55 protein-coding genes, 1 tRNA gene and 1 pseudogene (2 of these 57 only partly in view) are annotated in these 56,447 nt (G+C 67.9%); 31 read left to right on the top strand and 26 right to left on the bottom strand.

What is annotated here, in order from left to right:
• A protein-coding gene (locus ACXDF8_RS08320) for a mycofactocin-coupled SDR family oxidoreductase (RefSeq protein WP_457222779.1) crosses the window boundary here: on the top strand, positions 1–50 show its final stretch. Its footprint begins 772 nt before the window's first position; the window shows 50 of its 822 coding nt (coding positions 773–822); its start codon lies beyond the left edge, outside the window; the stop codon is at positions 48–50.
• Here ACXDF8_RS08320 and ACXDF8_RS08325 read toward each other — a convergent pair whose 3' ends face one another.
• The gene (locus ACXDF8_RS08325) at positions 51–1,268 is read right to left on the bottom strand and encodes a cytochrome P450 (RefSeq protein ID WP_457222780.1); all 1,218 of its coding nucleotides are present in this window, start codon (positions 1,266–1,268) and stop codon (positions 51–53) included.
• Between the two features lie 4 nt (positions 1,269–1,272).
• Entirely contained in the window at positions 1,273–2,697 is a 1,425-nt protein-coding gene (gene purB, locus ACXDF8_RS08330) for an adenylosuccinate lyase (RefSeq protein WP_457223046.1), read from the bottom strand.
• 46 nt (positions 2,698–2,743) lie between these two features.
• On the opposite strand from purB, the gene relZ reads away from it, so the two are divergent.
• A complete protein-coding gene (gene relZ / locus ACXDF8_RS08335) occupies positions 2,744–4,459 on the top strand; it encodes a bifunctional ribonuclease/(p)ppGpp synthase (protein ID WP_457222781.1) in 1,716 nt (571 codons plus the stop codon).
• Here the strand turns inward: relZ and ACXDF8_RS08340 are convergent.
• Both ACXDF8_RS08340 and ACXDF8_RS08345 read right to left on the bottom strand, forming a co-directional pair.
• Positions 4,456–5,454, bottom strand: coding sequence for an SDR family NAD(P)-dependent oxidoreductase (locus tag ACXDF8_RS08340; protein WP_457222782.1), 999 nt, complete (start codon positions 5,452–5,454; stop codon positions 4,456–4,458). The genes relZ and ACXDF8_RS08340 overlap by 4 nt on opposite strands.
• 17 nt (positions 5,455–5,471) lie before the next feature.
• Positions 5,472–6,101, bottom strand: a complete 630-nt coding sequence (locus tag ACXDF8_RS08345) for a TetR/AcrR family transcriptional regulator (protein ID WP_457222783.1) — start codon at positions 6,099–6,101, stop codon at positions 5,472–5,474.
• Positions 6,102–6,217: 116 nt separating this feature from the next.
• On the opposite strand from ACXDF8_RS08345, the gene ACXDF8_RS08350 reads away from it, so the two are divergent.
• Positions 6,218–7,129 (top strand): alpha/beta hydrolase, encoded by a 912-nt coding sequence (locus tag ACXDF8_RS08350; RefSeq protein ID WP_457223047.1) that lies wholly within the window; start codon positions 6,218–6,220, stop codon positions 7,127–7,129.
• 12 nt (positions 7,130–7,141) lie between these two features.
• On the opposite strand, the gene purD is transcribed toward ACXDF8_RS08350, so the two are convergent.
• On the bottom strand, positions 7,142–8,413 hold the full coding sequence (purD, locus tag ACXDF8_RS08355; protein ID WP_457222784.1) for a phosphoribosylamine--glycine ligase: 1,272 nt from the start codon (positions 8,411–8,413) through the stop codon (positions 7,142–7,144).
• Between the two features lie 15 nt (positions 8,414–8,428).
• Positions 8,429–9,967 (bottom strand): acyl-CoA carboxylase subunit beta, encoded by a 1,539-nt coding sequence (locus ACXDF8_RS08360; protein WP_457222785.1) that lies wholly within the window; start codon positions 9,965–9,967, stop codon positions 8,429–8,431.
• Positions 9,968–10,053: 86 nt separating this feature from the next.
• Here ACXDF8_RS08360 and ACXDF8_RS08365 point away from each other — a divergent pair, with 86 nt between their 5' ends.
• Genes ACXDF8_RS08365 through ACXDF8_RS08375 form a run of 3 tightly spaced genes read left to right on the top strand, consistent with a single transcriptional unit; the run spans position 10,054 to position 12,387 of the window.
• Positions 10,054–11,325 carry a cytochrome P450 gene (locus tag ACXDF8_RS08365; RefSeq protein ID WP_457222786.1) on the top strand — a complete coding sequence of 424 codons (1,272 nt, stop codon included), beginning with the start codon at positions 10,054–10,056 and terminating at the stop codon, positions 11,323–11,325.
• Between the two features lie 47 nt (positions 11,326–11,372).
• Positions 11,373–11,759, top strand: coding sequence for a hypothetical protein (locus ACXDF8_RS08370; RefSeq protein WP_457222787.1), 387 nt, complete (start codon positions 11,373–11,375; stop codon positions 11,757–11,759).
• A gap of 1 nt (position 11,760) precedes the next feature.
• Positions 11,761–12,387: a TetR/AcrR family transcriptional regulator gene (locus ACXDF8_RS08375; protein WP_457222788.1), complete on the top strand. Its 627-nt coding sequence runs from the start codon at positions 11,761–11,763 to the stop codon at positions 12,385–12,387.
• On the opposite strand, the gene ACXDF8_RS08380 is transcribed toward ACXDF8_RS08375, so the two are convergent.
• The 3 genes from ACXDF8_RS08380 to ACXDF8_RS08390 all read right to left on the bottom strand — a co-directional run bounded on the left by ACXDF8_RS08380 (position 12,377) and on the right by ACXDF8_RS08390 (position 15,279).
• Positions 12,377–12,643 (bottom strand): hypothetical protein, encoded by a 267-nt coding sequence (locus ACXDF8_RS08380; RefSeq protein WP_457222789.1) that lies wholly within the window; start codon positions 12,641–12,643, stop codon positions 12,377–12,379. The two genes, ACXDF8_RS08375 and ACXDF8_RS08380, sit on opposite strands and share 11 nt — an antisense overlap.
• 224 nt (positions 12,644–12,867) lie before the next feature.
• Positions 12,868–14,469 carry a PucR family transcriptional regulator gene (locus ACXDF8_RS08385; protein ID WP_457222790.1) on the bottom strand — a complete coding sequence of 534 codons (1,602 nt, stop codon included), beginning with the start codon at positions 14,467–14,469 and terminating at the stop codon, positions 12,868–12,870.
• Positions 14,470–14,475: 6 nt separating this feature from the next.
• Positions 14,476–15,279 carry an SDR family NAD(P)-dependent oxidoreductase gene (locus tag ACXDF8_RS08390; RefSeq protein ID WP_457222791.1) on the bottom strand — a complete coding sequence of 268 codons (804 nt, stop codon included), beginning with the start codon at positions 15,277–15,279 and terminating at the stop codon, positions 14,476–14,478.
• Positions 15,280–15,538: 259 nt separating this feature from the next.
• On the opposite strand from ACXDF8_RS08390, the gene ACXDF8_RS08395 reads away from it, so the two are divergent.
• A complete protein-coding gene (locus ACXDF8_RS08395) occupies positions 15,539–16,975 on the top strand; it encodes an amino acid permease (protein ID WP_457222792.1) in 1,437 nt (478 codons plus the stop codon).
• A 3-nt stretch (positions 16,976–16,978) separates the two neighbouring features.
• A complete protein-coding gene (locus tag ACXDF8_RS08400; protein ID WP_457222793.1) occupies positions 16,979–18,349 on the top strand; it encodes an L-serine ammonia-lyase in 1,371 nt (456 codons plus the stop codon).
• Between the two features lie 75 nt (positions 18,350–18,424).
• On the opposite strand, the gene ACXDF8_RS08405 is transcribed toward ACXDF8_RS08400, so the two are convergent.
• The 4 genes from ACXDF8_RS08405 to ACXDF8_RS08420 form a co-directional block, all read right to left on the bottom strand.
• Positions 18,425–18,862, bottom strand: a complete 438-nt coding sequence (locus ACXDF8_RS08405) for a carboxymuconolactone decarboxylase family protein (RefSeq protein WP_457222794.1) — start codon at positions 18,860–18,862, stop codon at positions 18,425–18,427.
• Positions 18,863–18,864: 2 nt separating this feature from the next.
• Positions 18,865–19,719 (bottom strand): NAD(P)-dependent oxidoreductase, encoded by an 855-nt coding sequence (locus tag ACXDF8_RS08410; protein WP_457222795.1) that lies wholly within the window; start codon positions 19,717–19,719, stop codon positions 18,865–18,867.
• 31 nt (positions 19,720–19,750) lie between these two features.
• Positions 19,751–20,500, bottom strand: a complete 750-nt coding sequence (locus tag ACXDF8_RS08415) for an SDR family oxidoreductase (protein ID WP_457222796.1) — start codon at positions 20,498–20,500, stop codon at positions 19,751–19,753.
• Positions 20,501–20,583: 83 nt separating this feature from the next.
• On the bottom strand, positions 20,584–22,050 hold the full coding sequence (locus tag ACXDF8_RS08420; RefSeq protein WP_457222797.1) for an aldehyde dehydrogenase: 1,467 nt from the start codon (positions 22,048–22,050) through the stop codon (positions 20,584–20,586).
• Positions 22,051–22,224: 174 nt separating this feature from the next.
• Here ACXDF8_RS08420 and ACXDF8_RS08425 point away from each other — a divergent pair, with 174 nt between their 5' ends.
• The 9 genes from ACXDF8_RS08425 (at position 22,225) to ACXDF8_RS08465 (ending at position 29,808) form a co-directional block, all read left to right on the top strand.
• A complete protein-coding gene (locus ACXDF8_RS08425; protein ID WP_457222798.1) occupies positions 22,225–22,818 on the top strand; it encodes a TetR family transcriptional regulator in 594 nt (197 codons plus the stop codon).
• Entirely contained in the window at positions 22,815–24,041 is a 1,227-nt protein-coding gene (locus tag ACXDF8_RS08430) for a cytochrome P450 (RefSeq protein WP_457222799.1), read from the top strand. Before ACXDF8_RS08425 ends, ACXDF8_RS08430 begins: the two co-directional genes overlap by 4 nt.
• 14 nt (positions 24,042–24,055) lie before the next feature.
• Positions 24,056–24,880: an SDR family oxidoreductase gene (locus tag ACXDF8_RS08435; RefSeq protein ID WP_457222800.1), complete on the top strand. Its 825-nt coding sequence runs from the start codon at positions 24,056–24,058 to the stop codon at positions 24,878–24,880.
• Positions 24,877–26,241, top strand: coding sequence for a lanosterol 14-alpha demethylase (locus tag ACXDF8_RS08440; RefSeq protein WP_457222801.1), 1,365 nt, complete (start codon positions 24,877–24,879; stop codon positions 26,239–26,241). Before ACXDF8_RS08435 ends, ACXDF8_RS08440 begins: the two co-directional genes overlap by 4 nt.
• A gap of 9 nt (positions 26,242–26,250) precedes the next feature.
• The gene (locus tag ACXDF8_RS08445) at positions 26,251–26,454 is read left to right on the top strand and encodes a ferredoxin Fdx (protein WP_457222802.1); all 204 of its coding nucleotides are present in this window, start codon (positions 26,251–26,253) and stop codon (positions 26,452–26,454) included.
• A gap of 12 nt (positions 26,455–26,466) precedes the next feature.
• Entirely contained in the window at positions 26,467–27,027 is a 561-nt protein-coding gene (locus ACXDF8_RS08450) for a nuclear transport factor 2 family protein (protein WP_457222803.1), read from the top strand.
• Positions 27,028–27,195: 168 nt separating this feature from the next.
• Positions 27,196–28,329, top strand: a complete 1,134-nt coding sequence (locus ACXDF8_RS08455) for an NDMA-dependent alcohol dehydrogenase (RefSeq protein ID WP_457222804.1) — start codon at positions 27,196–27,198, stop codon at positions 28,327–28,329.
• A 182-nt stretch (positions 28,330–28,511) separates the two neighbouring features.
• A complete protein-coding gene (locus tag ACXDF8_RS08460) occupies positions 28,512–28,946 on the top strand; it encodes a nuclear transport factor 2 family protein (RefSeq protein WP_457222805.1) in 435 nt (144 codons plus the stop codon).
• The gene (locus ACXDF8_RS08465) at positions 28,939–29,808 is read left to right on the top strand and encodes an SDR family NAD(P)-dependent oxidoreductase (RefSeq protein ID WP_457222806.1); all 870 of its coding nucleotides are present in this window, start codon (positions 28,939–28,941) and stop codon (positions 29,806–29,808) included. Before ACXDF8_RS08460 ends, ACXDF8_RS08465 begins: the two co-directional genes overlap by 8 nt.
• Before the next feature lies 1 nt (position 29,809).
• Here ACXDF8_RS08465 and ACXDF8_RS08470 read toward each other — a convergent pair whose 3' ends face one another.
• Positions 29,810–31,795: a glycosyltransferase family 39 protein gene (locus ACXDF8_RS08470; RefSeq protein WP_457222807.1), complete on the bottom strand. Its 1,986-nt coding sequence runs from the start codon at positions 31,793–31,795 to the stop codon at positions 29,810–29,812.
• Between the two features lie 4 nt (positions 31,796–31,799).
• On the bottom strand, positions 31,800–33,017 hold the full coding sequence (locus ACXDF8_RS08475) for a bifunctional glycosyltransferase family 2/GtrA family protein (RefSeq protein ID WP_457222808.1): 1,218 nt from the start codon (positions 33,015–33,017) through the stop codon (positions 31,800–31,802).
• A 118-nt stretch (positions 33,018–33,135) separates the two neighbouring features.
• Between ACXDF8_RS08475 and ACXDF8_RS08480 the strand changes: the two genes are divergently transcribed.
• Entirely contained in the window at positions 33,136–33,552 is a 417-nt protein-coding gene (locus ACXDF8_RS08480; RefSeq protein ID WP_457222809.1) for an HIT family protein, read from the top strand.
• 3 nt (positions 33,553–33,555) lie between these two features.
• Here the strand turns inward: ACXDF8_RS08480 and ACXDF8_RS08485 are convergent, their stop codons facing one another.
• On the bottom strand, positions 33,556–34,986 hold the full coding sequence (locus ACXDF8_RS08485; protein WP_457222810.1) for a sensor histidine kinase: 1,431 nt from the start codon (positions 34,984–34,986) through the stop codon (positions 33,556–33,558).
• 39 nt (positions 34,987–35,025) lie between these two features.
• A complete protein-coding gene (locus tag ACXDF8_RS08490) occupies positions 35,026–35,745 on the bottom strand; it encodes a response regulator transcription factor (protein ID WP_457222811.1) in 720 nt (239 codons plus the stop codon).
• 126 nt (positions 35,746–35,871) lie between these two features.
• Here ACXDF8_RS08490 and ACXDF8_RS08495 point away from each other — a divergent pair, with 126 nt between their 5' ends.
• Both ACXDF8_RS08495 and ACXDF8_RS08500 read left to right on the top strand, forming a co-directional pair.
• Positions 35,872–36,612, top strand: coding sequence for a hypothetical protein (locus ACXDF8_RS08495; RefSeq protein ID WP_457222812.1), 741 nt, complete (start codon positions 35,872–35,874; stop codon positions 36,610–36,612).
• Positions 36,613–36,655: 43 nt separating this feature from the next.
• Positions 36,656–36,730: transfer RNA gene (locus ACXDF8_RS08500), tRNA-Thr, on the top strand.
• On the opposite strand, the pseudogene ACXDF8_RS08505 reads toward ACXDF8_RS08500, so the two are convergent.
• Positions 36,704–37,287 (bottom strand): annotated as a pseudogene (locus tag ACXDF8_RS08505) (alkane 1-monooxygenase); the annotation flags it as partial. The gene ACXDF8_RS08500 and the pseudogene ACXDF8_RS08505 sit on opposite strands and share 27 nt — an antisense overlap.
• 1,197 nt (positions 37,288–38,484) lie before the next feature.
• Here ACXDF8_RS08505 and ACXDF8_RS08510 point away from each other — a divergent pair.
• Complete coding sequence (locus ACXDF8_RS08510; protein WP_457222813.1) at positions 38,485–40,203, top strand: cadherin-like domain-containing protein; 1,719 nt, start codon at positions 38,485–38,487, stop codon at positions 40,201–40,203.
• A 186-nt stretch (positions 40,204–40,389) separates the two neighbouring features.
• Here the strand turns inward: ACXDF8_RS08510 and ACXDF8_RS08515 are convergent, their stop codons facing one another.
• Positions 40,390–40,917 (bottom strand): hypothetical protein, encoded by a 528-nt coding sequence (locus ACXDF8_RS08515; protein ID WP_457222814.1) that lies wholly within the window; start codon positions 40,915–40,917, stop codon positions 40,390–40,392.
• A 25-nt stretch (positions 40,918–40,942) separates the two neighbouring features.
• Here ACXDF8_RS08515 and ACXDF8_RS08520 point away from each other — a divergent pair, with 25 nt between their 5' ends.
• The gene (locus tag ACXDF8_RS08520) at positions 40,943–42,223 is read left to right on the top strand and encodes a cadherin-like domain-containing protein (RefSeq protein ID WP_457222815.1); all 1,281 of its coding nucleotides are present in this window, start codon (positions 40,943–40,945) and stop codon (positions 42,221–42,223) included.
• Positions 42,224–42,458: 235 nt separating this feature from the next.
• On the opposite strand, the gene ACXDF8_RS08525 is transcribed toward ACXDF8_RS08520, so the two are convergent.
• Both ACXDF8_RS08525 and ACXDF8_RS08530 read right to left on the bottom strand, forming a co-directional pair.
• Positions 42,459–43,757 (bottom strand): ammonium transporter, encoded by a 1,299-nt coding sequence (locus ACXDF8_RS08525; RefSeq protein WP_457222816.1) that lies wholly within the window; start codon positions 43,755–43,757, stop codon positions 42,459–42,461.
• A gap of 103 nt (positions 43,758–43,860) precedes the next feature.
• Positions 43,861–44,361 (bottom strand): DUF427 domain-containing protein, encoded by a 501-nt coding sequence (locus ACXDF8_RS08530; protein ID WP_457222817.1) that lies wholly within the window; start codon positions 44,359–44,361, stop codon positions 43,861–43,863.
• Positions 44,362–44,387: 26 nt separating this feature from the next.
• Here ACXDF8_RS08530 and ACXDF8_RS08535 point away from each other — a divergent pair, with 26 nt between their 5' ends.
• Positions 44,388–44,804: a YkvA family protein gene (locus tag ACXDF8_RS08535; RefSeq protein WP_457222818.1), complete on the top strand. Its 417-nt coding sequence runs from the start codon at positions 44,388–44,390 to the stop codon at positions 44,802–44,804.
• Positions 44,805–44,892: 88 nt separating this feature from the next.
• A complete protein-coding gene (locus ACXDF8_RS08540) occupies positions 44,893–47,220 on the top strand; it encodes a xanthine dehydrogenase family protein molybdopterin-binding subunit (RefSeq protein ID WP_457222819.1) in 2,328 nt (775 codons plus the stop codon).
• On the opposite strand, the gene ACXDF8_RS08545 is transcribed toward ACXDF8_RS08540, so the two are convergent.
• The 3 genes from ACXDF8_RS08545 to ACXDF8_RS08555 all read right to left on the bottom strand — a co-directional run bounded on the left by ACXDF8_RS08545 (position 47,217) and on the right by ACXDF8_RS08555 (position 48,947).
• Positions 47,217–47,699: a (2Fe-2S)-binding protein gene (locus ACXDF8_RS08545; RefSeq protein ID WP_457222820.1), complete on the bottom strand. Its 483-nt coding sequence runs from the start codon at positions 47,697–47,699 to the stop codon at positions 47,217–47,219. The two genes, ACXDF8_RS08540 and ACXDF8_RS08545, sit on opposite strands and share 4 nt — an antisense overlap.
• Positions 47,692–48,567 (bottom strand): FAD binding domain-containing protein, encoded by an 876-nt coding sequence (locus ACXDF8_RS08550; RefSeq protein WP_457222821.1) that lies wholly within the window; start codon positions 48,565–48,567, stop codon positions 47,692–47,694. Before ACXDF8_RS08550 ends, ACXDF8_RS08545 begins: the two co-directional genes overlap by 8 nt.
• Positions 48,568–48,629: 62 nt before the next feature.
• The gene (locus ACXDF8_RS08555) at positions 48,630–48,947 is read right to left on the bottom strand and encodes a hypothetical protein (RefSeq protein WP_457222822.1); all 318 of its coding nucleotides are present in this window, start codon (positions 48,945–48,947) and stop codon (positions 48,630–48,632) included.
• A 135-nt stretch (positions 48,948–49,082) separates the two neighbouring features.
• Here ACXDF8_RS08555 and ACXDF8_RS08560 point away from each other — a divergent pair, with 135 nt between their 5' ends.
• Together ACXDF8_RS08560 and ACXDF8_RS08565 are read left to right on the top strand one after the other, a co-directional pair.
• Positions 49,083–50,651: an LCP family protein gene (locus tag ACXDF8_RS08560; RefSeq protein ID WP_457222823.1), complete on the top strand. Its 1,569-nt coding sequence runs from the start codon at positions 49,083–49,085 to the stop codon at positions 50,649–50,651.
• A gap of 59 nt (positions 50,652–50,710) precedes the next feature.
• Entirely contained in the window at positions 50,711–51,610 is a 900-nt protein-coding gene (locus ACXDF8_RS08565) for an NAD(P)-dependent oxidoreductase (protein ID WP_457223048.1), read from the top strand.
• On the opposite strand, the gene ACXDF8_RS08570 is transcribed toward ACXDF8_RS08565, so the two are convergent.
• Positions 51,593–52,423 carry an SDR family oxidoreductase gene (locus tag ACXDF8_RS08570; protein ID WP_457222824.1) on the bottom strand — a complete coding sequence of 277 codons (831 nt, stop codon included), beginning with the start codon at positions 52,421–52,423 and terminating at the stop codon, positions 51,593–51,595. The genes ACXDF8_RS08565 and ACXDF8_RS08570 overlap by 18 nt on opposite strands.
• Before the next feature lie 533 nt (positions 52,424–52,956).
• On the opposite strand from ACXDF8_RS08570, the gene ACXDF8_RS08575 reads away from it, so the two are divergent.
• The 5 genes from ACXDF8_RS08575 to ACXDF8_RS08595 are packed head-to-tail and all read left to right on the top strand — an operon-like array spanning position 52,957 to position 55,908.
• Positions 52,957–53,307, top strand: a complete 351-nt coding sequence (locus ACXDF8_RS08575) for an intersectin-EH binding protein Ibp1 (RefSeq protein ID WP_457222825.1) — start codon at positions 52,957–52,959, stop codon at positions 53,305–53,307.
• Positions 53,308–53,358: 51 nt separating this feature from the next.
• Entirely contained in the window at positions 53,359–53,742 is a 384-nt protein-coding gene (locus ACXDF8_RS08580) for an intersectin-EH binding protein Ibp1 (protein ID WP_457222826.1), read from the top strand.
• A 26-nt stretch (positions 53,743–53,768) separates the two neighbouring features.
• Complete coding sequence (locus tag ACXDF8_RS08585; protein ID WP_457222827.1) at positions 53,769–54,212, top strand: hypothetical protein; 444 nt, start codon at positions 53,769–53,771, stop codon at positions 54,210–54,212.
• Between the two features lie 31 nt (positions 54,213–54,243).
• Positions 54,244–54,408, top strand: a complete 165-nt coding sequence (locus ACXDF8_RS08590; protein ID WP_156432713.1) for a hypothetical protein — start codon at positions 54,244–54,246, stop codon at positions 54,406–54,408.
• A gap of 3 nt (positions 54,409–54,411) precedes the next feature.
• Positions 54,412–55,908: an alpha,alpha-trehalose-phosphate synthase (UDP-forming) gene (locus ACXDF8_RS08595; protein WP_457222828.1), complete on the top strand. Its 1,497-nt coding sequence runs from the start codon at positions 54,412–54,414 to the stop codon at positions 55,906–55,908.
• Between the two features lie 19 nt (positions 55,909–55,927).
• Here ACXDF8_RS08595 and ACXDF8_RS08600 read toward each other — a convergent pair whose 3' ends face one another.
• Positions 55,928–56,447, bottom strand: the 3' portion of a protein-coding gene (locus tag ACXDF8_RS08600) for a 3-oxoacyl-ACP reductase (protein WP_457222829.1). 410 nt of this gene lie beyond the right edge of the window; 520 of the gene's 930 nt are visible here — the last part of the coding sequence; its start codon lies off the right edge, out of view; it ends in the stop codon at positions 55,928–55,930.

Below are 56,447 nucleotides of genomic sequence, written 5' to 3' on the forward strand. Positions count from 1 at the left end.
ACATCACCGGAGTGACGCTGCCGGTCGACGCCGGCCACGCCGTGATGTGATCAGCGCAGTTCGACGACCAGGTGCCGAATGCCGGTGTGCCGATTACTGCGCGCCCACTCCACCGGCTTGGCCACGTGGATCTCGTTGAACCGCCCGAGCATTTCCTCGTAGAGCACCCGCAACTCGAGGCGCGCCAGATTGGCCCCCAGGCAATAGTGCACGCCCTGCCCGAAGCCCAAGTGCGGATTAGGTTTACGCCCGACATCGAAGGTGTCGGCGTAGTCGAACACCGACGCGTCGCGGTTGGCCGAACCCTCCCACACCAGCACTTTCTGACCGGCTTCGACCCGGTGCCCGCCGAGTTCGGTGTCCCGAGTGGCGGTCCGCCGCTTCGACGGTGACGGCGAGGTCCAGCGCACCATCTCCTCGACCGCCGTCGGCAGCAACGCGGGATCGCTGCGCAGCCGTTGATACTGGTCGGGGTGCTGCGCCAGCGCCAGCAGTCCCCCGGCGATCGCGTTGCGAGTGGTCTCGGCGCCCGCACTGAACAGCAGGGAAAAGAACATGTACAGCTCGAGATCGGACAACGAGGCGTCCTGCACCGTTGCGTTGGCGACCACCGAGAGCATGTCGTCACCGGGCTCGGCGCGCTTGGCGGCGATCAGCTCCATGCCGTAGGCGAACATCCGCGAGCCGGCTTCCTCGACAGATATCGTGCCGACCTCACCCTTGCGGGAGTCACCGAAGTCGAAGCTCGGCTCGATGGCCCGGAACAGCCAATGCCGTTCGGTCTCAGGCACACCCAGCAGGATGCAGATCATCTGCATCGGCAACTCGGCGGCCACGTCCATCAGGAAGTCGAAAGGGACACTCGGCCGAACCGCGTCGAGCAACACCCGCGCCCGGTGCCGCAGATCGTCCTCGACCCGGCGGATCATCCGCGGGGTCAGCCCGGAGCTGACCAGTCGGCGGATGTGGGTGTGGCGCGGGTCGTCCATCATGTTGAGCACCTGGCCGGCGACCGGCAAGTCCTGCAGCAGGGTGCCGCCGTACGGCCGCTCACCACCGGTCACCGACGAGTAGGTGTCTGGATCACGCAGCACGGCAAGGGTTTCCGGGTGCGTCGCCACTGACCAGAACCCCTCACCGTCCGGGGTGTTCTCCGTGGGCTCGTGCCAGTAGACCGGCGCCTCGCGGCGGTGCACGGCGAACAGCTGATGGGGAAACCCGTCGGCGAAGTTGTCGAGGTCGGTGAAGTCGATGTCGGTGAGCGACACGGGCTTACAGAATCGCGCCGGGGGTGTACTTCGCCGCATCGGGGTGGGCGCGTACCAGCTCGTCGACCGCGGCGATCACCTGGTCGACCTGGCTGGCGGCCGCTCCGGTGAAGGCCTGTTTGTCGGCGAGGGCGGCATCCAGTGCCGCCCGGTCCAGCGGCAGACGGTCGTCGGCCGCGAGCCGGTCCAGCAGATCCGGTTCGCTGCCCTGCTCGCGCATGGCCAGCGCGACGGCCACCGCATGTTCCTTGATGACCTCGTGGGCGGTCTCCCGGCCCACCCCGGCGCGCACCGCCGCGATCAGCACCTTGGTGGTGGCCAGGAACGGCAGGTAGCGATCCAGCTCGCGCTGGATGACAGCCGGGTACGCACCGAACTCCTCGAGCACGGTCAGGAACGTCTCGATCTGGCCGTCGACGGCGAAGAACGCGTCCGGGAGCGCGACCCGGCGCACCACCGAGCAGAACACGTCGCCCTCGTTCCACTGGGCGCCGGCCAGTTCGGCGGCCATCGAGGCATAGCCGCGCAGCACCACCTGCAGACCGTTGACCCGTTCGCAGCTGCGGGTGTTCATCTTGTGCGGCATGGCCGAGGAGCCGACCTGCCCGGCCGCGAACCCCTCGGTCACCAGCTCGTGGCCCGCCATCAGCCGCACGGTGTGCGCGAACGACGACGGGCCGGCGCCGAGCTGCACCAGAGCCGAGACCACGTCGTGGTCTAGTGAGCGGGGATAGACCTGGCCGAGGCTGGTGAAAACGGCTGAGAATCCCAGGAATTCGCCGACCCGGCGTTCCAGTTCGGCCAACCGGTCGGCGTCCCCCTCGAACAGGTCGAGCATGTCCTGGGCGGTACCCATCGGCCCCTTGATGCCGCGCAACGGGTAGCGCGCAATCAGCTCCTCGATGCGCCGCAGCGCGATCAGGGTCTCCTCGGCGGCCGAGGCGAACCGCTTGCCCAGCGTGGTGGCCTGGGCGGCGACGTTGTGGCTGCGCCCGGCCATCACCAGGTCCCGGTAGGTCGCCGCGTGCTCGGCTAGCCGCGCCACCACGGCGACACCGTGGGCGTGCACCAGTTCCAGCGAGCGGCGGATCTGCAGCTGCTCGACGTTCTCGGTCAGGTCGCGGCTGGTCATGCCCTTGTGCACATGCTCGTGGCCGGCCAGGGCGTTGAACTCCTCGATGCGAGCCTTGACGTCGTGGCGGGTCACCCGTTCGCGGGCGGCGATCGAGGCGAGGTCGACGTGGGTGAGCACCCGCTCGTAGTCCTCGACGACCCCGGCGGGGACGTCGACACCGAGTTCGGCCTGGGCACGCAGCACGGCGAGCCACAGCCGGCGCTCGGCGACGATCTTGGCTTCGGGTGACCAGATGGCGACCATGTCGGCGCTGGCGTACCGATGGGCCAGCACGTCGGGGATGGGAGCGGGGATCGTCACAACCCAACAGCTTACGGTCCCGGTACGGCAAGGTAGACGGATGTACTTCGTCGGCCTGGACCTGGCCTGGGGTGAGCGCAAACCCACCGGTATCGCGGTGCTCGACAGCGACGGACGGTTGGTCCATATCGCTGCGGCCCAGGATGATTCGAGCATCCTTGCCGCGGTGCGACCCTACGTCGAGGGAGCCTGCCTGGTGTCCATCGATGCTCCGCTGGTGGTGACCAACCCGACCGGGCAGCGGGGCTGTGAGACGGACCTGAACCGTGATTTCGCCAAGTTCGAGGCCGGCGCGCACCCGGCGAACACGGGCAAACCCGAATTCGCCGGCACGCCGCGCGGCGCCCGGCTCGCCGAAGCGCTCGGCCTGGACATGGACCCACATTCGCGGTCGCCGCGGCGCGCCATCGAGGTCTACCCGCACCCGGCCACGGTCGTGCTGTTCCGGCTCGGGCGCACCCTGAAGTACAAGCACAAGCAGGGCCGCACCCTGACCCAGCTACGCACCGAGCTGCTGCGGCTGATGGACGAGATCGAACGCCTGGCGCAGGCAGCGGTACCGCTTCGGGTCGCCGATCACCCCGAGTGGGCCGCTATGCGCGGCGCCGTCGAGACCGCCGCCCGAAAGAGCGACCTGCGCCGCGCCGAAGACCCGATCGACGCGGTGATGTGCGCTTATGTGGGGCTCTACGCGACCCGGCGGCCGACCGCGGTGACGCTCTACGGGGACTTCGAGGGCGGCTACATCGTGACGCCGACGCTGCCGCCCGACCTGGTGCCCGCCCCGCCCGAGCCGACCCCGGGTGTGGTCGGCGACGCGGTCGCCCGCTACGCACAGCGGCGCCCGGCCCTGCTGGCCACCACCGAGCACTACCTGGCGCTGATCACCCGGCTGCTCGACGATGCGGGCATCAACTATCTGTCGGTTACCGCGCGCACCAAGAGCGTCGCCTCGTTCGCGGCGAAGGCGGATCGCAGCAGCAACGGCGAGCGGCTCTACACCGATCCGTCGACGCAGATCACCGACCAAGTCGGGGTGCGGGTCATCACCTACCTGCGCGAGGACGTCACCGCCGTCGGCACCGTGCTCGGCGAGGAGATGCAGGTGTTGGCCGATCTCGACATGGGGCAGGTGACCGCTCGGGCGGGGCGGTGGGGATACGCCAGCCGGCACCTGCTCGTCGCCGTCGACGGTGAGACGCAGCCGGCTTCGGTGCAGGTGCGCACCGTGCTGCAGCACGCCTGGGCGGAGTTCGAACACGACATCCGCTACAAGGGCAGCGTGCCCGAGCGGGACGCCCCCGAACTGGATCGCCGGTTCACCCTGGCGGCCGGCCTGCTGGAGCTGGCCGATCGGGAGTTCACCGAGATCCGGGACCGGTTGCGGGCGTCGATGGCCGACGATCGCACGCCGCCGCCCAGCGGCACCGGGATTGCGACGCCGGTGCTGGCCACCTACCTCGGGCACCGATTCCCCGAGGCGGGCTGGTCCCGCACCGAGCACTACGCGTGGATGTCGGCGTTGCTCGGCGAGCTGGGCATCCTGACCCTCGACGCCCTCGAGGAGCTGCTCGCCACCCTCGACACCGAGGCCGTCAACGAGAAGATGGACTACCGCTTCCCCGCGGGAGCGGTTCGCCGCCTCGACGATGCGCTGCTGGCCGCGTTCGGCGACCGCTACGTCACCCTGGCGGGCAACGCGCATCGGGTGGCGCTGCTGGCGACCCGCCTGCAACGGCTGGCCGCAGGCTCCTAGGAGCGCAGGCCGGTCCAGGTCTCCGCGGTGCCGGTCAGCCGGCTGACCTGTTCGAGGAACCGCCGCACCTTGGCGGGGTTCTCGTGGCGCTGCCAGCCGAACGTCGTCGGCCGCTGCACCCGGTCGTGCCAGAAGTGTCCGGGCTTGGATTCCGGGCGGGTGGCGACTAGCCACACCGCGGTGTCGGCGCCGTCGGCCACGTCGCGCAGGAGCGGTTTGGTGACCACCCGGAACCGGGGCAGGTATTCGGCCACGCCCGGGGTGTCGACCCACCCGGGATGCATGCTCTCGACCCGTACATCGGAACCGGCCAGTCGACGCGCCCACGAGTCGGCCAGCACCACCTGCATCTTCTTGGTGCGGGCGTAGGCCCGCACCCCGCTATAGCCGTGCCGGGACTCCAGGTCGTCGGCCACGAGCGGCGCGCCGTACATGCCGCCGGAGGATACGAACACCACCGACGCGCCGCCGGCCGCCCGCAGCAGCGGCAGCAGGCGTTCGGTCATCAGGTGCGGGCCCAGCACGTGGGTGGCCAGCTGCATCTCGTGCCCCTGGGCGGTCAGCGTGCGCTGCTTGGGCATGAGCCCGGCGTTGTGCACCAGCCCGTCGAGGGCGGGCACCCGGTTGACGAAGGCCGCCGTCCATTCGCGCACGGCGTCCAGGTCGGAGACATCGCAGATCTCCTCCACGACGTGGGCCTCGGCGACCGCGGACCGGATCGACGCCGACGACGCGCGGACCTTATCGGCGTTTCGCCCCAGCACGTGCACCGTGGCACCGAGGTCGCCGAACGACTGCGCCATCGCCAGTCCGATCCCGGCCGTCGCCCCGGTGATCAGCACCCGCTTGCCGACCAGCGCGCTCGGCGCGGGGTCGGCGGCCCACCAGTGCCGGCGCAGCCCCGAGCCGATCTTGGTGTAGCCGAGGACGAGCGCCCGGTCCATGGCGCCGTCGAGCAGTTCTGTCGCCGGCCGGGTCAGCGCGGAGAAGTCCATCCCTCGAACGTATCCGTTTAGACCCGGATGGTGCGCTCGTCGATCGGTGCCAGCACATCGATCACGTCGACCAGCGTGGCGCGCGCGACCTCGCGCGGCCCGTCCCCGTCGGCGACCATCGCCGAAACCACGGCCCCGTCGACGGCGTGCACGAGCGCGGTCACCAGCTCGTCGGGCACAGTGCGCCCCGATCGCGCGGTCGCCTCGGCCACCGCCTCGACCCGCTGCCGCAGCAGTCGGCGCTGGACCTCACGCAGGTCCGGCTGGCGAGCGCAGGCGATGTAGCGCTCATAGCGGGAGATCAGCTGCTCACCGGTCGCTTCGGTGCCGAGGTCGCCGACGAGCAGATCGACCAGGACGTCTGCGGTCGCCTCGGGGCCCCGGCGGCGCCGGGGCAGCGCCTCCACGCGGGCACGTAACTGGGCGGCCTCCAACGCACCCAGATACTCGACGGCCTTCTGCACGAGGTCGTCGAGCGAGGAGAAGTAGTAGGTGGTCGACGCCAGCGGCAACCCGGCGCGGCGGGCCACGGCACGATGCCGCACCGCCTCGAACCCACCTTCGCAGAGCAACTCGGCGGCCGCGCTGATCAGCGCATACCGTCGTCGTTCCCCCTTGGGCGTTGCCGCTGCCGTCACGTTCAGCAATGCTGCCAGCCGGTCAGAGGCCAGATTGGTCTTTCACCGAATCATTAACCTCACCCTGCTTCGGGGTGCCTGCCCGCTGGGCTTCGACGGCAACCCGACGGCAACCCGATGGCAAGATGTGCCGCATGCCGAACCTGAGCCGCCGCACTGTTCTGCGACTCGGCGCCGGAGCCGCGGCCGGCGCCGTCGGAGCGTTCACCGCGGGCCGGATGCTGGACTCCGCAGCGCGACCCGCCGGGCCGGACATCGCGATGGCCGGCGTCGGCGCTCCCCTGCGTCCGCCCGCGCCGCTGGACCCCATACCGGCGGGCGTCGCCGCACCGACCATGGTGACCGGCTCGTTCGTCTCGGCCGCCCGCGGCGGTGTTCCGACCAACTGGGCCATCGCCCGCCCGCCCGGGCAGACCTCCCCGCTGCGGCCGGTCATCGCGCTGCACGGAAAGTGGAGCAGCGCGGCCGCGGTGATGGCGGGTGGCGTCGAGCAGGGTCTGGCTCAGGCGGTCCAGGCCGGCCTGCCCCCGTTCGCCGTCGTCGCGGTCGACGGCGGCGACAGCTACTGGCACAAGCGCACCTCGGGTGAGGACTCCGGGGCGATGGTGCTCGACGAACTCATCCCGATGCTCGGCGGGCAGGGACTGGACACCTCGCGAGTCGGGTTCATCGGGTGGTCGATGGGCGGTTACGGCGCCCTGCTACTCGGCGCCCGGCTCGGCCCGGCCCGTACCGCGGCGATCACCGCGGTCAGCCCCGCGCTGTGGCTGTCCTCCGGAGCCACCGCACCGGGCGCGTTCGACGGCGCCGACGACTTCGCCGCCAACAGCGTCTTCGGCCTGCCCGCCCTGGCGTCGATCCCAATCCGGATCGACTGCGGCGACAGCGATCCGTTCTACGCGGCGACTAAGCAGTTCATCGCGCAGCTGCCGACCCCGCCGGCCGGCGGTTTCTCCCCCGGCGGCCATGACAGCGGGTTCTGGAGCGCCCAGTTGCCGGCCGAGCTGACCTGGATGGCCCCGCTGCTCACCGCCTGAGCCCGGCGGCGCTCACGGCAGCGCGATCCGCCCCTCCGCAGCCGCGAGCGCGATGTCACCACGAAAGTGGCTGCCGGGCAAGCGAATCGACGACAAGATTTGGTAGGCGGCGGCGCGCGCGGCCACCAAATCGGCGCCCGTGCCGACCACGGACAACACCCTGCCTCCGGAGGAGACGACGGTGCCGTCACCACGCCGGGTGGTGCCGGCATGCAGGACGCCCTCGGCGTCGGCACCGGTGATCGCATCCCCGAGCCGGGGCCGCCCGGGATAGTTCTCGGCGGCGACGACGACGGTGACGGCGTAGCCGTCCTGCCACTGCAGGGGGCCGAAGTCGGCCAGCGTTCCGGTGGCCGTTGCCGACAGCAGCCGGCCCAGCGGTGATTCGAGTAGTGCCAGCACCGCCTGCGTCTCCGGATCGCCGAAGCGGCAGTTGAACTCGACCACCGCGGGGCCGGCCGAGGTCATCGCCAGCCCGGCATAGAGGAGCCCGGAGAAGCTGCTGCCGCGGCGGACCAGTTCGGCGGCAACGGGTTCGACCACATCACTGACGATGGCGTCGGTCACCGCGGCGGGCAGCCAGGGCAGCGGCGAGTAGGCGCCCATCCCGCCGGTGTTGGGTCCGGCGTCGTTGTCGCCGACGCGTTTGAAGTCCTGGGCGGGCAGCAGCGGGACCACGGTGGGACCGTCGACCAGACAGAACAGCGACACCTCGGGGCCGTCGAGGAACGACTCCAGCAGCACCGGATGCCCGGAGTCGAGCAGCGCGGCGGCATGTGCGCGCGCCACGTCGCGGTCGGCGGTGACCACCACACCCTTGCCGGCGGCCAGCCCGTCGTCCTTGACGACCCAGGCGGGTTGGCCGGCGGCGACACCGAATCGGTCGAGTGCGGCGTCGAGCCGGGCGGGGTTGTCGACGGTCTCGCTGGCGGCGGTGCGCACCCCGGCGGCGGTCATCACGTCTTTGGCGAAGGCCTTGGAGCCCTCGATGCGGGCGGCGTCCTTGGACGGGCCGAAGCAGGCGATGCCGGCGGCCCGCACGGCGTCGGCGACACCGAGAACCAGGGGCACCTCCGGGCCGATCACCACCAGGTCGATGCCGAGCTTGCGGGCCAGCGCGGTGACCGCCTCGGCGGAGGTGACGTCGACTTCGTGCTGTTCGGCCACGCTTGCCGTGCCCGCATTGCCCGGCGCCACGGCCAGGAAGTCCACCTCCGAGTCGCGGCGCAGGCCCAGCAGCAGGGCGTGTTCGCGGGCACCGGATCCGATCACGAGGACGCGCACACCGCACACCCTAGATCACCAGGTGTCGACGAACCGCCGCGGCGGCGGCAGTTCGCCGCGCGCGCCCGCGGCGGTCAGCGTGGCGGCGATCAGTTCGCGGGTCTCGGCCGGATCGATCACGTCGTCGACCTCGAAGATCTGGGCGGCGTTGAGCGCCTTGGCGTTCTCCTCCAGCGCGGCGGTGGCCTGCCGGACCCGTTCCTCGCGCTCGGCGTCGTCGGCGATGGCCTCGAGTTCCTTGCGCATGCCGAGGCGCACCGCGCCTTCCAGTCCCATCGGGCCGAGGTGGGCGCCGGGCCACGCCACGGTGAGCAGCGGTTCGTGCAAGCTGCCGCCGGTCATCGCCTGCGCACCGAGGCCGTAGCCGCGGCGCAGGATCACCGCGACCAACGGCACCCGCATCGCCGCACCGGCGACCAGCAGCCGCGAGGCCCGCCGGACCAGTGCCTCGGACTCCGCGGCGGGTCCGACCATGTAGCCGGGGCAGTCGACGAGTGAGACCACGGGCAGGCCGAAGGTGTCGCACAGCTGCAGGAAGCGCGCCGCCTTGTCGGCGGCCGCCGCGGTGATCGCACCCGCCATCACCATGGTGTTGTTGGCGATGACGCCGATCGGGCGGCCGTCGATGCGGGCCAGTGCGGTGACCATCTCGGGGGCGAATTTCTGCCGAAGGAAGGTCACCGAGTCCTCGTCGGCGAGGGTGGTGATGATCGGCACGACCGGGTAGGCCCGCCGCGCACGCTCGGGAATGGCTGTGCGCAAAGCGGTTTGGTCGACAGCCGGCCCGGGTGCGATGGGGCCCTGGAAGTAGCCGATGAGCCGCTTGGTGACGGCGACGGCCTCGGCCTCATCGGGGACGACGACGTCGACAACACCGTTGGGCGCCTGCACCGACATCGGGCCGACGGCATCGGGGGCGACGTCGCCGAGCCCGCCGCCGGCGATCATCGCCGGCCCGCCCATACCGATCGAGGCATCGGCGGTGGCCACGATCAGGTCCGAACAGCCGGCGATCACCGCATTGCCGGCGAAGCAGCGTCCCTTGACGATCGCGATCCGCGGCACCACACCCGACAGCGCGGCCCACAGCTTGAAGGCCCGCACCTCCAGCGAGGACACCGTCGGATAGTCGGTGTCGCCGGGCCGGCCACCACCGCCCTCGGCGAAGAACACGGTGGGCAGCCGCATGCGTTCGATGAGCTCGAAGAGCCGGTCCTTCTTGCGGTGCCCGAACACGCCCTGAGTGCCGGCCAGCACCGTGTAGTCGTAGGACAGCACCGCGCACGGGTGGCCGTTGATGCCGGCGGTGCCCGCGATCAGGCCGTCGGCCGGGGTTCGCGCGATCAGGTCGGTCACGTCGCGACGCTGGCGCTGGGCGGCGATCGCGAAACGACCGTATTCGACGAAAGACCCCGGGTCGACCAGGTCTGCGATGTTCTCCCGGGCCGTGCGCCCGCCGGCGGCATGCCGCCGCGCGACGGCGTCGGGCCGGGCGTCGTCTTCGGTCAGCGCGCGGCGGCGCAGCAGCTCCTCGAGGTCAGGGCGCTCGGTCATCAGCCGAACCTAATGGGCATACACTCAGCAACGCGGTGTATGGTCGATAGAAACGTGCGCTACATCACAGGACAGCGAGGTAGATCATGACCAGCACCAGCGTGTGCCCCTCTGGAGCCGAACCCAATTCCCGGGTCGCTTCGGTCCTGCCCTCCGGCTTCGACTTCACCGACCCCGACCTGCTCAAGGGGGGCATGCCCGTCGCCCAGTTGGCGCAGCTGCGCAAGACCGCGCCGGTCTGGTGGAACGAGCAGGCCGACGGCACCTCAGTTTTCGACGACGGCGGCTACTGGGTGATCACCAAGCACCGCGACATCCGGGCCATCTCCCGCGACAGCCACCTGTGGTCGACCAACGCCAAGGGGGTGGTGATGCGCTTCCCCGAGGGCATGACCCCCGACCAGCTGGAGATCACCAAGGCGCTGCTGATCAACCACGACGCGCCCGAACACACCCGGTTGCGCAAGCTGGTGTCGCGGCTGTTCACACCGCGCTCGGTGGCCAGGCTCGAGGAGAAACTGGCCGACGCGGCCCGCGACATCGTGGCGGCAGCCGCCGAGAAGGGCACCGGAGACTTCGTCGCCGACATCGCGATGCAGCTGCCACTGCTGGCGATCGCCGACCTGCTCGGCGTGCCGGAAGCCGACCGCCAGAAGCTTTTTGGTTGGACGAACAGCATCATGAACACCGACGACCCGGACTTCGACAGCGATCCGACCGTTGCCAACGCCGAACTCATGGGCTACGCCTACACGATGGCCGAGCAGCGCCGGCAGTGCCCGGCCGACGACATCGTCACCCGCCTGGTGCAGGCCGACCTCGATGGAGAGTCCCTGTCCGAACTCGAATTCGCCTTCTTCGTCATCCTGCTGGCGGTGGCCGGCAACGAGACCACCCGCAACGCCATGACCCACGGCATGAACGCGTTCTTCGACCACCCCGACCAGTGGGAGCTGTTCAAGCGGGAGCGCCCGCAGACCACCGCCGACGAGATCGTCCGCTGGGCCACCCCGGTGCACTGCTTCCAGCGCACGGCACTGACCGACGTCGAGCTCGGTGGCGTCACGATCCGCGCGGGGCAGCGGGCCGGCCTGTTGTACAGCTCGGCGAACTACGACGAAGAGGTCTTCGACTCGCCGTTCCAGTTCGACATCCGCCGCGACCCCAACCCGCACGTCGGGTTCGGCGGCAACGGCGCCCACTTCTGTATCGGCGCCAATCTGGCACGGATGGAGATCACGCTGATCTTCAACGAGATCGCCAACCAGATCCCCGACATCAGCAAGCTCGGCGAGCCGGAGCGGCTGCGCTCGGGCTGGATCAATGGGGTCAAGGAACTGCCGGTCTCGTACCGCTAGGCGCCGGGTACCGCTAGGACCGCGGCCGGGCGGATAACATCCCGGTCATGGGCTACCCGGGCTATCCGCCCTACCCCGGCTATCCGCCACCTCGACCGGCCACGCCGCCGAGGTCGACGGCCGACCTGACGATCTCGATCGTCGCCCTGGTGATGACGGTGCTCTTCGGTGCGGCAGCGGCGTTCTTCGGACTGTTCTCGCTGGCGTTCCTGGACTACTGCCCGCCCGCGACGTGCAGCGTCGAGGGCGCAGTCACCGCCGTGACGAGCGCGCTGGGCATCGCGGCACTGGTGGGTTTGATCGGCATGATCCTGACCATCGTCGCGCTGACGAGACGCAAGCGGGCCTGGCCGTTGGCCGTCGGGACCCTGGTGTCGTGCGTGATCGTGGTGTTCTTCGGCGGGGTGGCCTACTCGATGGCCGTAGGGGGCTGAGGTGCGCACCCATGGCTGGTCCGGGTCGGCGCCGGCGACCGACGAGGAAGCGGTGGCGCGGATCCTGGCCGCGGCCAACCAGGCCATCGACGCCCGCGGCGCCGACCTGAGCATCGCCGACGTGGCGCGCACGCTGGGCGTGACGCGCCAGACCGTCTACCGCTACTTCCCCAGCACCGACGCGCTGCTGCAGGCCGCCGCCATGGTCGCGGCGACCGGATTCCTCGACCGCCTGGCCGCGCACCTGGCCGGCATCACCGATCCCGCCGAGGCAGTGACCGAGGGGATCGCGACGGCGATGGAGTGGCTGCCGCACGACAAGCACATGGGTCTGTTACTCGGCCCGGAACGGGCCGGTGCCTTCAGCGCGGAGATCACTTCCGACGTCGCGCTGGCGTTCGCTGGTTCCATGCTGCGGCGCTTCGATGTCGATTGGGGCGCAGCGGGTTTCAGCGACGACGAGCTGAGCGAACTCAGTGAGCACCTGCTGCGAATCATCCAGTCGTTCATGGTCGATCCGGGCCGTCCCCCGCGCCAGGGTGCACAGCTGCGCCGCTATCTGCGGCGGTGGGTGGGCGCCGCACTGGTGGGCGACGGCCGGTCGACGGACATCAGCCTCAGCGGGTAGCGGGGGCGGCAGGCGTGGCGACAGTGGTCGCCGCACTGGTCGCCGGGGCCGCCGACGTGGGCTCGGGCCACACCGAGGCCGCGAAGATGGCGGCCAGCGACACCGCGACCGGGCACAGCACGGTCACCGTCGTATCGATGACACCGACCCAGCGGGTCACCTGTCGGGCGACCTTGGTGCGGGTGGTCGCCGGCGCGTCCCACAGGCTGAGCATGGTTGGGGCAGTCCACGAGTCATACATGGTCAGCGATGTCATCGCCCCTCCTGTTCGCCTTCGGGGGCCAGCGGCACCCGATTTCACTTTGGTAACACTGGGGCACAGAGGTCACATTTGCGACACGGCCGGATAACCGTTTGCGATCTGCGCGTTTCCTTACCGTTGTCTTATCGGCCTCTTTGTTATGAGAGCGCCGTGCTGGACGGCATTACGCTGACCGGCCTGAGCCCGCAGTCGGGCCCCTTCCCGCACCTGGCCAGGTGTCACTGCTTGTTCTGCCCCGACCCCAGCGACTCGTTGCGGGACAGCAACTCCAGTTGGAGGTAGAGCACCGTCTGCACATCCCGGTCACCGAGTTGCCCGCCGAGCAGTTCTTCTAGTCGCTGCCGGCGATAGCGCAGGGTATTGGCGTGCACGTTGAGCGCTTCGGCAGCCGCGCGGCTATCACTGCCGTGCTGGATGAGCGCCCGCAACGTCTCGACGTAGGACGTCGAATGCAACCGGTCGTAGTCGATCAGATCTGGTAGCGGCCCCAGATTCAGCAGCTCGGACATGGTGTTGCTGTTGGCCAGGCGCTGCAGCGCCCAGCGCGCCCACGCGTCGGCGAACCACACCGGAGTGCGGGCCCGCACCGCCCGACCCACCGTCAACGCACGGTCGGCGTCCCGACGAGCCTGGGCCAACTGTTCGCGGCCGGACACCGGGCCGCCGACGCCGACCGCCAGCGTCGACGATTCATCGAGATCCGTTGTCGCGGTGAGCTGATCGAGCCAGGCCTGCGCACGGTCCCGGTCCGGACGGGCGGTGCCGAGGACGACGTAGATTACGTTGTTGAGCTCGCCGGCCAGAAAGTCGCGCGCATTCGAACTGCTATTCAGCAGATCCAAACGGCGGTACAGCTTGGCGCGCAGCTGCACCGTCGAGGATCGCGCGGTCCCCATCGCCGAGATGGCGAACACCCACAGCGACGGCGCATTGGTCAGCCAGCGCGGCAGGTCGTCGATCGGAACATCACCGTGCAGCAGCGTCGCCAACTGGTCGGTGGCCAACCGCCGCTGAGCGTGTCGCTGAGTCAGCGTGGCGCGCAACGCGTCCCGGATCGCCGGAGCGAGCCCGGTCACCGCGGCCACCTTCGCCTCGTCCACCTCGTCCGAGTGGGCGACCCACAGCGTCCCGATCAGAACACCGCTGTCCTGGATCGGCAGCACCACCCGGCGCTGTTCAGAAATCGTGACCGCGCCGCCGCCGCGGAGCATCTTGGCGATCAGACCCGAATTCCGATACTCGCGCATCGTCCCCGGCGGGATTGTGCGCCCCAGCACCGTCTGCTGGGTATCGGCGTCCGCGTGGGCTACCGACGCCGAATGCGCCAACAACCGGTTGTTGGCGTCCAAGACGAACACCGCGGCGCCCAGCGTGGCGGCGCACTGTTCGGTGACATCGAGTATCTGAGACGCCTCAGCGGCCGGCTGGCCCGTCGAGCGTTGCGGGGTGCCCTGGGCAAGCGCGGTTCTGGCCAGGCTGACCAACGTCGTCCACCCCGCGCCGGGACCGACGGTCAGTACACACAGGCCCTCGTCATCAGCCAACTGCGCCAACGGTTGTGCCGTCTCGTCGAGTGGGCGCTGTGCACCGGCCACCGCCCGCCGAATGATGCCTACAGCGCCCCGTCGACGCGCTTCGGGCAGCGTCGGCAGCAGCCGGGCAAGGTCGCTACCGACGATCAGCAGGACATCTCCGGCTTCGATCTCGGACAGATCCTCGGCATCGAAGATCACAACTCGATGGGCTTCGGTGCTCGAGGACTGTTTGCCGATATACAGTTCGGCACCCAGTACCTCGGCCAGCCAGCTGATCGCTGTCATGGACGACTACAGACCCGCCGTCATACCACCGTCGATAGTGAACGCCGCCCCGGTGGCGAAGCTGGACGCATCCGAGGCCAACCACACCGCCATGGAGGCAATCTCATCGGGACGGCCCTCCCGCTCGACGGGCATCCACTGCGGCAGCGTGGCCCGCACCTTATCCAGCCCGCCGAGTCGCTCCGCGTGAGCGAGGTTGATGGGGGTGTCCACCCAGCCCGGGCAGATGCAGTTGCACCGTACCCCTGCCGAAGCGAAGTCGAGCGCCAGCGATTTCGTCATCATCAGGACCGCACCCTTGCTCACGCAGTACGAGAACAGCTGACGCTCGGCCATCAGGCTGTTGACCGAACCCATGTTGATGATCGAACCACCGCCGTTGGCCAGCATCTGGGGCAGGGCGAGCTGGCAGCCGATCAGGTAGCCGCGGACATTGATGTCGATGGTCCGGTCGAAATCCTCCAGCCGGGTGTCCAGGGCCGTGCCCGGAATGGAGATGGCTGCGTTGTTGACCAGAGTGGTGACGGGGCCGAACTGCTGGCGGGTCGCCTCGAACGCGACCGCCATCGCCTCACCGTCCGAGACGTCCGTGGGCACCGGGAGCACCGCGTCCGTTACGGCGGCGAGCTCCCGGGTCCGCTGCAGGCCGGTGGCATCGACGTCGAGCGCGGCGACCCGCGCACCCGCAGCAACGAAGGCCAGCGCGATGGCCCGGCCGATGCCCGAAGCAGCACCTGAGACGACGGCGACCTTGCCCTCCAACGCCGAATCGGCGGCGAGATGGTGCGCAGGCGCGGCGGAGAGCGACATACGGACGGTCCAATCTGATCGAAGGGTCTGAGCTGACCGGTCCATCCTCTCCACACCGCTGGAGCATCCGCCACCGCCTCGGGCGACAAGTCCACCCCCACCCAATGGTGACTGCGCACAAACCGCCCGCCCGGTCATCGTCAGCGAACAGCCATCATCCCCGGGATTGGTGACCAGGCACATGGTCGTCGGGGTCCTCGGCGACTCACACTGCCAAACCACCCGATGATTTCTCGACCGGCACAATCCAGGAGGACACGTGACATCTACCCCAAAATCCGCCCCGGCTACCGGGACGGATAATGGCGGCGACGACGTCGCCGGCTTCGGCTACAAACCGCGCTTCCAACGGACGATCAAGTCTTTCGACTCGTTCGCCCTGGCGTTCTCGTTCATCTCCATCACCACGGGGATCTTCTCCACCTTCGGCTTCGTGTTGTTACACGGCGGCCCCCGGGGCATCTGGACCTGGCCCATCGTCATCGTCGGCCAACTGGCGGTGGCCGTGGTCTACGGCGCGCTAGCGGCGCGGATCCCGCTGGCCGGCTACTCCTACCAATGGGGAACCCGACTGGCGAACTGGCACGTCGGATGGTGGCTGGGCTGGGTGTCGATGTGCTTTTTGTTCATCGTGGTGGTCTCGGTGGATTATGCCTTCGTCCAAGTGGCCTTTCAGCCGCTGATCGGGCAGGAGTACACCCCCATCTCGGCGGCGCTGTGGACCACCGGGGTAATCGCACTGCAGGCCGGCATGATCGTCATCAGCACCAAGACGACGGCCCGGATCAACACCGCCGCCGTCGTCACCGAGATCGTGGGTGTCCTCGCGCTGATCGTTGCGCTCGTCGTGGTGGCCGCGGTCCGCGATCAAGGTTCGATCGCCAACCTGTGGTCGTCTGGAAGCATCTCCGAATCCGGGTACTACGCGTGGCTCGGCCCGTTCATGTTGTGCGTGCTGCTCGGCGGCTACACGGTGGTCGGTTTCGAGGCGGCCTCCAATCTGGCGGAAGAGACCGAGAACGCCCGTCAGGTGGTTCCTAGGGCGATGGTGCGCGCTGTGGTGCTCTCCGGTGTCGTCGGCATGGCGCTGCTGATGGGTGTCACCTACGCCATCAACGACATCGACGCGACCACGCAATCAGCTGCCCCCCTTGCACTTCTGACCGAAACGGTGCTCGGCGCCGTAGCACAGAAGGCACTGCTGGTTTTGGTGTGCATCAGCATCTTCGCCTGTGGTCTGATCAACCTGATCACCAACACCCGGCTGATCTGGGCGATGGGCCGCGACGGCCGACTGCCCGGTCACCGGCTGTGGCGTCAGGCCCCTCGGTCCACCGCCGGGCCAACTTGGGCGACGTATCTGGCCGCCGGTGTGAGCATCGCGATCGTGCTGCTGCTGGCCAACCAGACCGACACCCTGGTGCAGGTGTTCTCCGCGGCGACCCTCATGCCGGCGCTGCTCTACTTCTCCACCGTCGTACTCTTCGTGGTGACCAGCGTCCGGGAGGGCGGCGCGTCGGCCAAGATGATGGCCGTCGCGGTGTTCTCCCTGGTGTGGCTGGCGTTCGAACTCTGCATCCTGCTACTGCCCGCCGAGTTCCGCACCGCTCAGTATTATCTGTTGGGGGCGTTGGGAATCGGGCTGGTGGTCTACCTGTTCACCCGGCGCATCGGCAACATCACCGACGGGGACTGAGCGGTGACCTCGGTCAGTGTCTTCGACCTATTCTCAATAGGCGTCGGTCCATCGTCGTCACACACCGTCGGCCCGATGCGCGCGGCACGCTCGTTCGCCGTGGCGCTCGACGAATCGTCGGCACTGACCGAGGTCACCCGCATCAGGGTGGAGTTGTTCGGATCCTTGGGCGCCACAGGTGTTGGGCACGGTACCGACCGAGCCGTCATCCTCGGCCTGGAGGGGGCTCAACCAGCCACCGTCGACGGCGATGCCCTGATCACCCGGGCCCAGCAGGTGCGCTCGCAGCAGCGTGTGCACCTGCTGGGCCGGCATTGGGCCGCATTGCGACCTGAAGACCTTGTCCTGCATACCGGGCGCGCGTTGGATTACCACCCCAATGGCATGCGCTTCACAGCCTTCAACGCTCAGAACGCAGTACTGGCTGAAGAGACCTGTTTCTCGATCGGCGGCGGCACCGTGATACGGGCCGCCGAAATATCGATCCCACAAGTGACCGCGCCTGTCCCCCATCCCTTTTCCTCCGCGGTAGAACTGCTGGAGCGCTGCCGCCAGCACAGCGTGCCGATCAGTGCGGTGATGCTCGACAACGAGGCGGCCCTGCGCCCGCGCGACGAGGTTCGGGCCGGGATACTCGACATCTGGTCGGCGATGCAGGAGTGCATCGCCCGCGGTCTGCGGACCGAAGGGGTCTTACCCGGAGGGCTCGGCGTGCCCCGGCGCGCACCGGCACTGCTGGCTCGCCTGCGCTCTCACCAATCTGACAGTGAGGCAGCCCGTTTCGAGTTCGCGGACTGGGTGATGCTCTACGCCCTGGCGGTCAACGAGGAGAACGCGGCCGGCGGGCGGGTGGTCACAGCTCCCACCAACGGCGCCGCCGGTGTCGTCCCCGCGGTGCTGTCCTATTACCGATGGCACGTGCCCGGCGCCTCCGACACCGGGGTGGTGCGTTTCCTGCTGACCGCAGGGGCGATCGGCGCCCTGATCAAGACCAACGCCTCGATCTCCGGCGCCGACGTGGGCTGCCAGGGCGAGATCGGCGCGGCGTGCGCCATGGCCGCCGCCGGTCTGTGCGAAGTGCTCGGCGGCGCGCCCGGCCAGGTCGAGAACGCCGCCGAGATCGGCATCGAGCACAATCTCGGATTGACCTGCGATCCGGTCGGCGGGCTCGTGCAGGTGCCATGCATCGAACGCAACGCGGTGGCCGCGGTCAAAGCGATCAGCGCCGCCCGGATAGCGCTGCACGGCGACGGAAGACACCTGGTGTCCCTGGATACGGCTGTCGCCACCATGCGCGCTACCGGAGCCGATATGGACAGCCGCTACAAGGAGACGTCGCTGGGTGGACTAGCCGTGAACGTCATCGAGTGCTGATCCCGCGTTCGGTAAGACAGACCGGGGACAACCTGCGCGGTGGCTCCGACAAGAAATCCGATGCGGAGGAGGCGTCTAATCCTCGAGCTTCCTACCGCTGTGCATCTTGAGGGCGTCGTTGACATTGGCCTTCTTGTCCTCGGCCTGGCCGGCCTCGGCGGCCTTCTTGCGCTTGGCCGTGACCTTGGTGACGACCCCGTCCAGTTTCGAGCCCAACGGGAAACCGAGGTAGTGCGTCAGGAAGATCGCCATCTCCTTGAGCTCCTCGGGCGTGAGCTCCCCGTTGTGCAGGGCGGCGTTGGCCTGGATCTCGGCCAGATCCGAGATACCGAGCGCGGTGACGACGGTCAACGTCATGATGCGCTTGTCCCGCATCGTCAATCCCGGTCGCGTCCAGATGGTCCCGAACAGGTGGTCGGCGGTGAGCGCGAAATAATCACCCGGCGAGTCCGGCATCTCCCAGCCGTAGACCTCGTTCATCTTCTCCAGGCCCTTGCGGCGCAGCTCGTCCATCGTCACTCCTTCGTATGTGGGACACCAAGCCCAGCGGCCAGGTCCCGTAATGCGATCTCGACCAAGGGCAGTTCCACGCCGGTGGCTTCACCGAGGCTGAGCGCCAGCTTCAGGTCTTTCTCGGCCAATCCGCGGGTGTGCATGAACATGTTGTAGACGAAGTGATCCGGCTGCAGCGGTTTGGTGTCGTCGCGGACCATGATCGCACCGGGGCCTCCGCTCTGGGCATCGCTGTGCCGAACCACGCGGCCCAGTTTCTGCAGATCGATCCCGGCCGCCTCGGCAAGCCTCGAGGCCTCGCACGCAGCGGTAAAACCGATGAAGGTCAACATGTTTCGGGCGATCTTCATCCGGGTTCCGGCGCCCGGCTCGCCGGCACGGACGACCATAGAGGCCCACCGTTTGAACACCGGCTTGACGAGGTCGTAGGCGTCGTCGTCCGCGCCGACCATGACGGCCAGCTCACCCTTGTCGGCCGCACCGGCACCGCCGCTTACCGGTGCATCGACGATGCGAATACCCTTGGGGCGCAACTTGTCAGCCAGCTCAGCGGCTGTGTCCGGCTCGATCGTTGAGTGGATCGCGATGACCGTTCCCGGCTTGGCGTGTTCGGCGAGCTGGGCCACCACATCGCGGACCTGCTCGTCGTTGAGCACGGTCACTTCGATGACGTCGGCTCTCGCGACGTCGGCGACGCCGTCTGCCAGGGTGGCGCCGAGTTCGGCCAGCGGTGTCATTGCCTCGGTCCGCACGTCGAAAACGATGAGCCCGCCGGGCCACTCGACGAGCCGCTTGGCCATCGGCGCACCCTGATTTCCGAGACCGATGTAGCCGACCTTGATGTCGCTAGACGTCATGAGCGGCGCCCGACTCTCTTCGCGCAAGCGCTCATCGGAAAATCTGTCCGCCGTCGACGTTGAAGATCTGGCCGGTGATCCACTTGGCTTGATCCGACAGCAGGAACAGGCACATGCCGACCAGGTCGTCGACTTCACCCATGCGCGACAGCGGGATTCCCTTGACGATGTCGGCGACCATCTCCTGCGGCGTGGTGGTGCGGTTGGCCTCGGTATTGATCGGGCCGGGCGCAATCGCGTTGATCCGGATGTTCTGGCCACCGAGTTCGGTGGCCAGCTGCTGGGTGAGGCTGTTCACCCCGGCCTTGGCCAGCCCGTAGAAGTTCGAGTACAGCCACGCCGCGGTGGACGATTGGTTGATGATCGCACCGCCGCCGCGCTTGGCCATCTTCCGGTAGACAGCGCGGGTGCACACCAGCGCGCCGTCGAGGTTCACGCTCATGAACTTCTTGTAGTAGTCCCAGTCCACGGTGATCAGGAAGTCCAGCTTCATCCCGCCGAAGATCGCGGCGTTGTTGACCAGGTAGTCGATGCCGCCGAACTCGGCGAGCGTCTGATCCGCCATCGCCTTGGCCGACACCGGGTCGCTGACATCGACGGGCAGTGCGAGCGCGCTGCCGCCCTCACCCTTGATTCCGTCGGCGACCTTCTGTGCGCCGTCGAGGTTGATGTCGGCGACCACCACGGCGGCGCCCTCGCGCGCGAGCGCCTCGGCGTAGGCCTGCCCGATGCCGCCGCCGGCACCGGTGACGATCGCCACCTTCTCGTCGAACTGTCCCATGTGCGTTCCTCTCTCGGGTCGACTGGCCAGTTAGCGCACGGATTCAGCTGATTCGCGTGTCATAAGTGGCCACTCGGCATGACCTACACGGCGGTGGCGATGACTTTCAGCTCGAGATACTCCTCGAAGCCGGCCAGCCCCATCTCCCGGCCGACACCGGACTGCTTGTACCCGCCGAACGGCGCGTCCGCGGAATACCACACCCCGCCGTTGACGTTGACCGTGCCAACCCGCAGCCGGTCCGCCACCGCCTGGGCACGCTCGGGATCGCCGCTGAACACGCTGCCCGACAAGCCGTACGGCGAATCGTTGGCGATTCGGACCGCGTCGTCGTCCCCGTCGTGAGCGATCACCGTCAGCACCGGCCCGAAGATCTCCTCGCGGGCCACCCGGGCGCTGTTGTCCAGCCCGGCGATCACCGTCGGCTCGATGAAGAAGCCCGTGTCGCGCTCCGCGGGACGGCCACCGCCGCACGCGAACCGGCCGCCCTCGCTGATCGCGAGGTCGAGGTAGGACTGCACCCTGTCGCGCTGACGTTCGGAAATGACCGGCCCACAGATGGTTCCGGGGTTCGTCGGGTCACCCGGGCGGATACCGGCCATCGTCGCTGCGGCCGCCTCGACCGCCTCGTCGTAGCGGGCCCGCGGCACCACCAGGCGGGTGGTGATCGCGCAGCCCTGCCCGGCATGCATCGAAGCGGTGAACGCCGCCATCGAGCAGGCACCGCCCAGATCGGCGTCGTCGAGTACCAGGAACGCCGACTTGCCACCGAGTTCCAGGAACACCTTCTTGATGGTCGCAGCTCCGGCGGTCATCACCGCGCGCCCGGTGTTCGTCGAACCGGTGAACGACACCATGTCGACGCGCGGATCGCTGGACAGCATCGCCCCCACGGCATGGTCGTCGGAGGTGACGATATTGACCACACCCGGCGGGATGTCGGTGTGCTCGGCGATCAGCTCACCGAGAACCGCAGCACACCAAGGGGTATCGGGTGCGGGCTTGAGCACGATCGTGTTGCCCGCCGCCAGTGCCGGGCCGAGCTTGGCCAGGTTGATCTGGTGCGGGAAGTTCCATGGGGTGATCGCGCCGACGACGCCGACCGCCTCGCGGACGACGGTGCGCTGCGTCGTGATCCCCATCGGCGACGCGACACCGAGATCGTGGCGCCACGAATAGTTTTCGGCGGTGTCGGCGCTGAACGAGAGATCCTCCACCGGGCCCTCCAGCTGAGCGGCGGCGGTCAGCATGCGCGGGGCCCCGACCTCGGCCATGGTCAGCTCACGCAGTTCCTCGATGTTGGCCTTCATCGCGTCCCGAAGCTGCCGGATGCACCGCACCCGCAGCTCGGTGTCGGTCGACCAGCCGGTGGTGTCGAAGGCCCGCCGCGCCGCGCCGATGGCCCGGTCCATGTCCCCGGTGTCGCCGTCGGCGGCCGTGCCGAGGACCTCCTCGGTCGCCGGGTTGATCGTCGGATACCGGCCGTTCCCGCCGGCCACCAGCTTGCCGTCGATGAACAGATCGCTGTTCCTGTCGGCCGCTATCGCCATCCCGGCTCCCGCCTGATTGATTGGACACCTGTCCGAGAATCTCTCAGTCGCACCATAACCACAGACCCGCGCGCGGTGCAAGGATCCGTGCGAATGAGCCTGAAGTGCCCGTTCCTGCTGGAACTTTGCGATTGCCGCTTGCCTATCCCAGCGCCGTTCCGATAAGTTGGACAAGTGTCCAGTGATGCCGTAGTGGCCGTCACCGCCGATGGCGGTGACATACCGCGCAACCGCCGCCAGGAGGAGACCTTCCGCAAGGTGTTGCGGGCCGGCATGGAGATGCTGCGCGAGTCGTCCTACGCCGACCTGACAGTGCGCGCCGTCGCGGCTCGGGCGAAGGTGGCGCCGGCGACCGCCTACACCTACTTCTCATCGAAGAACAACCTGATCGCCGAGGTGTATCTGGACCTCGTACGCCAGGTGCCGTACTTCACCGACGTCAACGACACCCGGCTGCACCGTGTCCAGCAGTCGCTGCGCAGCCTGGCCCTGGTCATCGCCGACGAGCCCGAGTTCGCGGCGGCCTGCACCACCGCGCTGTTGAGCAACGAGACCGGGGTACACAAGGTCCGCGATCGCATCGGGGCCGAGATCCACAAGCGGATCAAGTCGGCGTTGGGGCCCGACGCCGATCCGCAGATCGTCTCCGCATTGGAGATGACGTACTTCGGCGCACTGGTGCACGCCGGCAGCGGGACATTGAGCTACCGCGAGGTCGCCGACCGGCTGGCCTACGTCGTCGGACTAATCCTGGGAGCCCACCAATGAGCGTGAAGACTCCGGACCGGCCCGTCGAATTGGTGCTGGATCCCTACGACTACGACTTCCACGAGGATCCATACCCGTACTACAAGCGGCTGCGCGACGAGGCGCCGCTGTACTACAACGAGGAGCTCAAGTTCTGGGCGCTCTCCCGGCACCGCGACGTGCTGCAGGGTTTCCGCAACAGCACGACGCTGTCGAACAAGTACGGCGTCTCGCTGGACCCGGCATCGCGCGGCCCGCACGCCGCCAAGACGATGTCGTTTCTGGCGATGGACGACCCGGCCCACCTGCGCCTGCGCACCCTGGTCTCGAAAGGGTTCACCCCCAGGCGGATTCGTGAACTGGAGCCCCGGGTCACCGAGATCGCGGTCAAGCACCTCGACGCCATGCTGGAGCGGGCCGCCGCCGGTGAGGCGGTGGACTACGTCGACGAGTTCGCCGGCAAGCTGCCCATGGACGTCATCTCCGAGCTGATGGGGGTCCCCGAGGCCGACCGGGTCCAGGTCCGGGCCTGGGCCGACGGCGTGATGCACCGCGACGAAGGAGTGACCGACGTGCCGCCGGAGGCCGTCGAGGCCTCGCTCAACCTGATCGTCTACTACCAGGCGATGGTCGAGGAGCGGCGCAAGAAACCCACCACCGACCTGACGTCGGCCCTGTTGGACGCCGAGATCGACGGCGACCGGCTCACCGACGACGAGATCCTCGGCTTCCTGTTCCTGATGGTGATCGCCGGCAACGAGACCACCACCAAACTGCTCGCCAACGCCGCATTTTGGGGTCACAAGAACCCCGATCAGCTCGCACCGGTCTATGACGACCTGTCGCTGGTACCGCTGTGGGTGGAAGAGACGCTGCGCTATGACACCTCCAGCCAGATCCTGGCCCGGACCGTCGCCGGCGAGCTCACCCTCTACGACACCACGATCCCCGACGGGGACGTGCTGCTGTTGCTGCCCGGCTCGGCCCATCGCGACGAGCGCGCGTTCGACAATCCCGACGACTACATCATCGGCCGTGACATCGGCGCCAAGCTGCAGAGCTTCGGCAGCGGTGCGCACTTCTGCCTCGGCGCCCACCTGGCCCGTATGGAGGCGCGAGTCGCCCTGGAGGAATTGTTCACGCGCATCCGCGGCTACGAGGTCGACGAGGCCAACGCGGTGCGGGTCCATTCCAGCAATGTCCGCGGTTTCGCCCGTCTGCCCATCACAGTGCACTCTCGGTAAAGGATCCCGCTGACATGCCACGTTTCGCTCCGCTTCCCGACCGCAGGCCCGCCATCGTCGCCGGCGCCTCGTCCGGTATCGGAGAAGCCACCGCCATCGAACTCGCCGCGCACGGCTTCCCGGTCGCGCTCGGCGCTCGCCGCGTCGACAAACTCACCGACATCGTCGGCAAGATCAACGCTGACGGTGGCGAAGCGGTCGGATTCCACCTTGACGTCACCGATCCCGATTCGGTGAAAACTTTTGTCGCACAAGCTGGTGAAGCCCTCGGCGACATCGAGGTGCTGGTCGCCGGCGCCGGCGACACCTACTTCGGCAAGCTCGCCGAGATCAGCACCGACGAGTTCGTCTCGCAGCTGCAGATCCACCTGGTCGGCGCCAATCGGCTGGCCACCGCGGTCCTTCCCGGCATGCTCGAACGCCAGCGCGGCGATCTCATCTTCGTCGGCTCAGACGTCTCGCTACGCCAGCGTCCGCACATGGGGGCCTACGGTGCAGCCAAGGCCGGCCTGGTTGCCATGGTGAACAACTTCCAGATGGAACTCGAAGGCACCGGCGTGCGTGCCTCGATCGTGCATCCCGGGCCCACCAAGACCTCGATGGGCTGGAGCCTGCCCGCCGAGAAGATCGGCCCCGCGCTGGAGGATTGGGCCAAGTGGGGCCAGGCCCGGCACGACTACTTCCTGCGCGCGGCCGACCTCGCCCGTGCCATCACGTTCGTCGCGGAGACGCCGCGCGGCGGGTTCATCGCCAACATGGAGCTCCAGCCCGAAGCTCCGCTGGCCGACAACACAGACCGCCAAAAACTCGCCCTTGGCGAGGAAGGGATGCCATCGTGACCAACCCATCGGCCACCAAAGAGGTTCCGCGCGTCTCCGGTGGCGAAGAGGAGCACGGCCACCTCGAGGAGTTCCGCACCGACCCGATCGGCCTGATGCAGCGCATCCGTTCCGAATGCGGCGATCTCGGCTGGTTCCAGCTCGCCGACAAGCAGGTCATCCTGCTGACCGGCGCCGAAGCCAACGAGTTCTTCTTCCGCTCCCCTGATGCCGACCTCAACCAGGCCGAGGCCTACCCCTTCATGACGCCGATCTTCGGCGAGGGCGTGGTGTTCGACGCCGATCCCGAGCGGCGCGCGGAGATGCTGCACAACACCGCGCTGCGCGGCGAACAGATGAAGGGCCACGCCGCCACCATCGAGAACGAAGTCCGCACGATGATCGCGAACTGGGGCGATCACGGGGAGATAGATCTCCTGGAGTTCTTCGCCGAGCTGACCATCTACACCTCCACGGCGTGCCTGATCGGCCAGAAGTTCCGCAATCAGCTCGACTCCCGGTTCGCGAACTACTACCACCTGCTGGAGCGTGGCACCGATCCGCTCTGCTACGTCGATCCCTACCTGCCGATCGAGAGCTTCCGCATCCGCGACGAGGCCCGCGCCAACCTGGTGGAACTGGTGCAGGAGGTGATGACCGGGCGTATCGCCAACCCGCCCACCGACAAGACCGACCGGGACCTGCTCGACGTGCTGGTCTCCATCAAGGACGAGGACGGCAATCCCCGGTTCTCGGCCAACGAGGTCACCGGCATGTTCATCTCACTGATGTTCGCCGGTCACCACACCAGCTCGGGCACCTCGTCGTGGACGCTGATCGAGCTGTTGCGACATCCGGACTACTACGCCCAGGTCCAGCAGGAACTCGACGATCTCTACTCCGACGGCCAGGAGGTGAGTTTCCATGCGCTGCGGCAGATCCCGAAGATCGACAACGCACTCAAGGAGGCACTGCGGCTGCATCCGCCGCTGATCATCCTGATGCGGGTAGCCCAGGATGAGTTCGAGGTCGAGGGTCATCCGATCCACAAGGGCCAGATGGTCGCCGCCTCACCGGCAATCTCCAACCGCATCCCCGAGGACTTCCCCGACCCGGACGCCTTCGACCCCGACCGCTACGAGAAGCCGCGGCAGGAAGACATCATCAACCGCTGGACCTGGATCCCGTTCGGCGCCGGGCGGCACCGCTGCGTCGGGGCGGCGTTCGCGCAGATGCAGATCAAAGCCATCTTCTCGGTCCTGTTGCGGGAGTATGAGTTCGAGATGGCACAGCCACCCGAGAGCTATCGTAACGACCACTCCAAGATGGTGGTCCAGCTGGCCAGGCCGGCCAGGGTCCGGTACCGCAAGCGCACGTCGTAGGAGTCGGTCATGGGTAGCTACCGGGTTGAACTCGACGCGGATCTGTGCCAGGGGCACGCCATGTGCGAACTGGAGGCACCCGACATCTTCCGGGTGCCCAAACGCGGCGTCGTGGAAATCCTCGACTCCGAACCACCCGACGAGATGCGCGACGACGTCGAGCGGGCCGTCGAAATGTGTCCTACCCGAGCACTATCCATCACCGAGAAGTAAGAAGGCGCATCCATGACCTCCTCATCGACGTCCCCCTCCAGACGAGAGCAGTTGGACGACTGGGTCCAGCGCTGGCTGCAGACCAACAAGGACTGCGAGAAGGCCGGCGACTGGAAACCGTTGGCGGACTTCTACACCGACGATGCGACCTACGGCTGGAACATCGGCCCCAAGGAAGACGTCATGTGCGTCGGCAAGGAACAGATCCGCGACATCGCTCTCGGGCTGGAGATGGAGGGCCTGGAGAACTGGGTCTACGAGTACCAGAAGGTCATCGTCGACGACAAGCAGAACGAGATCGTCGGCTTTTGGAAGCAGGTCGCCAACAAGTCCGACGGATCCCGCGATGAGATTTACGGCATCGGCGGCAGCTGGTTCCGGCTCAACGATCAACTGCTGATCGAGTGGCAGCGCGACTTCTTCGATTTCGGCCACGTGCAGAAGGCCTTCGTCACGCTGATCTCGTCGGGTGATCTCACCCCGACCATGCAAAAGCGCATCGAGCGCAGCGTCGCCGGCGAGAAACTGCCCGGTTATTACCCGATCGGCGAGGCCCCCGTCCCGATCTGGTAAAACTCGACACCCGTCAAAAACTCCGGCCCCGGGGAGTACGGTGAAGTGACGGGCGTCATAATGGCCCGTAGAACAGGAACACGTTCTAACTTTGCCTAGATTGACCATCCGGCCAGGCCGGCCCCCCCGGGAAAACCCGGGTCCGGGTTTTGCGAGTGGAGGTTCGCAGTGAAGACAAAAGGCGCTCTCATCTGGGAGTTCAATCAGCCATGGTCGATCGAGGAGATCGAGATCGGCGATCCCGTCAAAGACGAAGTCAAGATCCAGATGGAAGCTTCGGGTATGTGCCACTCCGACCACCATCTGGTCACCGGCGACATCCCGATGGCCGGCTTCCCGGTTCTCGGCGGCCATGAAGGCGCCGGCATCGTGACCGAAGTCGGCCCCGGCGTCGAACACCTTGCCCCCGGCGATCACGTTGTGCTGTCGTTCATCCCTTCCTGCGGCGAGTGTCCGGCCTGCCAGGAAGGACTGCGCAACCTGTGCGACCTGGGTGCGGGCCTGCTGGGCGGCACCGCGGTGTCCGACGGCACCTACCGCATCCACGCCACCAAGAACGGGCAGCCGGTCATCCCGATGACGCTGCTAGGCACCTTCAGCCCGTACATGGTGGTGCACAAGAGCTCCGTGGTGAAGATCGACCCCACGATCCCCTTCGAGGTCGCCTGCCTGGTGGGTTGCGGCGTGACCACCGGTTACGGATCGGCCGTCCGCAGTGGTGACGTCCGCCCCGGTGACGACGTCGTGATCGTCGGCGTCGGCGGTGTGGGCACCGGCGCGCTGCAGGGCGCGCTCAACGCCGGCGCGCGCAACATCTTCGCCGTCGACCCGGTCGAGTTCAAGCGCGACAACGCGCTCAAGTTCGGCGCCACCCACGCCTACCCCGATATCTTCAGTGCGATGGCCGGCGTCGCCGAGGTCACCCAGGGCCGGATGGCACACAAGACCATCGTGACCGTGGGCGAGCTCAAGGGTGAGGACATCGACCACTACATGAACATCACCGCCAAGGGCGGAACAGTGGTGGCCACCGCCGTCGCGAACATGGCCGACAGCAACGTCACGCTGAACCTGGCGATGCTGACCCTCATGCAGAAGCGCCTGCAGGGCACCATCTTCGGCGGTGGCAACCCGCACTACGACATCCCGCAGCTGCTGTCGATGTACAAGGCGGGCCGACTCAACCTCGACGACATGGTCACCCGGCAGTACCGCCTGGAGCAGATCAACGAGGGCTACGCGGACATGCTCGAGGGCCGCAACATCCGCGGCGTGATCCGCTACACCGACGAAGACCGCTGACCCGCACCTCCATCACGGACCTTCCGGGCCGTGCCCGCCTTGCCCCCGGCGCGGGCACGGCCCGGAAATCGTCACCCCCCGCGACCACCGGCACCTTCGGTGAACATGTTGAGCCCCGGCGGAATCCGACCGTTGCACGCCGCCCGCGCCGCCTGCAGTGTCTGACAACCAAGGAGAACGATATGTCCACCGCCATCGAAAAGACCCCGGCCCTCGCGGCCTCGCAAGCCTCCTGGCAGTGCGTGATGACGCACGATCGTGAGGGATGGCTGGCGCTGATGGCACCCGACGTGGTGATCGAGGATCCGATCGGTGAGGCGATCACCAACCCCGACGGCCACGGCGTGCGCGGCAAGGAGGCCGTGGCGGCGTTCTACGACACCAATATCGCGACCAATAGCCTTCGCGTCACCTGCGAGGAGACCTTCCCCTCCAGCTCGCCCGACGAGGTCGCCCACATTCTGGTGCTGCGCAGCCAATTCGAGGGCGGTCTGACCAGCACCGTGCGCGGCGTCTTCACCTACCGCGTCGACGCCGCGGGACTGATCACCAACATGCGCGGCTACTGGAACATGGCGGGTATGCAGTTCGCCCAGGCGCCCTCCGGCGGTGAGTGACCAGCCGCTGGCAGGCCAGGGCACTGTCGTCGTCGGCGGATCGCGGGGAATCGGCGCCGCGGTCGCCGCTCTGCTGGCCCGCAGCGGCGCCGGTGTGGTGGTCAACGGCCGCGACCCGGACGCCGTCGAGGCCACCGTATCGGGCATCCTCGACGACGGTGGACGCGCCGTCGGACACTGCGGTTCCGCTGCCGAGGAAACCGTCGCCACCGAACTGATCGCACGGTGCGAGAACGAATTCGGTGCCGTCGACGCCTTGGTGAACTGTGCAGGCACTGCCGAACCCGCCGGGTCGTCGATCCTGTCGGTCACCCCCGAGCAGTTCGGCGAGCTCATCGACGTCCACCTGGGCACCGTGTTCGCCACCTGCCGCGCCGCCGCGCCGAAGATGGTGGCGCGCGGCCGCGGCGCCATTGTGAACACCAGTTCGTTTGCTTTCCTTGGTGATTACGGCGGCACCGGGTATCCGGCGGGCAAGGGCGCGGTCAACGGGCTGACGATGGCAATCGCGGCCGAACTAGCCGAGCACGGGGTGCGCGCGAACGTGGTGTGCCCGGGGGCGAAGACCAGACTGTCCACCGGGGCGGAGTTCGAGGAGCAGATCGCGTCGCTGCGGGCACGCGGGATGCTCGACGACGTCAGCGCCCAGGGCGCGCTGGATGCTGCGGCCCCGGAGTACGCCGCCCCGCTGTACGCCTACCTCGTCAGTGACATGGCCGCCGGGATCAGTGGCCAAATGTTCATCGCGGCAGGCGGTTTCGTCGGCCGCTTCGACCGCCCCTCCCCCGCGCCAATCGGCTACCGCGACCACCACCACTCGCCGCCGTGGTCGATCGGCGAGATCGCGGCGATGTTGGCCTGACTCAGCCGGTCAGGTCGTAGATCGTCACCCGGCCGACCTCTATGGGGGTGAAGTTGCGCTGGACCCATTGCTGGATAAGAGCGTTGGTGTCCAGGTGACCCCACCGGTCCTCGTGGATCGGGTTGGTGACGATGAAGTAGTGGATCCGCTTGGCCAGCACCAGGCGCAGGAAGGTGTCCGGCGCCGGTGACGGATCGGTGCCGTTGAAGCCACCGACGGCCATCACCGGATGCCCGCTGGTGAGTTGGTATCCGGCGGCGCACACCGAGCCGACGGTGGCGGCGACCCAGGTGTAACGCCCGGCGTCAGCATCGAGCAGCCGGACCAGGGCCGGGTCTGGGACACCGGAGTCGAGCAGCGTGCAACCCACCAGATGACTGCTTCCACCGGGCGCGCCTGCGGGCAGCAGGAAACCGGGTCCGGTTGCCGCCCTGATCTCGGCACGCGGAACCGTCCCTACGCCCTTGGTCATCGCCACGACGACGCGGGGTACCGGACCGGCGATCGGCAGCGCACCCGAATTGCCCCGGAGCACCGTCGTCACCGCGAAGGCGGCCGGACCACCGAACGCCACCAGGGCCGCCAGCGCGATCACACCGGCCCGCACCGGCGGGCGATCCGCCGCCCAGGCGCCCAGCACTAGCCACACCAGCAACACTGCCGCTGCAAGCGGTACCGCCCACCGCAGACCGGGCTGGTAACCGGGGATGCGGCGTAGTACCGACACCGATGTCAGGGCGGTCACGCCGACGACCAGGGCCAGAGTGATTCGTGCCCAACGCTTGTCACGCTCCGCCCAGCACACCGCCGCACCGATGCCGGACAGGGCGGCGATCGACGGCGCCAGCGCGACGGTGTAGTAGGCATGGAAGATGCCGGCCATGAAGCTGAACACTCCTGCGGCGGTCAGCAACCACAGCATCCACACCAGGACCGAGGCACGCTGCGGGTCGCGCCTCGGGGCGCGGACCCACCGGATCAGCAATACGAGCCCGAAGAGCAGCGCGGCCGGCAACAGCCAGCCGGCGCCGCCGATCTGTTCGGGCTCGAACAGCCGTCCGATGCCGGGCTGGCCCCAGGGATGAGCCGATGTCCGCCCGCCGAGGTGTACCGGCGACGCGAAGCCCGGCGAGCCGGTGCTGCCCGGCTCGTCGCCGTTGAGCCGACCAAAGCCGTTGTACCGTAACGTCAATTCCAGTACCGAGTTGGTTTGGGTGCCGCCGATCCACGGGCGCCTGTCGGCCGGCCAGAGCTGGACGAGTAGCACCCACCACCCGGCTGCGGCCACCGCGGCGAGCAGCCCCGCCAACAGCTGAGCCGCCCGGGTGGCCAGCGTCCGCGGGCCGGCGATCAGGTAAGTAAGCGCCAGCGCCGGCATCACCAGCGCCACTTCGAGCTGTTTGGTCAGATACCCGAGCCCGAGCAGGCCGCCGCACGCCAGCACCCAACGCAGCCGGCCGTCGTCCACGGCCCGCAGCAGTGCCCACACCGCCGCGATCATCAGGGTCACCAGCAGTGCGTCGGGATTGTTGTAGCGGAAGATCGAGACGGCGACCGGCATCAGCGCCAAGGCAGCGCCCGCGATCAGCCCCGCGGTCTCGCCGAATCGGCGGCGCACGGTGTCCCACAGCAGGGCCACGGCGACGACACCCATCAGCGCCTGCGGTATCAGGATGCTCCACGTATTGAGCCCGAAGGCACGCACACTCAGCGCAGGAAGCCACAGTGACAGCGGCGGCTTGTCCACGGTGATCGAGTTGGCAGCATCCGAGGATCCGAACAGCAACGCCGTCCACGACTGCGAACCTGCCTGCGCGGCTGCCGAATAGAAAGCGTTGGCCCAACCCGACCGGTCCAGGTCCCACAGATAGAGGATGGCGGTGCAGCTCAGCAGTGCCAGCAGCGCCCACTGCTGCGCGGTCAGCCCGCCTCGGCGCATGACCGCCAGCGTGGCGGTGACCTTAGGTGGATCGGCTCTGACCGTCATGGCGCTACCGGGCGGATGCGCCGAAGACTCGGCGCAGCGCCACGAAGCGCGCCAGCGTGGCGATAAGGTTGGCCACGACCAGCACTGAGAGCTCGACGACCTTGCCGACGGCCGGATCGAAGCGGTGCAGCAGGTACAACGATCCGCTGGTGATCGCCAAACCGAAGCCGAACACCAGCAGCCCGTGCACGTGGTGGCGCGCGGCGCCGCTACGACCCCGGATCCCGAAGGTGAACGCGCGGTTCGCGGCGGTGTTGGCCAGCGCGGTGATCAGCAGGGCGGTCAGGTTGGCGGCCTGTGATCCCAGGTACGGGTGCAGCGAAAGATATAGCAGCGCAAAGGCGATGGTGCTTGCGATTCCGATCAGGCCGAACCGGACGAGCTGGCCGACCATGCCGCGCGGTACACCTGGCACCATGGGTTCTCGCCCCAGCGCGGCCTGCAGGTCCCGCAGCGGCAGCGTCCCGGTGGCCAGCGCACGGCCCACCCGCCAGCAGCCCTTCAGATCTTCGACAGCGGTCGCCAGGATGTCGACCCGGGAATCCGGGTCGTCGACCCAGTCCACCGGCACTTCGTGGATGCGCAGGCCGGCCCGTTCGGCGAGCACCAGCAGTTCGGTGTCGAAGAACCAGCCGGTGTCGACGACCAGTGGCAGCAGCTCGCGCGCGACATCGCCTCGCACCGCCTTGAATCCGCATTGGGCGTCGGAGAAGCGGGTGCCCAGCAGTCCGCGCAGCAGCAGGTTGTAGCCGCGGGACACCACCTCGCGTTTGACGCCGCGCACTACCCTCGACGACGCGGACAGCCGCGAACCGATCGCGATGTCGCTGTGGCCGGACACCAGCGGAGCGATCAGCGGCATCAGCGCAGAGAGATCGGTCGACAGGTCGACGTCCATGTAGGCCACCACGTCGGCCGGCGATGACGTCCACGCCGCGGCGAGCGCACCTCCGCGGCCCTTGGCGTCGAGGTGCATCACCTCAACGTCGGGCAACTCGTCGGCCAGGCGGCGGGCCACCGCCAGCGTTGCGTCGGTGCTGGCGTTGTCGGCCACCATGATTCGGGCCCGGTAGGGTACCTCGTCGATCAGGAACTGGTGCAGGCGGCGCACGCATGCGGGCAGGTCGCGTTCTTCGTTGTAGACCGGGATGACGATGTCGAGGACGTAATGGCACTCCGCTCCGGTAGCAATGCTCTGCTCGGCCGGCAGCGTGTCGGTCATTGACACGATGTTTCCCGGTCAAGCTGCCGTGGCACTGCAGCTCGTCTGGGCACTTGCTGTGAGCCGGCTTCGAGAGTCGGGGTGAGCGGTGGCGGTCACGGCTCATATGCTGGGCGCCATGGCGTCTGTGTTCACCAGGATCATCAATCGCGAGCTACCGGGACGATTCGTCTACGAAGACGACGACGGAGATAACGGGGTCGTCGCCTTCCTGACCATCGAGCCGATGACGCCAGGACACACACTGGTGGTCCCCCGCGCCGAGGTCGACAATTGGCAGGACATCGAACCGGAGCTGTTCAACAAGGTGATGGCGGTGTCGCAGCGGATCGGCAAGGCGGTGTGCGCCGCCTTCGGTGCGCAGCGGTCCGGGCTGATCATCGCCGGGCTGGAGGTGCCGCACCTGCACGTGCACGTCTTCCCGGCCCGCGACCTGTCGGATTTCGGTTTCGCCAACGTCGACCGCAACCCATCGCCGGAGTCACTGGACCAGGCCCAGGCCAAGATCAAAGCCGCACTGGCCGAACTGGATTGACCCTCAGCCGACCGCGGCCGGGATGTCGGCGATCCGCGGGAGGCTGACCCGGAAACAACAGCCCTGGCCCGGCGCGGTCCGGACCGTGACCCGACCGCCGTGGGCATAGACCAGGGAGTCGACTATCGACAGACCGAGCCCGGTGCCACCGCTGGCGCGGGCACGGGACGAATCGGTGCGGTAGAACCGTTCGAACACCCGCTGCGCGTCTTCCGATGTCATGCCCGGCCCCTCGTCGGCGACCTCCAGCACCGCGTCGTCGGCGGCGGTGCCCACCCGCACTGTGATTCGCGCCGTCTCCGGGGTGTGCTGCAGCGCGTTTGACACCAGGTTGCCCAGCACCTGCCGCAGCCGCGCCTCGTCACCGAGGACCTCCGGGGTGCCGGGACCGTCGAACACCTCCATGGCGATGCGGCGTTTGGGGGCTATCGACTGGGCATCGTGGACGGCATCGGTGGCCAGCGCCAGCAGGTCCACTCGGCGCTGTTCGAGCGGACGCTGGGCGTCCAGCCGGGCCAGCAGCAGCAGGTCGTCGACGAGCAGACCCATCCGGCGGGACTCGCTCTCGATGCGAGACATCAGCATCTCCACGTCACGGGCCGCACCCTGCCGGTACAGCTCGGCGAAGCCGCGAATCGTGGTCAGCGGCGTACGAAGTTCGTGGCTGGCGTCGGTGATGAAGCGCCGCATCCGTTCCTCGGACATCTGGGCATGCTCCGCCGACGCCGCCGACGACGCCATCGCAGTCTGGATCTGGGCGAGCATCCCATTGAGCGCCAGCGAGAGCCGGCCCACCTCGGTGCGCGGATCCCGTTCGGGCACACGGCGATCCAGCTGTCCGGCAGCGATCGCCGCGGCGGTCTTCTCCACTTCGACCAGTGGACGCAGGCTGCGGTGCACCACCCAGTAGCCGAGGACACCGAGGATGACCAGCACGGCGGTGCCAATGGCGACCTGTGACCAGGCCAGGCTGCGGACGGTGGACTGAATGTCGGACAGGTCGATCGCGACGGTCGTCAGTTCTCCGCCGGGCCCGCGCACCGACACCGCCCGCCACTGCACCCGCGACCCGTCGAGTGAGCCGACGGTGACCGGCACCGCGCCGACATCGTTGTCGTCGGGCAGTGCGGGTTCGGCGTCACGGTCGTTGACGGCCATCCACAGGTGGCCGTCGGAGTCGACGCCGCGGACGTAGAAGTTCGATGGTGGGCGGGCCGGATTCGGCCCCTCGTCGGGCGGCGGCATCCGGCGGGGAGCCTGCGCCCAGCCCCGCGAGGCATCCAACAAGGTCTGGTCGGCGCGGTTGATCAGGTCGTGCTGCAGGGTCGAGGTGACCGCGATCCCGGAGGCCAGCAGCCCGCAGCCCACCAGCAACAGCATTGCCGCCACCAGCCCGACTCGAAGCGGCAGTTGCCGGCGGTATGGAGTCGCCATCGCTCTATTGTCGGCTCACGGCGGTACGCCGCGCGGCGATTACCGCGGCTCCCGCAGGACGTATCCGACCCCGCGCAGGGTGTGCAGCAGGCGCTTCTCGCCGGTGTCGATCTTGCGGCGCAGGTAGGAGACGTAGGACTCGACCACGTTGACGTCACCGCCGAAGTCGTAGCGCCAGACGTGATCGAGGATCTTCGGCTTGCTCAGTACGGTGCCGGCGTTGATGACGAAATAGCGCAGCAAGGTGAACTCGGTCGGCGACAGCGACACCGGCTCGCCGGCCTTCCACACCTCGTGGGTGTCCTCGTCGAGCTCGATGTCGGCGAACACCAGTCGCGAGTTGCGCGGCTCCTCCACTCCCTTGCCGGCCCGCCGCAGGATGACCCGCAACCGAGCGACGACCTCTTCGAGGCTGAACGGCTTGGTGACGTAGTCGTCGCCGCCGAGGGTGAGCCCGGCGATCTTGTCCTGCAGGCTGTCGCGGGCGGTCAGGAACAACGCCGGGGCGTCGATCCCGTCGGCGCGCAGCCGGCGCAGCACGCCGAAGCCGTCCATGCCGGGCATCATCACGTCGAGGATGACCGCGTCCGGGCGGACCTCGCGGGCGCGGTCCAGGGCGGCGGGTCCGCTGGAGGCGGTGTGGACCTCGAAGCCCTGGAACTTCAAGCTCACCGACAGCAGTTCGACGATGTTGGTCTCGTCGTCGACCACGAGGACACGCGCCTCGGGTTTGGTTTCGGGAATTGCGGGTGCGGCCATGCTGACAATTTCCTCTTACCTTGGTGAAACCACGCTGCAAGCAAGCTGTGGGCTTCCTGTGAATTGATTCTGCTCGGTTTTAACCGATACCGCCGGTCGCGTTATTCCCGCTCATACACTTGTGCGATGGACCTGGCGAAGACCCTGGTTGGGATCGCGACCACACCGATGCGGGTGGGGCTGGCCGCGGCCGAGGCAGGGCTCGACGTCGCCAAGATGGGTGTCGACCTCACCAGGCGGACCCTCGGTGAACCCGGAGCGGCCGCGTCGCCGAACTCGGTGGCCCAGATGTTCGGCCTGGAAGACGCGGTCGCACGGGCCAACAAGCTCGCCCAGTTGCTCGACGACGATGCACCGCTGGGCCGCGCACTGGCACCGGACGGCCCGTTGGACCGGCTGATGCGCCCCGGCGGGCTGATCGACCGGGTGACCGCACCCGACGGGGTGCTCGACCGGCTTACCGCCGAGGGCGGCGGCCTGGAACGCGCGCTGGCAACGGGCGGCCTGGTCGACCAGCTGCTCGACGAGGACGGGCTGGTCGAGCGAATCCTGGGCGAGGACGGGCTCGCCGATCGGCTGCTGGCCGAGGGCGGCCTAGTGGAGAAGCTGACGGCGCGAAACGGCCCGCTCGAGCAGCTGGCCGACGTGGCCGACACCCTCAACCGGCTGGCCCCGGGACTGGAAGCGCTGGCGCCGACGATAGAGACGCTGCGCGAGGCGGTCACGACACTGAGCCTGGTGGTCAACCCGCTGAGCAACATCGCCGACCGGATCCCGATCCCCGGCCGCCGGCGCCACACCACACCGCGCACCCTCGGTCCGGAACGGGTCGCCAGCGAGCGGTTGGTCATCGACGACGAGCAGTGAGGCGATACTCTGTTAGGCGGTTGCAGCCCTTCGGGCCGGCCACGCCTCCTTAGCTCAGTGGTAGAGCAACGCTCTTGTAAAGCGTAGGTCGTCAGTTCAATCCTGACAGGGGGCTCCACAGCTTTTCTTGGCGCGGGCTCAGCGCCGCCAATCCGATGTCACCGCCGTAATGGGCCAGTACACGTGGATCCATCACACGGCGCCACAGCGGAGGACACATCGCCAACAGCAACATGGTGCTGTATCCGCGCGGGAGTTGGGGCGCCTCTGCGTTGTGACGCAGCGCCTGGTAGCGACGGCGCGGATGCGCGAACCACATACAAAGCCCGGCGAACACAGCGATGCTCAGCAGCCAGGCGTTGAGGATGTCGTTCCTAAGTGTCCACCGCGACTTGCCGATCCGGGCGCGGCGCTTGGTTTCGATGCACCAGGCGGAACGTAGACCGCCTGTCACCGACCGCGGAATGAAGCTGTACAGACTTTCACCCATCCGTGAGCTCGCGGGATCCTCGGCGGTGGCGACCGCACGTGGTGTCCGCGATTGTGCTCGACGAAGAAATGGCCGTAGCAGGTCTGCGCGAGCGCGATCTTGCTCAGCCATCTCTCCGCCGTTTCGCGCTTGTGTCCCCACTCGTGGGCGGTGTTGATGGCCAGACCGCCCACTATTGCGACCGTCGCCAACATCTTCGAGAACCTCTTGCCGTCCTGATCCGGAGAGTTCCACCAGCTGCCCTTCTCCAGAAGCAGAGTGTCGATACCGGCTTGGCCGAGCCGCAACGCCGACGCCCCGCCGCCATAGCCGCTGCCGATCACGATGGCGGTGTGGTGGCTGCGGTGCGTGCGGCTTGTCTCCAGCCAGAATGCTCCCGCGCAGACAGCCCCGACCGCCACACCGGCGGTGGCACCGAGAAAACGTCTTCGGGTCAGAACCGTCATCCGCACCTCCGACATACGTACAAGCGACGAACCGCGGCGATGGGGGCCGATGCAATAGCCTGTCCCGGTGGCGGATGCGATGTGGTGGCAGTACGTCGTGATGGTGACTGGCAACGCGCCGTAGAAAGACACTGCCGCCGCAATTGGTATCGATCAGTCCAGCATCTCCCGCTGGCAGCGCGGTGCCAACACCCCACACGATGTGCGACGTCGACCCTGAATCTCAGCGATCCTGCCCCAGACTGTCCAAGGGCACTTACAGAAAGGCCTCGCGCGGCGGGGATCCCACGGCGATGGGCCAACCATGTCATCCGTCGCCATTTCTCACCAGCAAACGCGCCCAGAACGCCGCGCGCCGTCCCCACTGCGGCCTCACCGGGGCCTCCGGTGACGCGCAGTCGGCACACCGAACCTCGGCTCTCCTTCGAACAGGCGATGCATGGGAAGCGGACCTGGCACCGAGATCGCCGCGCCACCACGAGATTCGGCGCAGACGTGCTCGGAGCTAGCGCATGCGAATGTCTCCCGACTCGTGATTGCGCTGTCCCGGTGTCCTCGGACAGCTCGGCTGCGACGAGAACCTTTGGCTGACAACACAATCGCCCGAGCATTCAATGAACGGCCCTGGCCGCCCGGCAGTCCGAAAGCGTCCCACTCCGGACGACGGGCCAGCAAAGGGCACCCTCACGTCCAGACGTGCCGCGACCAGCACGGCAATGCGCGCCGCGCTGGGCGTTCGCACAGGGCTCTCAGCGTGCCGTCCTGGTGGCGATTCCGACTTCTTGCCGGTACGTTTTGTCCGGCGGCAATCCGGCACAGGGTTAGCGAAGAGACCATCAGGGTGTCTGGGCGCGCTTTATCGGTGCTGGGACGGGGGGGTTGCGGCGACGTTCGCCAACGTCAAGGCAGCACCGAAGTAAGCGGAGGCGGTGCTCGATGAGCGATGTCTGGCGGAGTGCGCAAGCCGGTGCGGCGATGTTTGGCCTCGGACTGGCACTGACGTGGTGGCCAGTGGCGGCAGTGGCCGCCGCCGACACCACGGGTCACGAGTCCTCCTCGGCGTCGGCCGGCCCCTCGAAGCCAGGCGGCGGGACCGCGCGCTCAGCTCGGACGGCCAAACCCACGCATGCCGGCACCAAGGCAGCAAAGCCCTCGGCATCTGTCTCCGGCGGCTCGTCACGGCCGTCGACATCGCCGGTCACCTCGCTGCAGATCCGGGTGGCTTCCGCCGACCGCGCCACGGTTCTGACCGGCCATGCTGCGGCGCGCCCGGGTGGCAAGGCCACCGGGTCGGTCGAAGCCGGGAACGCGCAGACGCCCGCTCGCACCGACATCCTCACCCCTGCATCGGCTGCCCCGCACACCGCCGCGTCGGGTCTCACCGCACTGCGCGTGCCGACCGGGAACGTCAGGGTGTCGCCGGTGCCCGACAAGGTCACCGGTCTGGTCAACACCCTCGGAGGGCTCGTCGAGGGCACGACATTGTTGGTACGTCGCAGCCTGTTCAACGAGGCACCCACCGTCTCCCCGGTCCAGCTGAGCGGACAGACCACCGGAGCGATCACCGGCACGATCAAAGCCACCGACCCCGAGGCCGACAAGATCACCTTCACCGTGCGCCAGGCCCCGCACTACGGCACCGTCACCATCGATTCCGCCGGTAACTACACCTACACCCCGGGCGACGGATTCAACGGTGTCGACGCCTTTACCGTGGCGGCAACCGACACCGGCCCTCACGTCAACCTGCTCAACTGGTTCCGCACGCCGAGCACCGACGCCGTCGTCTCGGTCACCCAGGACGCCACCAACACCCCCAGGATCACGTTCAATTTCATCTACGGGTCCGGTTCCCAACTCTGGTCCAGCGCCGCCCGCGCCGCGCTGCAGTCGACGGCGATCTACCTGTCGACCTACTTCACCGTCACCGAGCCGGTCACCCTCACCTACACCGTGACCGGGGAATGGTCGTACATGGGTTCGACGCTGGCCTCCGCAGACAGCGACACCATCAGCTCCGACCCGGGGTTCTATTCGACCGTCGTACAGCACAAGATCCTGACGGGCGTGGACGCCAACGGATCAGCGCCCGACGGCGTCATCTCGTGCAACTTCGGCAATATCTGGGCATACGGCGACTCGGTTCATCGCGGGCAGTACGACTTCCAGTCCACCGCAATGCACGAGTTGCTGCACACCTTCGGGTTCCTGTCCTTCGTCGACAGTCCCGGAAACAACACAGACCTGAACTGGACCACGTTCGATCACTACATCGTCACCTCTGCCGGCACGAACGTCATCGGGGACAACTACCGGTGGAATACCGCGTACAACGCCAACTTGACCGGTGGAAACGGCGGCCTGTATTTCGGCGGCCCCAATGCCGTCGCGGTCTACGGCGGATATGTCCCGCTCTACACGCCCAACCCGTGGGACGACGGCAGTTCGGTATCCCACATGGACGACAAGACGTTCACCGGGGCCAACCAACAACTGATGAATGCCGTCTCCGCCAGCGGAAAAGGGGTCAGGAAATTGAGCCCCATCGAAATCGCAATCATGAAGGATCTCGGTTACCGCATGGCATCCGACCCGCCGAACTCGGTTCTGCTCTTCGTCGGGCTGGTGTTCGTGCGCCGAAGGAAAACCCGCTGACGCGGAAACCGACTGCCGCTACTCGGGCCCAAAAAGGAAACGATCAGGCAACTGCTGACATCGCGGGCAAACGTCCTCTTGCAGACCCAGTTAGGCCTAGGATTCGCTAGAACAGCAAACGGGTGCCCGGCCGTCATCGCGGTCAGGCACCCCGACCGGGGGGGTTGCGGCCAGGCTCCACCCACCTCACGGTCGATACCGAAACTGACGGTAAGGGGGGTGCATGGTGGCGAGTACGCATCGCGGTGCGCGAATCGGTGCGGCGGCGTTCGCCCTCGGACTGTCATTGAGCTGGCCTGCCGTCGCTATTGCCGGTGCGGACAGCCCCGACCAGGATTCCTCGTCGGTGTCGGCAGGTCCGGCGAAATCGGGAGCGGGGACGGCGAGGTCCGCCAGGGGCGCCAAGCCCGCGCACGACAGCCTCAGCTCGTCGGCGAAGACAGCCACGACCACCGGTGGGTCGGCTCGTAAGGCTGCTGCGGCAAGCACCACCGCCGATACCGCCGACACCGAAGCGTCCACCACCACCACCACCAAGGCCCGGTCGAGCAGGGCGGCCACCAGCACTGTGACGTCGGCGGCCACCCGGGCCGAGGAGTCCACGGCGACGGCGACCACGGACGACACCGAGCCGGCGTCGGTCACCACCACGGCAACCACTACCGCCACGACGGCAACCACGGCGACGGCGACAACAACAGCGGCCGCAACCACGGCGACGACAGCGGCGACGACGACCGTGACCGCGCTGCGGCTGCCTTCGGCTAGCGCACAGGCGTCACCCGCCGACGTGCTGACCGGCTTCGTCGGCTCGATCCAGGGACTCTTCGAGGGAGCCGCGCTGCTGGTGCGCCGTAGCTTCTTCAACGAAGCGCCCACCGTGGCCCCGGTTCAGCTCACCGGCCAGACGACCGGTCCGATCACCGGCGCCATCGAGGCGACCGATCCCGAGGGCGACCACCTGGTCTACAAACTGACCCAGCAGGCGCACTACGGCACCGTGACACTCAATTCGGATGGCACGTACACCTACACCCCCACGCCGGACGGGCAGTGCAGCACCACCTGCATCGACTCCTTCACCGTTGCCGCCGTCGACACCGGGCTGCACATCAACCTGCTCAACTGGTTCCGGGCACCCAGCACCTGGGCGGCGGTCGGCGTCTACCAGCAGCCCGCCGGCACCCCCCGAATCACCTTCGACTTCAGCTACGGAAGCGGGTCGCAGTTCTGGTCGAGCGCCGCGCGCGCGTCGTTGGAGTCGACCGCGATCTACCTGTCGAGTGATTTCGTCGCCACCCACGATGTGACCATCACCTACTCGGTCACCGGCCAATACTCGTTGGGTGGGTCGACGCTGGCTTCCGCGGGCAGTGATCTGACCGGCAACGGCAGTGGGTTCTTCCCGACCGTGGTGCAGAACAAGATCTTGACCGGAGTGGATTCCAACGGTGCGGCTGCGGACGGCGCGATCGACTGGAACTTCGGCTACAGCTGGGGCTACAGCACGGTCAGCAGTGCCCAATACGACTTCCAGGCCACCGCGATGCACGAATTGCTGCACACGTTCGGCTTCCTGTCGGTGGTGGACAGCGCCGGCAACAACACCGAACCGACGCGGACCACGTTCGACAGCTTCATCGTGACCTCGAACGGAACCTCAGTGTTCAACGGGTCGACCTGGAAGACCACCTACAACTCGAACCTCACCGGCGGCAACGGCGGGCTGTACTTCGGGGGCACCAACGCGGAGGCGGCCTACGGCGGACCCGTGCCGCTGTACACGCCCAGCCCGTGGGAGTCGGGCAGCTCCATGTCACATCTGGACGACACGACGTTCACCGGAACCGCGCAGAAGCTGATGAATGCCGCGTCCACCACCGGGGTGGGAGTTCGCACGCTCAGTGCCGTCGAGATCGGCATTCTCCAGGATCTCGGCTACACGATGGTTCCTCAGACGCCGACGTCGGTTCTGCTCTTCGTCGGCGTGATGTTCCTGCGCCGCAGAAAGCGGCAGTAACTCCAGCGGCTCACTTTCGCTATCCGGTCACGAAAAAGTCAGGTAGACAGTCATATTCGCGGGTGGCGCGTCGCCGCGCATGCCGTCGACGAATCCCCACCGGCGAATGGCCGAACACCCCATATCTGTGATCGCCAAAACCCAATCGGGGCTGGGCGGAACACCCAGGTTTTCAAGCGGCCCCGGCGCCGGCACCGTTTGGATGCGAGCCGATTTCAGGCGACCCCGGCCAACGTCACTCCCCGCCGGATTCGGGTCGTGGCCGTTGCTCACCGAACAGCGGGCGACGCAGCGGCTGATGGCCGTGCACACCCTCGGCGTACGCCGTCTCGGCGTGCTGAGTGAAGTCCACCCCGGCGGTCTCGTCCTCCGGGCTGAGCCGGAAGCCGATGGTGCGGTCGATCAGCTTGGCCAGCCCGAACGACACCGCGAAGGCGTACGCCGCGACGACGGCGATCGCCAGCGCCTGCTTGCCCAGCTGGGCCAGCCCGCCGCCGTAGAACAACCCCTCGGGTCCGCCGGTCATCACCGCGGTGGCCAAGAAGCCGATCAGAAGGACACCGACCACGCCGCCGACGAAGTGCACCCCGACCACATCGAGGGAATCGTCGTAGCCGAACCGGAACTTCAACCCGATCGCGAAGGAACACACGATCCCCGCCAGGACGCCGACCACCGCCGCCCCGAGAGTGTTGACGGTGCCGCACGACGGCGTGATCGCCACCAGCCCGGCGACCACGCCCGAGGCGGCACCGAAGGTGGTGGGCCTACCGTCGCGGACCTGTTCGACGCCCAGCCAGCCCAGCATGCCCAGACAGCCCGCCACCAGAGTATTGAGGAAGACAGCCGCGGCCGTGCCATCGGCGGCCAGCGCGGACCCGGCGTTGAAGCCGAACCAGCCGAACCACAGCAGCCCTACCCCGAGCAGCACGAACGGCAGGTTGTGCGGCCGCATCGCGTCCACCTTGAACCCGATCCGCGGGCCCAGCACCAACGCCAGCGCCAACGCCGAGGCGCCGGAGACGATCTCGACCACCAGCCCGCCCGCGTAGTCGAGTACCCCCAGTTTGGACAGCCAGCCGCCGGGCGCCCACACCCAGTGCGCGACAACCGAATACACCACGATCGACCACACCGGCACGAAAACCATCCAGGCACCGAACTTGGCTCGATCGGCGATCGCGCCGCTGACCAGGGCCGCGGTGATGATCGCGAAGCTGAGCTGGAAGGTGGCGAACAACAGCTCGGGAACCGAGCCGTGCGCGGTCGTCGGGCCGATACCGGCCATCCCCATGTGCGACAGGTCGCCGATCACCCCACCCAGGCTGGTTCCGGAGAACGCCAGGCTGTACCCGACCAGCAGCCACGTCACGGTCACCAGGGGAATGGCGATGAAGCTCATCATGATCATGTTGAGCACGCCGGTGGTGCGGACCATGCCGCCGTAGAAGATGGCCAATCCCGGTGTCATCAACAGGACCAGCGCGGTGCTGGCCAGCAGCCAGGCGGTGGCGGCGGGATCGATCGAATCCAAGTCCGGCTCCTTCGACGGTCCCGACGAGAATGTCGGCGCAGTGTTTCACCAATGCGACGAATATGTTTCATCCGCGTTTCGGCGTGCGGGCGACTTCTGGGTATTACCAGCCCATCGAGCCCGGGATGCCTTTGAACGGGCCGACGACCCGGCCGGTGATCCACCCGCCGTAAAACCCGCCGGGCTGGGGCAGGACGGTCTCCCCGTCGACGGTGCAGCGGTCCATCTGCGCCGCCATCACCGCGATCGCACCGGCGATCGGCTCGAAGCCGGGCGTCGGGCGGGGGTAGGTCCACGCCGCCCGGTCCGCGACGGCGGTGTCGGTGACGACGTCGTAGTAGCGGGCCTGTCCTTTCCATTCACACCACGACGAACCGGCGGCTTGGCGCAGCACGCCCGGAGCGAACGCGTCGGACGGCAGGTAGTAAGTGGGCGGATGGCTGGTCTCGAGCACGCGCCAGGCGCGGGTGGTCGAGGCGACGACCTGGCCACCCAGTTCGACGGTGATGGATCCGAAGAAGTCCTCCAGCCGCGGCGGCCGCGGGTAGTCCCACACCGATTCCTGTCCGGGGCCGGGCTTGTCCGGTGTCGGCCATACGCTCATCCTTCGACGATACGAACAGGAGCGCCGTGGTCGAGCAGTGGTGGATGATCCCGGTCGGTATCGCCGCCGCGCTGGCCGTCATCTGGCTGGCGCTCGCGGTGACGCTGTGGCTCGCCAAACCCGACGATGTCGGCATCCAGGACATGCTTCGGCTGCTACCCGATGTGTTGCGGCTGCTCAAACGCCTGGCCACCGATCCGGCGCTGCCGCGGCGCCTTCGGGTCGCGCTGATCGTGCTGCTGGCCTTCATCGCCTCGCCGATCGACCTGATTCCGGATTTTCTGCCGGTGATCGGGTTCGCCGACGACGTCATCATCACCGCCCTGGTGCTGCGGTGGGTGTCACGCACGGCAGGCCCGCAGGCACTGACCCGGCACTGGCCGGGCACTGCGGACGGACTGGCGGCGGTGCGCCGGCTGTGCGGGCTGCCCGACACCCCGTGACGCATCGGCCCGCACTGAGTACGCTCTGCTGAGCGGCTGCTTAGCCGGTCGTGAATCGGCTCGCCGACAACGCATTGGAGCGAACGCCATGACCGCACCCGCCGCCCGCTACGCCGGGACCCGGCTCCCCCGGGTGGAAGACAGCCGGCTGCTCACGGGGCACGGCACCTACGTCGACGACATCGTCCGGCCCGGCATGCTGCACGCCTGCTTCGTGCGCAGCCCGTTCGCCCACGCCACGATCAGCCGCATCGACGCCTCGGCGGCGCTGGCGCTGCCCGGCGTACATGCGGTGCTGACCGCGGCCGACCTGAACCCCGATGTCAGGCAGGCCTGGCACGCCGTCGCGGGCAGGGACGTCGCCGACACTCCACGCCCACCCCTGGCCGAAGGCGAGGTGAAGTTCGTCGGCGACCCCGTCGCGGTCGTCATCGCCGAGAACCGCTACATCGCCGAGGACGCGTTGGACCTGGTCGACGTCGACTACGACCCACTGCCCGCGATCGCCGATCTCACCCGGGCGGTGAACAACGTGGCCGTCGTTCACGAGGCCTACCCCGACAACGTGGCCGGCGGCCTCGCCGGTGCGCCGCCCGACGAGAACGCCTTCGACAGTGCGGCGTTCGTGGTCACCGAGCGCATCTATCAGCAGACCCATGTACCGGTGCCGATCGAAACCCGCGGCCTGGTCGTCGAGTGGGGCGCCGCCGCCCAGGAGCTGACCGTGTGGGCGTCGACCCAGACCCCGCACGAGTTGCGTGCCTTCGCCGCCCGCCTGCTGGGCATCCCAGCGCAGCGCGTCCGGGTCATCGCCCGCGACACCGGCGGCGGCTTCGGCCAGAAGGTCGTCCCGATGCGCGAAGACATGTGCATCCTGCTGGCTGCGCGCAAGGTCGCCGGGCCGCTGAAATGGATCGAGGACCGCAGGGAGAACCTGATGTCGGCCGGGCAAGCCCGCCACGTCGACGGGACCGCCCGGATGGCCTTCGACGCCGAAGGCGCGATCACCGTCGTCGACATCGACTTCATCCAGGACGTCGGCGCCTACCCGACGCCGTACCCGGTTCTGACCACCGCCGCCATCGGGATGTTCTTCCCCGGCCCCTACCGGGTGCCCAAGGCCAGCTTCAGCTATAAGACGGTGTTCACCAATACCAGTGGTCTGGCCGCCTATCGCGGGCCCTGGCAGTACGAAACCCTCACGCGGGAGATCCTTCTCGACATCGCGGCCCGCAAGATGGGGATCGATCCGGTCGAGCTCCGCCGCAAGAACCTGCTGCGCGGCGACGAGATGCCGTACGTCAACCCCAACGGCATGCCGTATGACCACGTCGCACCGATGGACACCTTCGAGCAGGCCGTCAAGATCCTCGACCACGAAGGCTTCCGCAAGGAGCAGCGCGAGGCGCTGGCCCAGGGCCGCTACCTCGGGTTGGGCTTCTCCGCCTACATCGAACCGACGGGTGCGGCCACCGGGCACCTGGCGACCGAGGGCGCCACCATCCGCATCGAACCGACCGGCAAGATCAACGTCTATGTCAACGGCGGCTCCAGCGGAAACAGCATCGAGACCACCGTCGTCCAGCTCACCGCCGACGTCCTCGGTGCCGACATCGCCGACGTGTCGACGATCCAGGGCGACACCGCGGTCACCCCATACGGGGCCGGGACTCAGGGCAGCCGCAGCGGGCCGATGACCGCCGGTGCCGTCAACGACGCCGGCACGATCGTGCGGCGGCAGCTGGTGGCGATGGCCGCCCACTTACTCGGAACCGACGAGGAACACGTCGAGCTCGGCGGCTCGCGCGCCACGGTGCGCGACGATCCGGCCAGGGCGGTCACGTTCGCCGACATCGCCTACCGCGCGTACTACGAGCCGGGGCAACTGGCGCCGGGGATGCCCGCCACCCTGGAAGCGACCGCCCGATTCACCTCGCAGACCATGGTCCACTGGGCCAACGCCACCCACGCCTGCACCTGCGAGGTCGACGTCACCACCGGCCGGGTCACCCTGACGCGCTACATCGTCAGCGAGGATGTCGGACCGATGATCAACCCCACCATCGTCGAGGGCCAGATCGCCGGCGGGACAGCACAGGGAATCGGCGGCGCACTGCTAGAAAGCCTGGTCTACGACGACGACGGAAACCCGTTGGCCACCACCTTCGTCGACTATCTTCTGCCCACCGCGACCGATGTGCCCGCGATCGAATACGGACACGTCGAGGTGCCCGGTCCGGGTGTCGGCGGCTACAAGGGCTGCGGTGAGGGCGGCGCGATCGGTTCGACGGCCGCGGTGATCAACGCGATCAACGACGCCCTGGCCCCACTCGGTGTCGCGGTCACCCGGCTGCCCGCCAGCCCGGCCCAGATCGTCGCGCTGATCGAGGCGGCGACAGCGGACTCGGCGGGTTAGGAAGGCGCCGAACCGGATTCGGAAATCTGGCGCACCGCGTTGACGATGCCCTGATAACCGGTACAGCGGCAGAAATTGCCGGACAGTCCTTCCCGAATCTCCTCGTCGGTGGGATGCGGGTTGTCGCGCAGCAGCGCCGTGATCGACATGACGAATCCCGGTGTGCAGAAACCGCATTGCAGGCCGTGGCAATCACGCAGGGCGGCCTGCACCGGCGACAGCTCACCGTCGGCCGACGCCACCCCCTCGACGGTGGAAACCTCGGCGTCCTCGGCCTGCACCGCGAACACCAGGCATGAGCGCACCGCTACCCCGTCGAGCAATACCGTGCAGGCGCCGCACGAACCGTGCTCGCACCCCAGGTGGGTACCGGTCAGACCGCAACTCTCACGCAGGAAGTCGGCCAGGGTCAGTCGCGGCTCGACCGTAGCCTGCACTGCAATCCCGTTGACCGACAACCGAACCGGACGCTCATGCATCACGCGCCTCCTTGACCGCCGCCTGCCATGCCTGTGCGGCCATCGCCGCACCGACCCGACGCCGGTAGCCGGGCGAACCGGAAAGATCGGCCGGGATGTCGTCGAGTCCGGTCATCGCGAGCTCCCCGACGTCCTCGGCGGTGAGTTCGTCGACCCCGCGACCGGTGATCGCCGACTCCGCGGCCGATGCACGGCGTGGCGTTGCGCTCAGACCCAACAGGCCGATAGCGCACCGGCGCACGCGGTCGTCGGCACCGAGTTCGACGGCCGCCACCGCGCCGGCGATCGCGAAGTCGCCATGGCGGCGGGCGAATTCCTCGGCGCCGAAACCACACCGGCCCGACCAGATCGGGAAGCGGATGCCGACGAGCACCTCGTCGGGAGCCATCGCCGTCTCCCAGACGCCGGCGAAGAACTTACCGGCCGGAATCTCGCGGCGTCCCGACGTCGACACCGTCTCCATGGTGGCGTCCAGCGCCAGCGCGACAGTCGGATACTCGGCGGCCGGATCGGCGTGGGCGATCGACCCGCCGATGGTGCCGCGGCAGCGGATCTGGAAGTGACCGATGAACGGGGTCACGCGGGCCAGCAGCGGGACCCTCGCCCGGACGTTCTCGTCGGCGCCGACGACAGCGTGCGTGGTGCCACCACCGATCCACAGCGTGTCGCCCCGCTCCTCGATGCCCTTCATCTCGGCGAGCCGAGAGATGTCGATCAGGTTGTCGAAGAAGGCCAGACGCATGGCGAGCATGGGCACCAGGCTCTGTCCGCCGCCGAGGAGTTTGGCGTCATCACCGAACTCGGTGAGCAGCACCGCTGCATCGGCCACGCTGTCCGGCCGGTGGTAGGCGAACGGCGCCGGTTTCACCGGATCGCACCAGGATCCGTCTTGCTAAGCATGCGCTCAGCATAGCGGTGTAGCGCTGGGGACTACCGCGGAGTCGGTCGCGGCGGCCGCGGCCGCGGCGGGTTGGGCCGCGGCGGGTTGGGACCGTCGCCGGGGTCGAAAATGATCGACAAGCCACCGTCGAAGCAGTACGGGTCGTAGTCACAGGGATAGGGGACGTAGGGCCCGCTGGTGACGGGACCGGGCGGGCCATCGGCCCCGCGCACCTCGCCCTGTGCACACACCGTGGACCCTCCGCCGGAGACGCAGTCGGCCTGCGCCGCAGGCGCGGTGAGTAGTCCACCGGCACCGACACCAGCGCAGACGAGTGCCGCTGTCCAGCGGTGATCGCGTGTCCGCATGGCCGGCCTCCCGCCGCTGTCGCGCGCAGTGATCTGCAGGACAGTACTTGTCACGCAGGTGGCGCGTGGGCATTCGGTGCAACAGGAGCCGGCCTCGCTGGGGCCGCACCAGCCTTTGCCCGCATACTGTCGAGCATGGATCCGTCGCCGCCTGCGCCAGCGGCCGCTGCGGGTAGCCGCCACGGCCGCCATCGCGGCCGGTCCGGCACAGGGCGGCGCGCGGCCCGGATCGTCAGCCGCTCGCTGCTCGCCGTGGTCTCGGTGGTCGTGCTGATGATCACCGGACTGGCGTACTCGCAGGCGCACGGGATGCTCAGCGGCATCACCGTGTCGCAAGCCCTGGGCGCCGACGAGCCGAGGTCCAGCGGTGGCGCGATAAATATCCTGCTGATCGGGCTTGATTCCCGCAAAGACCAGGACGGCAACGAACTACCGGATGCGGTACTCGACAAGCTGCACGCGGGCGACTCCGACTCCGGTGGCTACAACACCAACACCTTGATCCTCGTCCACATCGGAGCCGACGACCGGGTCGTGGCGTTCTCCATCCCCCGCGACGACTATGTCGCGGTTAGCGGAATCAAGGGCTACAGCCACATCAAGATCAAAGAGGCCTACGGCCTGACAAAGTTCCAGACCGAGCAGCAACTGGTCGACGAGGGCGTCAGCGACCGCGCCGCACTCGAGCAAGCCGGACGCGAGGCGGGCCGTAAGGCGACCCTGCGGGCGGTGCGCAACCTCACCGGCCAGCCCATCGACTACTTCGCCGAGGTCAACCTTGCGGGCTTCTACCACCTGGCCGACAACCTCGGCGGCGTGGAGGTCTGTCTGCTGCACGCCGTGCACGACGACTACTCCGGCGCCGACTTCCCGGCCGGGCGGCAGCGCCTCGACGCCTCCCAGGCTCTGGCATTCGTGCGCCAGCGGCACGGGCTGGAGAACGGCGACCTCGATCGGACCCATCGCCAGCAGGCCTTCCTGCTGTCGGTGATGCATGAACTGCAGGCTTCGGGATCGTTCGCCGACCTGGACAAGTTCAAGCGGCTGATGGCGGTGGCGCGTCAGGACATCGTGCTCTCCGAAGGGTGGGGAGAGGACCAGTTCCGCCGGATGGCCGCGCTCGCGGGCGGCGACGTCGAGTTCCGGACGCTGCCGGTGGTGCGCTACGAAAACGTCAACGGCCAGGACGTCAACATCGTCGACCCCGCCAAGATCCGCGCCGAGATCGCCCGCGCCATCGGCGGGGAGGCCGCGACATCGACGCCGACCGTCGCGGCTCAACAACTTCCACCGCCCAACCCGCAGACCGTCGTCAGCGTCGTCAACGCCAGCGAGACCGCGGGGCTGGCCTCCGAGGCCGCGGCACTGCTAGGCAAGCACGACTACACCGTCGAGGAGATCCGCGACCGGCAGTCGGGCGAGCCGATCGACACCGTGGTGACCTACGGGCCCGGCGCACAGACCGACGCCCAATCGGTGGCCGCACTGCTCGGAGTGGAAAACGCGCCACAGGCCAGCTCCGCATTGGCCGGCGACCACGTCCGCGTCATGCTCGGGGAGGGCTACGACATTCCGGTCGAGCAACCGCAGCCCCAAGACGCCACGGCGACCTCGACCATGCAGAGCTGGTACGACGTCACCACCACCCCCACCCCCGACCAGGGCGCGCCAATCGACGGCGGCGGGGTGCCCTGCGTCAACTGACCAGCCCGGCCCGCCCCGATTGCGCATCCGATTGGCTAATGCCGCCACGCACCAGCACGATGGAAACCATGCGCGTGGGAATCATCGGACTGGGCAACATGGGCGCGGGCATGGCCGCCAATCTGATCAAGGCCGGACACGAGGTGACGGTCTACAACCGCTCGCGGGCCAGGGTGGACAGGCTGGCCGAGGCGGGCGCGCGTGCCGCCGACAGCATCGCCGATGCCTGCACGGGCGACGCGGTGTTGACGATGCTCGCCGACGACGGGGCGGTCGAGGCGGTGGTGTTCGGCGACGGCGGCGTGCTGGCCTCGGCGGCACCCGAGACCGTCCACGTCTCCTCGAGCACCATCAGCGTGGCACTGGCCAACCGCCTCGCACAGGCCCACCAGGCGGCCGGTCAGGGGTTCGTCAGCGCCCCGGTGTTCGGCCGGCCGGAGGCCGCCGCCGCCGCCGCGTTGTTCGTCGTCGCCGCGGGGCCCGCCGAGGTCGTGGCATCAGTGACGCCGGTGTTCGACGCGATCGGCCAGCGCACCTTCGTGGTGTCCGACGATCCGTCGGCCGCCAACCTGGTCAAGCTCAGCGGCAACTTTTTGATCGGCTCGGTGATCGAGTCACTGGGCGAGGCCATGGCGCTGGTGGACCGCGGCGGCGTCGACAAGCACCAGTATCTGGACATCCTGACCTCGACGCTGTTCTCGGCGCCGGTGTACCGAACCTACGGCGGCCTCATCGCCGGTGAGCAGTTCGAGCCGGCGGGCTTCGCCGCGCCGCTCGGGCACAAGGACATCGGCTTGGTGCTGGCCGCGGCCGAGGAGCTGCGGGTGCCGCTGCCGATCGCCAGCCTGTTGCGGGACCGCTTCCTGCGCCTACTCGCCGGCGGCGGGGAGCACCTGGACTGGTCGGCGGTGGGCAGCCTCGCGGCGCGTGACGCCGGTACCTCAGACCACTCCGCGTAGGCCGTCCGCCCCGAACGCGGGTTCGAGCATCGCCGTGTAATCGGGGCCGCGGCGCAGGTTCTGCCCGCCGTCGACGCCGATGATCTGACCGGTGACCCACTGGGCGGCATCACTGAGCAGGAACATCGCCATGTCGGCGACATCCTGCACCTCGCCAGGGCGCGGCAGCGGCGTGCAGTCCCGGTAATCGCCGCTGATCTCCGGGGAGTCGAGAACCATCTGAACCAACTCGGTGCGGATGAGGCCGGGCCGGATCCCGTTGACCCGCACCCAGGACGGCCCGAGTTCGTCGGCGGCCAGCTTGATCAGATGGTCGAGGCCAGCCTTGGTCACGCCGTACGGTCCGAACCACCGATGGGTGTTGCTGGCCGCGATCGACGAGATCCCGACGAACGAGCCGCCCCCGCCGCGGACCATTTCCCGCGCCGAGTGTTTGAGCACGTACATCGAGCCGTTGATGTTGAGATCGACGGTCGCACGCCAGCCGTCGGAATCCATCTGGGTGATCGGCCCGATGGTCTGGGAGCCGCCGGCGCAGTGCACCACCCCGTGCAGCCGGCCGGTCCACGCCGTAGCGGCGTCGACGACAGCGGCGATCTGGTCCTCGTTCGTGACGTCCGCGGGCTCGTAGTTCACCTGGCCCGCGGGAGCGGCGGCCTTGATCTCGTCGGCCGCAGCGGCCAGGCGATCGGCGCCGCGGCCCACGATCATCACGTTGGCGCCGGCCTTGGCCAGACCCTCCGCCACTCCCTTCCCGATGCCACTGCCGCCACCGGTGATCAGGTACGTCCGATCCTCGAACGAGAGCTGCACGTCGCACTCCTCACACAGAACTAGAACATGTTCTACATATAGAACCACGCCGCCGGGTCATCGCACAGCGCCCGTCCCGGTCGTGACGAACCACCGCAAACCCGAAAGGAATTTCGCGCACGCGACAGCAGAAATGGCTCTACGTAACGATTTACGATCGCCACCTAGCGAACATCACAGCGCGTTATGCAATGCCAATTCGGCGCTTCGTCGCACGCGCACGGACCGCGCCCGATCCGGGCTTCGACGCGGTGCCTGGCGCGGGCCGTACCGTGCGGTCACAGCGGGCGGCTCCTGCGCCGCGGCACCGCCGCACCTCTGGCACCCGACTGTCGCTAGCCCTGGTTGACCTCTGCCGACGGCCGCGGACAAGGCAGTTCGCGACCGCTGCGGGCGCGCGACGACGAATATTGACCAGGGTGTAACAGTCAGGCGGGGCCGGTCGATAAAACCCCCGAACATCTGCGGGATGGGGAAGGCAGCAATACACTGCTCTGACACAGCCGCTCAGCAAACGAGTAGAAAGCACGATTATGGCTACCTTGAAGAATTCGGCCCAACGCGTGGCCCTGGCTGGCAGCTTTGCGCTCGCAGTCGCGGCAGCGCCGCTGATGGCCGCCTTTGCCGTCCCCTCGATCGGCTCGGCCGTGGCCGAATGCCCGGCCGGCCAGCTCGCCAATCCGGAGAACGGCGCGTGCGAGGTTCAGCCGGAAGCCACGCCTCCCGGTGACATCAGCTACTCGACACCCGGCGATGCGAACAGCCTGCCGGAGGTCCAGGGGATACCTTGCACAGGCGCAAACACTGGTCAGTGCATAGGATTGCAGGAAGAGCAGCAGGCTCCGGTCGCAGAACCCCACTCGACCATCTCGTCCAGTCCGTAGAGCGGAGGGCCGACTTCGGAACTCCGTCGACTTCTCAAGGAAGTGTGAAGTATGACGATTTCCTCCTCAGTCGGCCGACGAATCCTTCTCGCCGGAGGATTCAGCATCGCGATCGCAGCCGCGCCGGCGCTGGCGGTCCTCGCGGGACCGTCCGCCGCACCGGCCGGTCCGGCGATGGCTTGCCCCGCCGGCGAGCTTGAGGACATCTACACCGGGGACTGCATTCCGGAGATGGCACCGAACGTTCCCGGCGGTAACTACCCCACCACCTCCGGCGGTGGCAACGTCACCTACTCGACCCCGGGCGACTCCAACAGCCTGCCCGAGGTCCAGGGTATTCCGTGCACGGGCGCCAACACCGGCCAGTGCATCGGCCTGCAGGAGAACCAGGTGCCTGCAGTCGAGCCGCATTCGAGCATCTCGTCGAGCCCGTAGTCGGCAACGCGAATAGGAGGGCAACGATGCCGTTCCAGTCCAGTTGGTTGGCCAAGGTGGTGACCGCGAGCGTGTTCGCGCTCGCGGTCGCCGCGGCTCCGACGGCACACGCCGAGGGTGAGGGCGCCATCCCGGCGCCCGAGCCCGTCCCGGTGCCCGCCCCGGCTGCCGCGCAGCCGGGCGGCTCCGGTGGCTGCCAGCCCGGTGAGTCGCTGGAGGCGTCGACGGGCAACTGCGTGCCGACGATGACCCCGATCGACACCACCGGTGGAGATCAGGCGATCGACGATCTGCAACCGCGAACCACCCAGGACGTCACCACGACCAGCGAGACCGGGATCGCCGCCGACTTGGTGCCCAACATCAACGGCACACCGTGCACCGGTTACTGGGAGTCCGCGGCCTGCTACGAGACGAGTCAGGACGAGGTGGCGGTCACGCCGAAGTCGACGATTTCCTCGAGCCCGTAGCCGCCGTTCACCGCTTCGCTAAGGTTGACACATGCCTGCTAAATCAGATCCCGCGGACATCGACGACGTGGAGCCGCTGGCCGACAGCACAGCCCGGCAGGCCCGCCGGGTGGTCGCGGCCTATGCCACCGACGCCGACGAATGCCGCGTCTTCCTCTCGATGCTGGGTATTGGGCCGTCAAAGCTCGAGGCCTAGCCCGTGTCCGGAGACAGGCATCCCACCCGCTCCGGAAACTCTGACTTCGTGGTGGTGGCCAATCGGCTGCCGATCGACATGGAGCGCCTGCCCGACGGCAGCGTGACCTGGAAGCGCAGTCCGGGTGGTCTGGTCACCGCGCTGGAGCCGTTGTTGCGCCGCAGACGCGGCGCATGGATCGGCTGGCCAGGGATCGTCGACGGTCCGGAGGATCCGATCGTCGAGCAGGATCTTCAGCTCTTCCCGGTGAAGCTCAGTGCCGAGGATATGGCCGAATACTACGAGGGCTTCTCCAACGCCACCCTGTGGCCGCTGTACCACGACGTCATCGTCAAACCGCTCTACCACCGCGAGTGGTGGGACCGCTACGTCGACGTCAATCGCCGCTTCGCCGAAGCCACCTCCCGCGCCGCCGCCGAAGGCGCCACCGTGTGGGTGCAGGACTACCAGCTGCAGCTGGTACCCAAGATGTTGCGCATGTTGCGCCCGGACCTGACCATCGGGTTCTTCCTGCACATCCCGTTCCCGCCGGTCGAGCTGTTCATGCAGATGCCGTGGCGCACCGAGATCATCGAGGGTCTGCTGGGCGCGGACCTGGTGGGCTTCCACCTGCCCGGCGGCGCGCAGAATTTCCTGTTCCTGTCCCGAAGGTTGGTGGGGGCCAACACGTCTCGCGCCTCGGTGGGCGTTCGCTCAAGGTTCGGCGAAGTGCAGCTGGGTTTCCGCACGGTCAAGGTGGGCGCGTTTCCCATCTCGATCGACTCCGCCGACCTCGACCGCAAGGCCCGAAACCGCGACATTCGCCGGCGCGCCAAGGAGATTCGCGCCGAACTCGGCGGCCCGCGCAAGATTCTGCTGGGCGTCGACCGGCTGGACTACACCAAGGGCATCGACGTCCGGCTCCGGGCGTTCTCCGAGCTGCTCGCCGAGGGGCGCGCCAAACGCGACGACACCGTCATGGTCCAGCTTGCGACACCGAGCCGGGAACGGGTGGAGAGCTACCGCATCCTGCGTAACGAGATCGAGCAGCAGGTCGGCCACATCAACGGCGAGTACGGCGAGGTGGGCCACCCGGTGGTGCACTACCTGCACCGGCCGGTATCCCGCGGCGAACTGATCGCGTTCTTCGTGGCGGCCGACGTCATGCTGGTGACCCCGCTGCGCGACGGGATGAATCTGGTGGCCAAGGAGTACGTCGCCTGCCGAAGCGATCTGGGCGGCGCGCTGGTGCTCAGCGAATTCACCGGAGCCGCAGCCGAACTCCGGCAGGCCTATCTGACCAACCCACACGACCTGGAGGGTGTCAAGGATACCGTCGAGGCCGCGCTCAACCAGACTCCTGAGGAGGGCCGCCGGCGGATGCGCGCCCTGCGCCGCCAGGTACTGGCACACGACGTCGACCGGTGGGCGCGGTCATTCCTCGACGCACTGGCCGGCACCGGGGACGCGTCCGCGGAGTCGCCGTCGGAGTGGACCGACGACGACCAGGACGCACCCTAGCGGCGTCGGTCCGGGCGGCTCAGTCGCCCATCAGGCCCATCACGCCGAAGGTGCGTTCGGGATCGCGATCGGCGAAGTACTCGCTCATGGATGCGCTCAACGCCGCCGGGTCCCATGCGGGGCCGTCGGCGTGGAACCGGTGCTCGGCCGTCGGAGCGGCCACCAGCGTCACCGTGGGACCGTAGACGACGAAGATCTGTCCGCTGACCTGCTGCGAGGCCGGCGAGGCGAGATACCGCACCAGGGTGACCACGTGGTCGGGTGAGAGCGGATCGATCTCACCTTCCGGTGGGGCCTCACCGAACACGTCGGCGGTCATCGCCGTGCGCGCCCGCGGCGCGATCGCGTTGGCCGTCACCCCGTAGCGGCCCATCGCCCGCGATGCGGTCAACGTTAACGCGGTGATCCCGGCCTTGGCGGCGCCGTAGTTCGCCTGCCCGACCGGGCCGGACAACCCGGCCTCCGAGGAGGTGTTGATGATGCGGCCGTAGACCGAACCGGCCCCATCAGTCCCGGCCGACTTCGCCTTGTTGCGCCAG

This window comes from Mycolicibacterium sp. CBM1 (assembly GCF_054073305.1).

Excerpts from the sequence above, each read along its gene's own strand:
- relZ (WP_457222781.1), top strand. The coding sequence starts at position 2,744 with ATGTACTTCGTCGGCCTGGACCTGGCCTGGGGTGAGCGCAAACCCACC.
- ACXDF8_RS08340 (WP_457222782.1), bottom strand. The coding sequence starts at position 5,454 with ATGGACTTCTCCGCGCTGACCCGGCCGGCGACAGAACTGCTCGACGGC.
- ACXDF8_RS08350 (WP_457223047.1), top strand. The coding sequence starts at position 6,218 with ATGTGCCGCATGCCGAACCTGAGCCGCCGCACTGTTCTGCGACTCGGC.
- ACXDF8_RS08360 (WP_457222785.1), bottom strand. The coding sequence starts at position 9,967 with ATGACCGAGCGCCCTGACCTCGAGGAGCTGCTGCGCCGCCGCGCGCTG.
- ACXDF8_RS08365 (WP_457222786.1), top strand. The coding sequence starts at position 10,054 with ATGACCAGCACCAGCGTGTGCCCCTCTGGAGCCGAACCCAATTCCCGG.
- ACXDF8_RS08370 (WP_457222787.1), top strand. The coding sequence starts at position 11,373 with ATGGGCTACCCGGGCTATCCGCCCTACCCCGGCTATCCGCCACCTCGA.
- ACXDF8_RS08380 (WP_457222789.1), bottom strand. The coding sequence starts at position 12,643 with ATGACATCGCTGACCATGTATGACTCGTGGACTGCCCCAACCATGCTC.
- ACXDF8_RS08385 (WP_457222790.1), bottom strand. The coding sequence starts at position 14,469 with ATGACAGCGATCAGCTGGCTGGCCGAGGTACTGGGTGCCGAACTGTAT.
- ACXDF8_RS08390 (WP_457222791.1), bottom strand. The coding sequence starts at position 15,279 with ATGTCGCTCTCCGCCGCGCCTGCGCACCATCTCGCCGCCGATTCGGCG.
- ACXDF8_RS08405 (WP_457222794.1), bottom strand. The coding sequence starts at position 18,862 with ATGGACGAGCTGCGCCGCAAGGGCCTGGAGAAGATGAACGAGGTCTAC.
- ACXDF8_RS08410 (WP_457222795.1), bottom strand. The coding sequence starts at position 19,719 with ATGACGTCTAGCGACATCAAGGTCGGCTACATCGGTCTCGGAAATCAG.
- ACXDF8_RS08415 (WP_457222796.1), bottom strand. The coding sequence starts at position 20,500 with ATGGGACAGTTCGACGAGAAGGTGGCGATCGTCACCGGTGCCGGCGGC.
- ACXDF8_RS08420 (WP_457222797.1), bottom strand. The coding sequence starts at position 22,050 with ATGGCGATAGCGGCCGACAGGAACAGCGATCTGTTCATCGACGGCAAG.
- ACXDF8_RS08430 (WP_457222799.1), top strand. The coding sequence starts at position 22,815 with ATGAGCGTGAAGACTCCGGACCGGCCCGTCGAATTGGTGCTGGATCCC.
- ACXDF8_RS08435 (WP_457222800.1), top strand. The coding sequence starts at position 24,056 with ATGCCACGTTTCGCTCCGCTTCCCGACCGCAGGCCCGCCATCGTCGCC.
- ACXDF8_RS08445 (WP_457222802.1), top strand. The coding sequence starts at position 26,251 with ATGGGTAGCTACCGGGTTGAACTCGACGCGGATCTGTGCCAGGGGCAC.
- ACXDF8_RS08450 (WP_457222803.1), top strand. The coding sequence starts at position 26,467 with ATGACCTCCTCATCGACGTCCCCCTCCAGACGAGAGCAGTTGGACGAC.
- ACXDF8_RS08460 (WP_457222805.1), top strand. The coding sequence starts at position 28,512 with ATGTCCACCGCCATCGAAAAGACCCCGGCCCTCGCGGCCTCGCAAGCC.
- ACXDF8_RS08470 (WP_457222807.1), bottom strand. The coding sequence starts at position 31,795 with ATGACGGTCAGAGCCGATCCACCTAAGGTCACCGCCACGCTGGCGGTC.
- ACXDF8_RS08475 (WP_457222808.1), bottom strand. The coding sequence starts at position 33,017 with ATGACCGACACGCTGCCGGCCGAGCAGAGCATTGCTACCGGAGCGGAG.
- ACXDF8_RS08480 (WP_457222809.1), top strand. The coding sequence starts at position 33,136 with ATGGCGTCTGTGTTCACCAGGATCATCAATCGCGAGCTACCGGGACGA.
- ACXDF8_RS08485 (WP_457222810.1), bottom strand. The coding sequence starts at position 34,986 with ATGGCGACTCCATACCGCCGGCAACTGCCGCTTCGAGTCGGGCTGGTG.
- ACXDF8_RS08490 (WP_457222811.1), bottom strand. The coding sequence starts at position 35,745 with ATGGCCGCACCCGCAATTCCCGAAACCAAACCCGAGGCGCGTGTCCTC.
- ACXDF8_RS08495 (WP_457222812.1), top strand. The coding sequence starts at position 35,872 with ATGGACCTGGCGAAGACCCTGGTTGGGATCGCGACCACACCGATGCGG.
- ACXDF8_RS08510 (WP_457222813.1), top strand. The coding sequence starts at position 38,485 with ATGAGCGATGTCTGGCGGAGTGCGCAAGCCGGTGCGGCGATGTTTGGC.
- ACXDF8_RS08530 (WP_457222817.1), bottom strand. The coding sequence starts at position 44,361 with ATGAGCGTATGGCCGACACCGGACAAGCCCGGCCCCGGACAGGAATCG.
- ACXDF8_RS08540 (WP_457222819.1), top strand. The coding sequence starts at position 44,893 with ATGACCGCACCCGCCGCCCGCTACGCCGGGACCCGGCTCCCCCGGGTG.
- ACXDF8_RS08545 (WP_457222820.1), bottom strand. The coding sequence starts at position 47,699 with ATGCATGAGCGTCCGGTTCGGTTGTCGGTCAACGGGATTGCAGTGCAG.
- ACXDF8_RS08555 (WP_457222822.1), bottom strand. The coding sequence starts at position 48,947 with ATGCGGACACGCGATCACCGCTGGACAGCGGCACTCGTCTGCGCTGGT.
- ACXDF8_RS08560 (WP_457222823.1), top strand. The coding sequence starts at position 49,083 with ATGGATCCGTCGCCGCCTGCGCCAGCGGCCGCTGCGGGTAGCCGCCAC.
- ACXDF8_RS08565 (WP_457223048.1), top strand. The coding sequence starts at position 50,711 with ATGGAAACCATGCGCGTGGGAATCATCGGACTGGGCAACATGGGCGCG.
- ACXDF8_RS08575 (WP_457222825.1), top strand. The coding sequence starts at position 52,957 with ATGGCTACCTTGAAGAATTCGGCCCAACGCGTGGCCCTGGCTGGCAGC.
- ACXDF8_RS08580 (WP_457222826.1), top strand. The coding sequence starts at position 53,359 with ATGACGATTTCCTCCTCAGTCGGCCGACGAATCCTTCTCGCCGGAGGA.
- ACXDF8_RS08585 (WP_457222827.1), top strand. The coding sequence starts at position 53,769 with ATGCCGTTCCAGTCCAGTTGGTTGGCCAAGGTGGTGACCGCGAGCGTG.
- ACXDF8_RS08590 (WP_156432713.1), top strand. The coding sequence starts at position 54,244 with ATGCCTGCTAAATCAGATCCCGCGGACATCGACGACGTGGAGCCGCTG.